This is a genomic window from Pseudoalteromonas sp. NJ631 (assembly GCF_000276645.1).
Taxonomy (GTDB): Bacteria; Pseudomonadota; Gammaproteobacteria; order Enterobacterales; family Alteromonadaceae; genus Pseudoalteromonas; species Pseudoalteromonas piscicida.
Map to the genome: position 1 here is coordinate 1 of NZ_AKXJ01000023.1, position 57,671 is coordinate 57,671.

51 protein-coding genes (1 of these 51 running past the window's edge) are annotated in these 57,671 nt (G+C 43.6%); 27 read left to right on the top strand and 24 right to left on the bottom strand.

Annotated features, from left to right (window positions below; translation table 11 throughout):
• Positions 1 to 200 precede the first annotated feature (200 nt).
• Together clpA and clpS are read right to left on the bottom strand one after the other, a co-directional pair.
• Positions 201 to 2,465, bottom strand: coding sequence for an ATP-dependent Clp protease ATP-binding subunit ClpA (clpA, locus tag A587_RS0123020; RefSeq protein WP_017219467.1), 2,265 nt, complete (start codon positions 2,463 to 2,465; stop codon positions 201 to 203).
• 28 nt (positions 2,466 to 2,493) lie between these two features.
• Complete coding sequence (clpS, locus tag A587_RS0123025) at positions 2,494 to 2,811, bottom strand: ATP-dependent Clp protease adapter ClpS (RefSeq protein WP_010379297.1); 318 nt, start codon at positions 2,809 to 2,811, stop codon at positions 2,494 to 2,496.
• 199 nt (positions 2,812 to 3,010) lie between these two features.
• Here clpS and cspD point away from each other — a divergent pair, with 199 nt between their 5' ends.
• The 8 genes from cspD (at position 3,011) to A587_RS0123065 (ending at position 12,049) form a co-directional block, all read left to right on the top strand.
• Positions 3,011 to 3,229: a cold shock domain-containing protein CspD gene (cspD, locus tag A587_RS0123030; protein WP_010379294.1), complete on the top strand. Its 219-nt coding sequence runs from the start codon at positions 3,011 to 3,013 to the stop codon at positions 3,227 to 3,229.
• A 491-nt stretch (positions 3,230 to 3,720) separates the two neighbouring features.
• The gene (locus A587_RS0123035) at positions 3,721 to 5,940 is read left to right on the top strand and encodes an NADP-dependent isocitrate dehydrogenase (RefSeq protein ID WP_017219468.1); all 2,220 of its coding nucleotides are present in this window, start codon (positions 3,721 to 3,723) and stop codon (positions 5,938 to 5,940) included.
• A 110-nt stretch (positions 5,941 to 6,050) separates the two neighbouring features.
• Entirely contained in the window at positions 6,051 to 6,719 is a 669-nt protein-coding gene (locus tag A587_RS0123040) for a pseudouridine synthase (protein WP_017219469.1), read from the top strand.
• Positions 6,720 to 6,833: 114 nt separating this feature from the next.
• Positions 6,834 to 7,934 (top strand): tRNA 2-thiouridine(34) synthase MnmA, encoded by a 1,101-nt coding sequence (gene mnmA, locus A587_RS0123045; protein WP_017219470.1) that lies wholly within the window; start codon positions 6,834 to 6,836, stop codon positions 7,932 to 7,934.
• Positions 7,934 to 8,536 carry a high frequency lysogenization protein HflD gene (gene hflD, locus A587_RS0123050; RefSeq protein WP_010379284.1) on the top strand — a complete coding sequence of 201 codons (603 nt, stop codon included), beginning with the start codon at positions 7,934 to 7,936 and terminating at the stop codon, positions 8,534 to 8,536. Before mnmA ends, hflD begins: the two co-directional genes overlap by 1 nt.
• Positions 8,537 to 8,811: 275 nt before the next feature.
• On the top strand, positions 8,812 to 10,182 hold the full coding sequence (purB, locus tag A587_RS0123055; RefSeq protein WP_017219471.1) for an adenylosuccinate lyase: 1,371 nt from the start codon (positions 8,812 to 8,814) through the stop codon (positions 10,180 to 10,182).
• Positions 10,183 to 10,269: 87 nt separating this feature from the next.
• On the top strand, positions 10,270 to 11,457 hold the full coding sequence (locus A587_RS0123060) for a ribosomal protein uL16 3-hydroxylase (RefSeq protein ID WP_017219472.1): 1,188 nt from the start codon (positions 10,270 to 10,272) through the stop codon (positions 11,455 to 11,457).
• Positions 11,458 to 11,590: 133 nt separating this feature from the next.
• Positions 11,591 to 12,049, top strand: coding sequence for a GNAT family N-acetyltransferase (locus A587_RS0123065; RefSeq protein WP_017219473.1), 459 nt, complete (start codon positions 11,591 to 11,593; stop codon positions 12,047 to 12,049).
• Here the strand turns inward: A587_RS0123065 and A587_RS0123070 are convergent.
• Positions 12,033 to 12,482: a DUF4826 family protein gene (locus tag A587_RS0123070; protein ID WP_017219474.1), complete on the bottom strand. Its 450-nt coding sequence runs from the start codon at positions 12,480 to 12,482 to the stop codon at positions 12,033 to 12,035. The genes A587_RS0123065 and A587_RS0123070 overlap by 17 nt on opposite strands.
• A gap of 289 nt (positions 12,483 to 12,771) precedes the next feature.
• On the opposite strand from A587_RS0123070, the gene A587_RS0123075 reads away from it, so the two are divergent.
• The 5 genes from A587_RS0123075 (at position 12,772) to A587_RS0123100 (ending at position 19,768) form a co-directional block, all read left to right on the top strand.
• Positions 12,772 to 13,530, top strand: coding sequence for a MipA/OmpV family protein (locus tag A587_RS0123075; RefSeq protein WP_017219475.1), 759 nt, complete (start codon positions 12,772 to 12,774; stop codon positions 13,528 to 13,530).
• Entirely contained in the window at positions 13,520 to 14,593 is a 1,074-nt protein-coding gene (locus A587_RS0123080) for an efflux RND transporter periplasmic adaptor subunit (RefSeq protein WP_017219476.1), read from the top strand. Before A587_RS0123075 ends, A587_RS0123080 begins: the two co-directional genes overlap by 11 nt.
• Before the next feature lie 98 nt (positions 14,594 to 14,691).
• On the top strand, positions 14,692 to 17,757 hold the full coding sequence (locus tag A587_RS0123090) for an efflux RND transporter permease subunit (protein WP_017219478.1): 3,066 nt from the start codon (positions 14,692 to 14,694) through the stop codon (positions 17,755 to 17,757).
• Positions 17,754 to 18,419: a response regulator gene (locus tag A587_RS0123095; RefSeq protein ID WP_017219479.1), complete on the top strand. Its 666-nt coding sequence runs from the start codon at positions 17,754 to 17,756 to the stop codon at positions 18,417 to 18,419. Before A587_RS0123090 ends, A587_RS0123095 begins: the two co-directional genes overlap by 4 nt.
• Positions 18,416 to 19,768 (top strand): sensor histidine kinase, encoded by a 1,353-nt coding sequence (locus A587_RS0123100; protein WP_017219480.1) that lies wholly within the window; start codon positions 18,416 to 18,418, stop codon positions 19,766 to 19,768. Before A587_RS0123095 ends, A587_RS0123100 begins: the two co-directional genes overlap by 4 nt.
• Positions 19,769 to 19,830: 62 nt before the next feature.
• Here the strand turns inward: A587_RS0123100 and A587_RS0123105 are convergent, their stop codons facing one another.
• From A587_RS0123105 to A587_RS0123170, 14 genes are all read right to left on the bottom strand, one after another.
• Positions 19,831 to 20,346 carry a DUF7691 family protein gene (locus tag A587_RS0123105; RefSeq protein WP_017219481.1) on the bottom strand — a complete coding sequence of 172 codons (516 nt, stop codon included), beginning with the start codon at positions 20,344 to 20,346 and terminating at the stop codon, positions 19,831 to 19,833.
• A 63-nt stretch (positions 20,347 to 20,409) separates the two neighbouring features.
• On the bottom strand, positions 20,410 to 21,432 hold the full coding sequence (locus tag A587_RS0123110; protein ID WP_017219482.1) for a biotin/lipoyl-containing protein: 1,023 nt from the start codon (positions 21,430 to 21,432) through the stop codon (positions 20,410 to 20,412).
• 125 nt (positions 21,433 to 21,557) lie between these two features.
• Positions 21,558 to 22,508, bottom strand: coding sequence for a sensor histidine kinase (locus A587_RS0123115; RefSeq protein ID WP_017219483.1), 951 nt, complete (start codon positions 22,506 to 22,508; stop codon positions 21,558 to 21,560).
• Between the two features lie 4 nt (positions 22,509 to 22,512).
• Entirely contained in the window at positions 22,513 to 23,052 is a 540-nt protein-coding gene (locus A587_RS0123120; RefSeq protein ID WP_017219484.1) for a heme NO-binding domain-containing protein, read from the bottom strand.
• A gap of 130 nt (positions 23,053 to 23,182) precedes the next feature.
• Positions 23,183 to 24,580: a hypothetical protein gene (locus A587_RS0123125; protein WP_017219485.1), complete on the bottom strand. Its 1,398-nt coding sequence runs from the start codon at positions 24,578 to 24,580 to the stop codon at positions 23,183 to 23,185.
• A 100-nt stretch (positions 24,581 to 24,680) separates the two neighbouring features.
• A complete protein-coding gene (locus A587_RS0123130; protein WP_017219486.1) occupies positions 24,681 to 24,977 on the bottom strand; it encodes a DUF1330 domain-containing protein in 297 nt (98 codons plus the stop codon).
• 29 nt (positions 24,978 to 25,006) lie between these two features.
• Positions 25,007 to 25,396, bottom strand: a complete 390-nt coding sequence (gloA2, locus tag A587_RS0123135) for an SMU1112c/YaeR family gloxylase I-like metalloprotein (RefSeq protein WP_010378641.1) — start codon at positions 25,394 to 25,396, stop codon at positions 25,007 to 25,009.
• A 118-nt stretch (positions 25,397 to 25,514) separates the two neighbouring features.
• Positions 25,515 to 26,276, bottom strand: a complete 762-nt coding sequence (locus A587_RS0123140) for an SDR family oxidoreductase (protein WP_010604931.1) — start codon at positions 26,274 to 26,276, stop codon at positions 25,515 to 25,517.
• 6 nt (positions 26,277 to 26,282) lie between these two features.
• A complete protein-coding gene (gene mmsB, locus A587_RS0123145; protein ID WP_010604932.1) occupies positions 26,283 to 27,170 on the bottom strand; it encodes a 3-hydroxyisobutyrate dehydrogenase in 888 nt (295 codons plus the stop codon).
• A gap of 12 nt (positions 27,171 to 27,182) precedes the next feature.
• Positions 27,183 to 28,322 (bottom strand): enoyl-CoA hydratase/isomerase family protein, encoded by a 1,140-nt coding sequence (locus A587_RS0123150; protein WP_017219488.1) that lies wholly within the window; start codon positions 28,320 to 28,322, stop codon positions 27,183 to 27,185.
• Positions 28,322 to 29,098, bottom strand: coding sequence for an enoyl-CoA hydratase (locus A587_RS0123155; protein WP_010378634.1), 777 nt, complete (start codon positions 29,096 to 29,098; stop codon positions 28,322 to 28,324). The genes A587_RS0123150 and A587_RS0123155 overlap by 1 nt, the downstream gene beginning before the upstream one ends.
• A 10-nt stretch (positions 29,099 to 29,108) precedes the next feature.
• On the bottom strand, positions 29,109 to 30,266 hold the full coding sequence (locus A587_RS0123160; protein WP_017219489.1) for an acyl-CoA dehydrogenase family protein: 1,158 nt from the start codon (positions 30,264 to 30,266) through the stop codon (positions 29,109 to 29,111).
• A gap of 107 nt (positions 30,267 to 30,373) precedes the next feature.
• Entirely contained in the window at positions 30,374 to 31,864 is a 1,491-nt protein-coding gene (locus A587_RS0123165; RefSeq protein WP_010604936.1) for a CoA-acylating methylmalonate-semialdehyde dehydrogenase, read from the bottom strand.
• 96 nt (positions 31,865 to 31,960) lie between these two features.
• A complete protein-coding gene (locus A587_RS0123170) occupies positions 31,961 to 33,139 on the bottom strand; it encodes a thiolase family protein (protein ID WP_017219490.1) in 1,179 nt (392 codons plus the stop codon).
• A gap of 315 nt (positions 33,140 to 33,454) precedes the next feature.
• On the opposite strand from A587_RS0123170, the gene A587_RS0123180 reads away from it, so the two are divergent.
• The 9 genes from A587_RS0123180 (at position 33,455) to A587_RS0123220 (ending at position 43,989) form a co-directional block, all read left to right on the top strand.
• The gene (locus A587_RS0123180) at positions 33,455 to 33,847 is read left to right on the top strand and encodes a MerR family transcriptional regulator (protein ID WP_010378624.1); all 393 of its coding nucleotides are present in this window, start codon (positions 33,455 to 33,457) and stop codon (positions 33,845 to 33,847) included.
• A gap of 24 nt (positions 33,848 to 33,871) precedes the next feature.
• A complete protein-coding gene (locus tag A587_RS0123185) occupies positions 33,872 to 35,047 on the top strand; it encodes an isovaleryl-CoA dehydrogenase (RefSeq protein ID WP_010378622.1) in 1,176 nt (391 codons plus the stop codon).
• 9 nt (positions 35,048 to 35,056) lie between these two features.
• On the top strand, positions 35,057 to 36,664 hold the full coding sequence (locus A587_RS0123190; protein WP_017219492.1) for a carboxyl transferase domain-containing protein: 1,608 nt from the start codon (positions 35,057 to 35,059) through the stop codon (positions 36,662 to 36,664).
• A 9-nt stretch (positions 36,665 to 36,673) separates the two neighbouring features.
• On the top strand, positions 36,674 to 37,456 hold the full coding sequence (locus tag A587_RS0123195) for an enoyl-CoA hydratase-related protein (protein ID WP_017219493.1): 783 nt from the start codon (positions 36,674 to 36,676) through the stop codon (positions 37,454 to 37,456).
• Positions 37,457 to 37,464: 8 nt separating this feature from the next.
• A complete protein-coding gene (locus tag A587_RS0123200) occupies positions 37,465 to 39,408 on the top strand; it encodes an acetyl-CoA carboxylase biotin carboxylase subunit (RefSeq protein ID WP_017219494.1) in 1,944 nt (647 codons plus the stop codon).
• Positions 39,408 to 40,316, top strand: a complete 909-nt coding sequence (locus A587_RS0123205; RefSeq protein ID WP_017219495.1) for a hydroxymethylglutaryl-CoA lyase — start codon at positions 39,408 to 39,410, stop codon at positions 40,314 to 40,316. Before A587_RS0123200 ends, A587_RS0123205 begins: the two co-directional genes overlap by 1 nt.
• A 27-nt stretch (positions 40,317 to 40,343) precedes the next feature.
• Complete coding sequence (locus A587_RS0123210; RefSeq protein WP_010378612.1) at positions 40,344 to 41,042, top strand: CoA transferase subunit A; 699 nt, start codon at positions 40,344 to 40,346, stop codon at positions 41,040 to 41,042.
• Positions 41,043 to 41,051: 9 nt separating this feature from the next.
• Positions 41,052 to 41,717 carry a CoA transferase subunit B gene (locus tag A587_RS0123215; protein WP_010378611.1) on the top strand — a complete coding sequence of 222 codons (666 nt, stop codon included), beginning with the start codon at positions 41,052 to 41,054 and terminating at the stop codon, positions 41,715 to 41,717.
• Between the two features lie 697 nt (positions 41,718 to 42,414).
• Positions 42,415 to 43,989 carry a BCCT family transporter gene (locus A587_RS0123220; protein ID WP_017219496.1) on the top strand — a complete coding sequence of 525 codons (1,575 nt, stop codon included), beginning with the start codon at positions 42,415 to 42,417 and terminating at the stop codon, positions 43,987 to 43,989.
• Positions 43,990 to 44,054: 65 nt separating this feature from the next.
• Here the strand turns inward: A587_RS0123220 and A587_RS0123225 are convergent, their stop codons facing one another.
• From A587_RS0123225 to A587_RS0123240, 4 genes are all read right to left on the bottom strand, one after another.
• Positions 44,055 to 44,756, bottom strand: a complete 702-nt coding sequence (locus A587_RS0123225) for a 3'-5' exonuclease (RefSeq protein ID WP_026001108.1) — start codon at positions 44,754 to 44,756, stop codon at positions 44,055 to 44,057.
• A gap of 9 nt (positions 44,757 to 44,765) precedes the next feature.
• Positions 44,766 to 46,661 carry a DUF294 nucleotidyltransferase-like domain-containing protein gene (locus A587_RS0123230; RefSeq protein ID WP_017219498.1) on the bottom strand — a complete coding sequence of 632 codons (1,896 nt, stop codon included), beginning with the start codon at positions 46,659 to 46,661 and terminating at the stop codon, positions 44,766 to 44,768.
• Positions 46,662 to 46,738: 77 nt separating this feature from the next.
• Complete coding sequence (locus A587_RS0123235; protein WP_017219499.1) at positions 46,739 to 47,317, bottom strand: pyridoxine/pyridoxamine 5'-phosphate oxidase; 579 nt, start codon at positions 47,315 to 47,317, stop codon at positions 46,739 to 46,741.
• A complete protein-coding gene (locus A587_RS0123240; protein ID WP_017219500.1) occupies positions 47,310 to 47,804 on the bottom strand; it encodes a cupin domain-containing protein in 495 nt (164 codons plus the stop codon). Before A587_RS0123240 ends, A587_RS0123235 begins: the two co-directional genes overlap by 8 nt.
• 179 nt (positions 47,805 to 47,983) lie before the next feature.
• On the opposite strand from A587_RS0123240, the gene astB reads away from it, so the two are divergent.
• A complete protein-coding gene (astB, locus tag A587_RS0123245; RefSeq protein ID WP_017219501.1) occupies positions 47,984 to 49,324 on the top strand; it encodes an N-succinylarginine dihydrolase in 1,341 nt (446 codons plus the stop codon).
• A 62-nt stretch (positions 49,325 to 49,386) separates the two neighbouring features.
• Here the strand turns inward: astB and A587_RS0123250 are convergent, their stop codons facing one another.
• The gene (locus tag A587_RS0123250; protein ID WP_017219502.1) at positions 49,387 to 50,373 is read right to left on the bottom strand and encodes a WD40 repeat domain-containing protein; all 987 of its coding nucleotides are present in this window, start codon (positions 50,371 to 50,373) and stop codon (positions 49,387 to 49,389) included.
• A 116-nt stretch (positions 50,374 to 50,489) separates the two neighbouring features.
• Between A587_RS0123250 and A587_RS0123255 the strand changes: the two genes are divergently transcribed.
• On the top strand, positions 50,490 to 50,939 hold the full coding sequence (locus A587_RS0123255; RefSeq protein ID WP_036965193.1) for a hypothetical protein: 450 nt from the start codon (positions 50,490 to 50,492) through the stop codon (positions 50,937 to 50,939).
• A gap of 75 nt (positions 50,940 to 51,014) precedes the next feature.
• On the opposite strand, the gene A587_RS0123260 is transcribed toward A587_RS0123255, so the two are convergent.
• Complete coding sequence (locus A587_RS0123260; protein ID WP_017219504.1) at positions 51,015 to 53,285, bottom strand: acyl-CoA dehydrogenase; 2,271 nt, start codon at positions 53,283 to 53,285, stop codon at positions 51,015 to 51,017.
• 362 nt (positions 53,286 to 53,647) lie between these two features.
• Here A587_RS0123260 and A587_RS0123265 point away from each other — a divergent pair, with 362 nt between their 5' ends.
• The 3 genes from A587_RS0123265 to A587_RS0123275 all read left to right on the top strand — a co-directional run bounded on the left by A587_RS0123265 (position 53,648) and on the right by A587_RS0123275 (position 57,340).
• Complete coding sequence (locus A587_RS0123265; protein WP_017219505.1) at positions 53,648 to 55,468, top strand: M2 family metallopeptidase; 1,821 nt, start codon at positions 53,648 to 53,650, stop codon at positions 55,466 to 55,468.
• Positions 55,469 to 55,643: 175 nt separating this feature from the next.
• On the top strand, positions 55,644 to 56,450 hold the full coding sequence (locus tag A587_RS0123270; protein WP_017219506.1) for an ABC transporter permease subunit: 807 nt from the start codon (positions 55,644 to 55,646) through the stop codon (positions 56,448 to 56,450).
• Positions 56,447 to 57,340 carry an ABC transporter ATP-binding protein gene (locus A587_RS0123275; protein ID WP_017219507.1) on the top strand — a complete coding sequence of 298 codons (894 nt, stop codon included), beginning with the start codon at positions 56,447 to 56,449 and terminating at the stop codon, positions 57,338 to 57,340. The genes A587_RS0123270 and A587_RS0123275 overlap by 4 nt, the downstream gene beginning before the upstream one ends.
• 58 nt (positions 57,341 to 57,398) lie before the next feature.
• Here the strand turns inward: A587_RS0123275 and A587_RS0123280 are convergent, their stop codons facing one another.
• A protein-coding gene (locus A587_RS0123280) for a M56 family metallopeptidase (protein WP_017219508.1) crosses the window boundary here: on the bottom strand, positions 57,399 to 57,671 show its final stretch. 1,341 nt of this gene lie beyond the right edge of the window; the window shows 273 of its 1,614 coding nt (coding positions 1,342–1,614); its start codon lies off the right edge, out of view; it ends in the stop codon at positions 57,399 to 57,401.

Sequence of the window (57,671 nt, forward strand, 5' to 3'; positions counted from 1 at the left end):
CAAGCAAAGAAACCGAGCATAAAGGTTACTCGGCTTTAGTTCTTATACAGATCTCTGGTTACTTAGGTATACCAAGTTCATTCAAGCAATTAGTATACACGAACGACTAACACTGAGTTTGAGAGACGGTAATACCGCATCAAACTGAGTGATAACAAAAAGCCCAGCGACGCTGGGCTTTTATAAATACCTCAAAGGTTTTATGCTGACACCGCTTCCGTTTGGTAATCAAAGGACAACTTGTTGTCTTTCACCGTAACTTTCACTGTTCCACCATCAGACAAATGACCAAACAAAATTTCATTGGCAAGTGGCTTTTTCAGGTTGTCCTGAATAACCCTTGCCATTGGACGAGCCCCCATTGCCTTGTCGTAACCAAGATCTGCCAGCCAATCTCGTGCTTGCGCCGTAAGTTCCAGATTAACCGATTTCTTATCAAGCTGCGCTTGCAATTCAACAATGAATTTATCCACAACTTGCAAGATAACTTCTTTCTCTAGGTGGTTGAACCAAATGATGTTATCCAAGCGGTTTCTAAACTCTGGTGTGAACACCTTATTGATTTCTACCATGGCATCATGAGAGTAGTCTTGCTGCTGGAATCCAATCGATTGACGAACAGTCTCTTGTACACCCGCATTTGTTGTCATCACCAACACAATGTTTCTAAAGTCTGCCTTACGACCATTGTTGTCTGTTAGCGTACCATGATCCATAACCTGCAATAGAATGTTGTAGATGTCTGGGTGCGCTTTCTCTATTTCATCGAGCAACACCACTGCATGAGGATGCTTGATTGCAGCCTCGGTCAACAGACCCCCCTGCTCAAAGCCAACGTATCCCGGAGGCGCACCTATTAGGCGGCTAACGGCATGGCGCTCAGAGTACTCAGACATGTCGAAGCGAATAAATTCTATGCCCATACACTTAGCAAGTTGCTTGGTTACTTCGGTTTTACCGACCCCCGTAGGACCTGCAAACAAGAATGAACCTACAGGCTTGTCTTCATTAGCAAGACCGGAGCGTGATAAGCGAATTGCTGATGTTAACGCGTCAATCGACTCATCTTGGCCAAACACCAGCATCTTCAAGTTACGATCAAGATTCTTGAGCGTTTCTTTATCACTAGATGACACGCTTTGCTGTGGAATACGCGCCATTTTAGACACAATCGCTTCAATGTCCGACACATTAATCGTCTTCTTACGTCTTGAAGTTGGTTGTAGCCTTTGACTGGCGCCCGCTTCGTCAATGACATCAATTGCTTTGTCAGGCAAGTGACGCTCATTGATATATTTAGCACTGAGTTCAGCAGCCGCTTTTAACGCTTTTTGCGTGTAACGAATACCATGGTGCTCTTCATAACGCTCTTTCAATCCATGTAAGATCTTAGTGGTATCTTCAACACTTGGTTCAACCACATCAATTTTCTGGAAGCGGCGCACTAACGCTCTGTCTTTCTCAAAAATATTTTTGAATTCAGAGTATGTTGTTGAGCCCATACAGCGAAGTTGTCCACTCGATAACAGTGGCTTAATTAGATTAGACGCATCCATTACACCACCTGAAGCAGCACCAGCGCCGATAATGGTATGGATTTCGTCAATAAATAATATCGCATGAGGTTTCGATTGAAGTTCTTTTAGTAGCGCTTTAAAGCGCTTCTCAAAGTCACCGCGATATTTTGTACCCGCAAGTAATGCCCCCATATCCAGTGAGTAAACCACTGCATCGGCAATTACATCAGGTACCTGGTTATTGACTATTCGATACGCTAAACCTTCAGCAATCGCAGTTTTACCAACCCCCGCTTCACCAACGAGTAATGGGTTATTTTTCTTACGACGGCACAGTACCTGAACCGTACGCTCAACTTCCTCATCACGACCAACCAGCGGATCAATGCGGCCAGATTCCGCTTGAATATTTAGATTAGAAGTGAAATTTTCCAGCTTGGTTTTCTCTTCCTGTTGCATTTCACCGCTATCGTCTTGCATTTCTTCATGATCTTCTTGCTCGTGATCATCTTCAATCTTCGAGATACCATGACTAATGAAATTAACGATATCCAAGCGGCTCACGTCAGCCTTTTTCAGTAAATAAACAGCCTGGCTTTCTTGCTCAGAAAAAATAGCAACAAGTACATTTACTCCAGTCACTTCTGAGCGACCAGAAGATTGAACATGGAATACAGCGCGTTGTAGCACACGTTGAAAACCAAGTGTTGGTTGTGTTTCTCTGTCTTCCTCTAAATCTGGAATAACAGGTGTAGTTTCATCAATAAACTCTGATAACTCGCGCTTCAAGGTATCCATATCGACACCACAGGCATCTAGCGCCTCACTAGCAGAAGGGTTATCGATCAATGCAAGTAATAAATGCTCAACCGTCATAAATTCGTGACGGCGAGAACGAGCCTCGCGAAACGCGGCATTAAGAGTAAGTTCTAAGTCTTTGTTTAGCATTGGCAACCCCCAACAAGAAATTTATAGGTCATTCCTGCTCACAACTACAGAGCAGCGGGTGCTCGTTGTCACGAGCATATCGGTTTACCTGCTCAGCCTTAGTATGGGCTATGTCAGCAGGGTATACTCCACATACCGCTTTTCCCTTGTGATGCACTTCAAGCATCACCTCAGTTGCTCTCTCGCTATCCATATTGAAGAATGTCGTCAATACCTCGACAACAAAATCCATGGGCGTGTAATCATCATTATTCAAAATCACTTTATATTTTCGCGGCGGTTGAAGCTGCTGCTTCTGTTCCTCGCGAACGGCGTCCAATACACCAGAATCTTTTGTCCCACTCATAATAAATATAGTCTTGTCTTATATACTCAAGCAAATAGATTTGAGAAATAAATAAAATGTTAAAAAAAAGAGCAAAAAACTTGACTGCTTGCTCATATAAACTACAGTCTTACATGACTGTCTAATCTATGGGCAGTTTAGCAAAATTAAAAGAGTAGATTAACTTTAATTTAGTCAACTTATAGAAGGATGTAGAAGTATGGCTTGCGGAAAAGTCAAATGGTTCAATAACGCCAAAGGGTTTGGTTTCATCGTAGAAGACGGCAGTGACGAAGATATCTTTGCTCATTACTCAACGATTGTAATGGATGGATACAAGACGCTTAAAGCTGGTCAGGATGTATCATTCGAGCTACAACAAGGACCTAAGGGTCTACACGCAACCAACATCGCTCCAATTACGGAAGATGTTGTATAAGTGTTAAGTAGTTTTTGGCTAAAGCGGGTTACATGAGTGCTCGCTTATTCCTCTCTTTGAATAACTCCACCAAATCTAAAAGAAATTTTCAGCCTTTCCTTTATCAAGTTTGTTATAACTTTTCACTTTTGCACTTTAAATTTAATAATTAGCCCCCATATGCAAACACTGTTAGACTAAAGCACGCTTGCAAAGTCAATTTCAGGTTGGTTAGATATTGCTACTTTGATGCATTTCAATGCTGAATGAATACCAGTTATTGTGATAAGCCAAAAGTATAAATACCTAACAAACTTGCTAATGCTGCGCTACCTAGACATCGATTCTAACGAGGATTGTCGAGGTTTTTTGCATCTTTCACTAATCGCTTAGTGAACTGGTCCAGTTTAAACCGGCTACAACAACACGTTGTTGAGTGTGAAAATTGCGTTGCTTAGTCCTATTAGCAATTGTTGAACGGCGTAACAGCCCACAACTATCTAGGAATGATGATGACATCGAAAATTATCTATACCAAAACAGATGAAGCCCCGGCTCTCGCAACTTACTCGCTATTGCCAATCATCCAAGCATTCACTAAACCTGCAAATATCGAAGTTGAAACTCGCGATATTTCACTTGCAGGACGTATCATTGCGACTTTCCCTGAGTACTTAAAAGAAGAACAACGTATTGGTGATGCACTCGCTGAGCTAGGTGCACTTGCTAAAACGCCTGAAGCTAACATCATCAAGTTACCTAATATCAGTGCTTCAATTCCACAACTTCGTGCAGCGATTAAAGAATTGCAAGCTAAAGGTTACGCGCTCCCAGAGTATCCTTCTGAAGCCAAAACAGACGAAGAAGCAGGTGTTAAAGCACGTTATGACAAAATCAAAGGCAGTGCAGTAAACCCAGTACTTCGTGAAGGTAACTCAGACCGCCGTGCTCCAACTTCAGTCAAAGGCTACGCTCGTAAAAACCCGCATTCAATGGGTGCTTGGTCGAAAGACTCACAGTCTTATGTTGCATCAATGTCTGACGGTGACTTCTTCGGTTCTGAACAATCGGTAACGGTTGCTGAAGCGACTGATGTTCGTATTGAACACGTAGCGATCAATGGTGACATCACCGTACTTAAACAAAGCACGCCACTACTTGCAGGTGAAATCATTGACGCCTCTCGTATGAGTGTACAGGCACTACGTGAATTCTTAGCAGCACAAGTACAAGAAGCAAAAGATAAAGGCGTTTTATTCTCGCTACACATGAAAGCAACCATGATGAAGGTGTCAGATCCAATCATCTTTGGTCACGCTGTAAAAGTATTCTACAAAGACGTATTCGAGAAACATGCAGCGACATTTGCTGAAATCGGTGTTGATGCAAGCAACGGTGTTGGCGACGTGTACTCAAAAATTGAGTCGTTGGACGACGCGAAGCGCAAAGAAATCGAAGCTGACCTTGCAGCAGTTTACGAGACAGCACCTGATATCGCGATGGTAGACTCAGACCGTGGTATTACAAACCTGCATGTACCTAGTGACGTGATCATCGATGCATCAATGCCTGCAGCAATTCGTTCAAGCGGCCAGATGTGGAATGCTGAAGGTAAACAACAAGATACTGCTTTTGTGATCCCAGATCGTTGTTACTCAGGTGTGTACGGCGCAACTATCGATTTCTGTAAAGAAAATGGTGCATTTGACCCACGTACTATGGGTACAATTCCTAACGTCGGTCTAATGGCACAAAAAGCGGAAGAGTACGGTTCACACGACAAAACGTTTGAAGCGCCATCAGCTGGCACAATCCGCGTTGTTGATGCTGCGGGCAACACTTTACTTGAGCATACCGTTGCTGAAGGCGACATCTGGCGTATGTGTCAGGTGAAAGATGCACCGATCAAAGACTGGGTAAAACTAGCGGTTAACCGTGCTCGCGCAACGAATACACCTGCCGTTTTCTGGTTAGACGAAGCCCGTGCTCACGACGCTGAACTTATCAAAAAGGTAAACGCATATTTGCCTGAGCATGACACTGATGGCCTTGAAATCCTAATCAAAGCACCAGTAGATGCAACGCAATACTCACTAGAGCGCATGAAAAAAGGCGAAGATACTATTTCAGTAACGGGTAACGTATTACGTGACTATCTAACTGACCTATTCCCAATTTTAGAGCTCGGTACCAGTGCAAAAATGCTATCTATCGTTCCACTAATGAATGGCGGTGGCTTATTCGAAACAGGTGCGGGTGGTTCTGCGCCAAAACACGTACAACAGTTCGAAAAAGAAAACCACTTGCGTTGGGACTCGCTAGGCGAATTCCTTGCACTTGCTGCTTCTTTTGAGCATTTGAGCCAAACAACGGGTAATGCTAAGGCACAAGTACTTGCAGATACATTAGATGCAGCAACGGCTAAATTCTTAGATGAAAACAAGTCACCTTCACGTAAAGTGAAAGAGCTTGATAACCGTGGTAGCCATTTCTACCTTGCAATGTACTGGGCTCAAGAGCTTGCTGCACAAGACAAAGATGCAGAGCTTAAAGCTAAGTTTGAAAATGTTGCTGCGGAACTAACAGCAAAAGAAGCTGATATTGTTGCTGCACTGAATGAAGCACAAGGTCAAGCAATGGATGTTGGTGGTTATTACCAACCAGAAGACGACAAAGCGTTCGCAGCTATGCGTCCTTCTGCGGTATTTAACGATGTACTAGCGTCACTGTAATCTTCGGATAACAGTCAAAAAGCGGCCCAAGGGTCGCTTTTTGCTTTTAGGCGACACTCGCGAGCAATTACGCTAAAATGCCATTTTTCGTGAACCTTAGGAACGTGGCGATGAACAAAAGTAGTAGAGCCAGCACAAATAACAAAAGAAAATCACATGCTAATAAGCCCGCATTCTCTAGACACACCACAACGCGGAAAAAACCAATAACTAATCGGCAGTCAAAACCCGCCTTACCGCCAGAGCAAGTAAAAGTCGTTCTATTTAATAAACCTTTTGATGTTTTGTGTCAGTTTACTGATGATCAAAATCGTCAAACATTGGCTGACTTTATTGATATCAAAGATGTGTATGCAGCAGGTCGCTTGGATAGAGATAGTGAGGGACTATTGCTACTGACCAACTGCGGTAAATTACAAAACACCCTGACTTCTCCTAAAAAATCGACCTATAAAACCTACTGGGTTCAGGTCGAAGGAGAGCCAAGTAGCGAAAGCCTAAATGCGCTTAGAAACGGTGTAGAACTAAAAGATGGTCCAACTTTACCTGCCAAAGTAGAAGTAATAACTGAGCCCAATGTTTGGCCACGTAACCCGCCGATTAGAGAACGCAAAAATATCCCGACAACCTGGCTTTCTATTTCCATCAAAGAAGGACGTAATAGACAAGTTCGTCGTATGACGGCGCATATTGGTCATCCCACGCTTAGACTTATTCGCGCACAAATAGGCAAATATAGTCTGGGCGATCTTAAAAACGGTGAATATCGAGTGCTTTAGCATTTCCTACTAGGACTTTTCTCCTGCGCTTGAACGCCTCACGGACGTGCAATTTAAAGAGATTTGAGTATAATAAGCGCTTTCTATCTGAGCATTAAGATTAATAGCGAAATTATGAGCGATAATAGTCACATTAAAGTCATTGTCGGAATGTCCGGCGGTGTAGATTCTTCTGTATCTGCCTACCTTTTAAAACAACAAGGCTATCAAGTTGAAGGCCTGTTTATGAAGAACTGGGAAGAAGATGACAATGATGAGTATTGTGCAGCAGCTGAAGATCTAAAAGATGCTCAGGCAGTGTGTGATAAGTTAGGTATTGAGCTACACACCGTAAACTTTGCTGCCGAATACTGGGACAATGTGTTTGAACACTTCCTTGAAGAATACAAGGCTGGTCGTACACCAAACCCAGACATCATGTGCAACAAAGAAATCAAATTTAAAGCCTTTTTACAGTTTGCAGCAGAAGCATTGGGTGCGGACTATATCGCAACGGGCCACTATGTTCGTCGCGCGGAGCGTGACGGTAAATTCGTTATGCTTCGTGGAGATGACGAGAACAAAGATCAAAGCTACTTCCTTTACACATTAAGCCATGAACATATTGCGCAAACACTCTTCCCTGTTGGTGAAATTGAAAAGCCAGAAGTGCGTAAAATTGCAGAAGATCAAGGCCTAATCACGCACGATAAAAAAGATTCAACCGGGATCTGCTTTATCGGTGAGCGAAAATTTAAAGACTTCCTTGCCAAATTTTTACCCGCGCAGCCTGGTGTGATTGAAGATTGTGAAGGTAATCATGTTGGTGAACATGAAGGCCTGATGTACCACACGCTAGGTCAACGTAAGGGTCTATTAATTGGTGGTTCTAAAGAAGGCAACGGCGAACCTTGGTATGTAGTAGATAAAGATATCGAACGTAATGTACTGGTTGTTGGTCAAGGTAAAAACCACCCTCGCCTGTTCAGCAACGGTTTAAACGCAAATCAGCTACATTGGGTTGACCGCGTAGGTCCGCAAGGTACAACTCGCTGCACGGTAAAAACACGTTATCGCCAAACCGACATTCCTTGTACGTTACTAGTTGGCCAAGATGGCATGGCACGTGTGCTATTCGATGAGCCACAAAAAGCCGTAACTCCCGGACAATCTGCGGTATTCTACACAAATGACGTGTGCCTTGGCGGCGGTATTATTGAGTCGGTGATTAAATAATGCAAAACCAATACGTAATGCCTCTGGCGGCAATGTGTCAGATCAGTAAACTGGTACAAAAATGTGCGCGTTACGGCACCTTCAATGAAAACGAAGTTGAGGGCTTTTTAAAAAGCATTATTAATACTTCTCCTGAACGCCCTGAGGACGTTTACCCAGACAAATTTGCCATCAAAACAGGCTGTCGAACGCTAATCGAGCAGCTTTCGGCTGGCGGCGAAAAAGACGTTGAAATGGTTAAGTATGTTGGCGCTATGATGCAATTAGAGCGAGTGCTAAGTAACGATAGCAAATCTCTTGATTTATTAGCACAAAAAATTCAGCAAGTTGAGCGCCAGTTATTACACTTTGATATCTGTGAAAGCCAAGTTGTTGCAGCACTTGCCGACATTTACGGTCAAGTAATAAGCCCCCTTGGCCCTAAGATCCAAGTATTCGGTAAGCCTGAGTTATTAAAACAAACAGCAACACAACAAAAAATTCGGGCGCTATTACTTGCGGGGATCCGTAGTGCAGTACTGTGGCGCCAGCTCGGTGGTAAACGTCGTCATTTCTTTTTTGCAAAAAAGAAAATCATTACTGCTGCAAAGAGTTATATATAATATCAATTTGTCTTAATACTTGCTCAATTTGAAGGAGCAGATCTGACGCTAACAGCGTTAAAAATTTCTTATTTAGAACAACTAAATAGCAAAATTTTCGCCTTGCCTATATGGATGTAGGTGCCTTGGCGTGAGCAGGATGCGGAAGCGGTGTTATCGACTAGATTTTATCGCCTCAAAGTAGACCACTTAATTAATCAAGTTGGTATAAAATTCGTAGTGGTTCTAATACCACTATCTAAGTATCGTTCAAAAACAAATAGTTAGGAGTTATTATGGAGCTTTCAGCGTTAACCGCTATCTCTCCTGTGGATGGTCGCTATGGTAGCAAGACCAAAGAACTGAGAAGCATCTTCAGTGAATTTGGCTTGATCAAATACCGCGTCATCGTAGAAGTTCGTTGGCTACAAGCGCTAGCGAGCAGCGACGCCATTAAAGAAGTACCTGCTTTCAGCGATGAAGCCAACGCACTTCTTGATAGCATCGTTGAAAACTTCAGCGAAGCAGACGCAGCACGCGTAAAAGAGATTGAGCGCACCACTAACCACGACGTTAAAGCTGTAGAATACCTTCTTAAAGAAAAAGTCGCTGACAATGCCGAGCTAAATGCAGTCAATGAATTTATTCATTTCGCATGTACCTCTGAGGACATCAACAACCTTTCTCATGGCCTAATGTTAACTGAAGCGCGTGACACTGTCTTACTGCCATACTGTGATGAGCTACTGAACGCAATCAAAGACAAAGCGGTTGAGTATAAGTCAATTCCAATGATGACTCGTACACACGGCCAGCCTGCTTCACCATCAACCATGGGTAAAGAGTTTGCAAACGTGTATGTTCGTCTGCAACGTCAACGTCAGCAAATCGCTAACGTACAAATGCTTGGTAAAATCAATGGTGCCGTTGGTAACTATAATGCTCACCTCAGCGCTTACCCAGATTACGATTGGCATGCACACAGTGAACGCTTTGTATCAAGTCTTGGTTTAACTTGGAATCCGTTCACAACGCAAATCGAACCGCATGACTATATCGCTGAGCTATTCGATGCGATTGCACGCTTCAATACTATCTTAATTGACTTTGACCGTGACGTTTGGGGTTATATCGCGCTAAACCACTTCAAGCAAAAAACCATTGCTGGTGAGATTGGTTCTTCAACAATGCCTCATAAAGTTAACCCTATCGACTTTGAAAACTCTGAAGGTAACCTTGGCATTGCTAACGCTATCTTTGCGCATCTTGCACAAAAGCTACCAGTCTCACGCTGGCAACGTGACCTAACTGACTCAACGGTTCTACGTAACTTAGGTGTTGGTATGGGTTATGCGCTTATCGCGTATCAAGCAACGCTAAAAGGCGTTAGCAAGTTAGAAGTTAATGCTGAGCGTTTACTTGCTGAGCTTGATGATAACTGGGAACTACTTGCAGAGCCAATCCAAACGGTAATGCGCAAGTACGGTATAGAAAAGCCATATGAAAAGCTAAAAGATCTTACTCGTGGTAAACGCGTAAACAAAGAAATCATGGCTGACTTCATCGATAACCTAGACTTGCCAAATGAAGTAAAAGCACAAATGAAAGAAATGACGCCAGCAAACTATATCGGTCGTGCTGAAGCGTTCATTGACGAACTAAACTAAGTATAAAGCGACACTAGTTTTTTACTACTTGGTTTAGAATAAGCGAAAGAGTCCACTCTTTCGCTTTTTTATTACTGGAATTTCCCAATGTATCAACTGCAAATTAATGACCTTACCTTCGAACAATTTCTTGCCCAGTATTGGCAGAAGAAGCCACTACTCATCAAGCAAGGATTCCAAGATTTTGAAGACCCAATTGAGCCTGAAGAACTTGCCGGCCTTGCAACTGAAGACTGCATAGAGTCTCGAATTGTTACTAATCACAATGATAACTGGGAAGCCCATCACGGCCCTTTTGAACAATTTGATTTACTCACTGATAGCAACAGTACTCTATTGGTCCAAGCTGTTGATCACTGGCACCCACAAGCCGCAGAGCTAATAGAAGCATTTCGATTTATACCAAATTGGCGCATAGACGACTTGATGATTAGCTTTTCGACGCCTGGTGGTGGCGTTGGTCCGCACTTAGACCAATATGATGTTTTTATAATTCAAGGACAAGGTAAACGTCACTGGCGAGTTGGCGAACGGGACAACAGCCTAAAGCAATTTGCGCGCAACAAGAGTCTATTACAAGTAGGGCAATTCGACGCAGTCATTGATGCAGTCCTTGAACCGGGTGATATCTTATATATTCCACCAGCTTGTCCTCACGAAGGTTACGCAGTTGAGGATGCTTTAAACTACTCAGTTGGCTTTAGAGCACCTGATCAAAAAGACTTGCTTTCAAGCTTTGCTGATCACGTAATTGATATGGAAGCTGGCAAACGCCGTTTTAGCGATCCAGAATTGCAACTCAGAGCGTCTATTGGCGAAGTTACCTGCAGCGACCAACAACAGATAAAGTCTCTGCTCAATGCTTTACTTGAAGATAAGGCACTATACAGTCAATGGCTTGGAAAAACACTCAGCGAACCAAAACATGAGATGGACCTCGCGCCATTAGACCCCATAATTGATCCTCAGGAGCTTCTCGAGATCGCCAAAGATAACCCGTTGGTTTATCGCGCTGGAGGAGTACGTGCTATTTACCAAATCTGTGACGATCATATTTTGTTCAGTGTTAATGGTGAAAACTATGAATTAGACCATCATTGTTTAGATGCCGTAAAACAGCTAAGCGATCATGTTGTGTTTGAGTTTAATGCAATAATTCCTGCATTAAATAGTTTGGAATTTAAACAAACGTTAACTAAACTGATTAATGATGGGACCTACTTCGTTGAAGACAGTGATCCAGCCGATGCTGACTTCGATGAGGGCTGGGAGTAGAGCCTGTTAGAACAAGATAGCCGCGTTCACAAAAACAACAATATGCCGCGAAACCCTTGATCTTCGAGGTTTTCGCAAGCTCTAGCTTGTCGCTAAACAGGGAATGCAGGTGCAATCTGTAGATGGGGGCAGTATGAGTTATAGGATCAGTAGAGTAACTTGGCAAACCAAAAAATTGGAGCTCAAAGCGATACGCGAGCGCGTGTTTGTGTATGAACTTCACATTCCTAAAGAAGTTGAGTTTGATCAGCAGGATATCACTGCTGAGCACTTAATCATTATTGACGAACTCGATGGGCCAGTTGGCACAGGGCGACTGTGCGAAGATGGGTTATTAAGCCGCATTGCCATATTCAAATCTCATCGAAATCGAGATGCCTACGCGTCGTTGATTGGGGGGCTTGTTGACTTGGCAAAAGATAAAGGCTTTGAAGATGTTTTTATCCAATGCATTTTGGATGAAGTGCCCGAATTTTTACAATCGGGGTTTTCCACGCATGGGCACGTATTTATGGAAGCTGGCATTCCAAGACAGCGCTTGAAATGCCCTATCCAATCACTCAAGATGGAACCATTTACGATGCTTCATTAGCCCAAAGTTCATCTTTAGCGAAAAGGTCATATAGACCGTGAGCTCGGTTTACTAGTAGATTAGCAAACTGGGCTTGTGTTTTTTCTACTGGCTTTGCAGACATAATTTCTTCCGCTTTCATCTGCCAATGGAATGAAAAATAGCGCAGTGCTTCACGTGCTGTAGCGGCTGCTGATGCCTCAATATGATCCGTCGGTAGATTACCTGTGATCACCCAATACTTTTTGCCGTTTTGACCTTTGATTTTCCAAAGCGCAACCAATGGTTCAATGTAGCGACATTCTTTTTCAATAATACTCTGCGGTAACACCCCTTTATCCGCGAGATGTTTTTGTGCAGCTTGTACGCAGCTACGCTGCCATTGTATTGATCTTTGCTGCTGTTGTTCTGGTGTTAACGCCTCTTGCTGCGGTTGGTTTTGTTCTTCACTCATTGTTCGCCCTTTTATTCTTTTTAGATTACCGAATAGCATTTTACTTTATCGTTATTTACGCAGTGCGTTTCATAGCAAATTATCCAGCAAATCGGTTTTGATTCTTATACACCAAGCACTCAAACGCTTGCGAAGTTACCTGATACTAAGCTTTTGCAGTCATAACGGCAATACGAACGAAGGAATTTTGAGTTTATATGATTAATTACTGAGCTGTAAGTTTCGAGAAAGTTTCTTTTTCTATTCTAGCCACATCAACATGATTACTTAAACTCAAGGAATACTGACTATGGCTAGATTACTATTAACGATCACTACTTCTCTTTCATTCTTTTGTTGTTCGTCAGCGTTTGCTGAACAGCACCCCCAATCAGAAGCGCTAAAATGGGGGATCGGCGGCGCTATTATTGCTCAGGACCAAGGTTATATAGATATTGGAAATGAAACAGAGTTTGTACCGGCCATCGCCATACAATATGGCGACTTCAACCTACTAGGGCCAAGAGCAACCTATAAACTATATCAAGCCGAACAATTTGAAATCAGTGTGGGTGCTCAATTACGGTTAGATGGATTTGAGGCAGCTGATAGCAAGTTCTTTACTGGCATGGAAGACAGAGATATGAGTTTCGATGCTGGGTTTGAAGCGGAATATGATACTAGCTTTGGTGAATTTGGATTCGAGTTTATGCATGATGTGAGCAGTACACACAAAGGCTATGAAGCCAGCGTAAGCTATGGCGTACCATTTAGATTTGCTGACGGCAGAGTATACCCGTATATCGCTGCGAACTTTCAAAGTGAAGACCTTGTTGATTATTACTATGGTGTCAGAGTAAACGAAGCATTAAGTTCTCGACCCTATTACCTTGGTGAATCCAGCACTGCACTCGAAGTCGGTATTCAAAGCGATTGGTTTTTTGGTAAACACCATATGCTTAAAGCTGATGTTAGTTACACCAGTTACGGTGATGAAATAAAAGATTCTCCCCTTATTGATGCCTCTGGCAACGTACAAGTTTTGCTTGGGTATGTGTATGTTTTTTAGACTATTAATAGTGACGATCACCTTAACGCTTCAGGGCTGCGGTGATCCTTCAAACCTAGAGACTACTGCAGAAAAACGCTCAACGATGCTTATTTCAGTACCTGTAGAGTTAGCTACAACTATTCCGATGAAGCACTTTTATAGTCGGATCACAGGTAGTGATGTCGTCTATGTTGCTTCCCTGTCACAAGGGAGAATTGAGTCTTTATATGCCTATTCAGGTCAATTAGTTAAAAAAGGAGACGTGCTAGGCTCCCTCTATTCTCCAAGACTGAGCGCCCAGCTACGTGAAAAACAAGCGTTACTAGCCAGTTCTAAACGTACTGAGCAAAAGACACAGCTTGATTTCGACCGAGCTAAAAAGCTCTTTACGGAGAAGCTTATAGCAAATTCGGCGCTTGAGTCCGCTAGGCTTGCGTTTAATATTGCAACCCAGCAAGTCCAAGCAGCACAAGCTCAGGTTGAAGAGGCAAAAAATGCACTGAATGAGAACAAAATATTCGCTCGAAAGGAAGGTATCGTCACCAATATTTACGCTCGTTCAGGTGATGTTGTCTCAGCGGGACAGCCAATTTTCCAACTCCAGACATTATCTACGCTAAAAACTGAATTTCAGCTCCCTGAACAAGAATTTATTGCTTTACAGCTTAACCAAACCGTTCGCGTAGCCATTCCTTCGCTAAGCAAAAGCCTAAGCGGTAAAATTATAGAGAAAGGTTTACCCTCTAATGCCGTTGGTAAGCTTTTTAAGCTTATCGTCGATTTAGAAGTGAGTGACTCTGAACTAGTTGGCCTGCATAGTCGGCTTGAGCTCCCTATCACCAATACACCACTCTATAAAGTGCCAAGCAACACAATTCACTATGATGCCTTGGGGCAAGCCTATGTGCTGGTTACTGAACCCAAGGTCCATAGACGCGATGTGACTATTTTTGACAATGATGATAACCAAGTCATAGTCACAGCACCAAAATTGATGGGTAAAAACGTGCTCATCACATCGGAGGCTAAGTTGAATTTTAACTTGGCGCTATTGGAAGGTGAGTCTCATGAACAAAAGTAAAAGCTTAGTAGTCCTATTCTCGCACTTTGTAATTAAACAAACTCTGCTGCTCTTATATACAAGCGTTACTGGCAGTCCTACTAATAAGGAGGAGGTTTATGGATAAGCTTCTCCCATCTAATTATCTCACTCCACGTCTAGTACTCGGGCTAACTTTGCTGCTTGTGTTCACAGGTATTGTGGGCTGGTTTAAAGCCAAAAGTCAGGAGGACCCCAGTTTTCCCTATCGAAATGGCTTTATTCAAATTGTAAATCCAAGTGCTAGTGTCACTCAACTTAATGATGTCGTTGTTAAGCCACTTGAACGACGTTTAGCAAAAATTGATGAGATTAATACCATCCACGCGCGGATAAAAGCAGGAAGTGCCGTTATCGATATCGAGCTTAAAGAGCAAGTGTATGATACCGCTTTAGTTTGGCAACGTATCAAAGATGAAGTAGCTCCACTGGATGCAAGCTTAGCAGATAGCCAATTCTATGTAGTAGATCGAGCACAAGATACTCAAGGAATAGTCTTAACTGTACATACGGGAAAAGGATTAACAGCAGATAGAAAGCTCGCCCTCAAAGTGCGCGATGAGCTTGAGTATCTCGACGTTGTGAGAAGCGCCTCGCTAGTAGGTGATCCTGGGCTTGAATTGGCTATTTTCTATTCTCAAGAGCGGATGCTAGCTTTTGGCCTTTCGCCAGCAGAGATTGCAAAACAACTACAGGATGCCAATCAGCAAGATAACCTTGGCGTCTTGTCGCAAAACCAAAGTGCGCTATCACTATTGTCTGTCAATCACCTGCGTAACGACGCTCAGTTAAAAAACGTACAAATAACAACACCTGAAGGGTCAAAAATTCCACTCAGCGCAATAGCAGATATTGGCTACCGGACAGCCCCAACTTCAAGCGAGCAATTTTGGCAAAATGGTCAACGAGTCATCGGTATTGCATTATCTCTACCGCCCAACCAGCATAATATCGCTGACGCTGGAAATACTATAAAACAAGCTATCGCCGACATTAATGCACGATTTACAGATGCTCCCATTAAGATTGACATTTTCCAGCCCGGCTGGTCTCAAAAACGCCGTGAAGGATTAGTAAATTCTCTAATTCAAAGCTGTATCGCTATTTGCGTTGTTTTATTACTATTTCTTTCGGTGCAAAGTGCGATTGTTATCAGTTTGACCGTACCCGCTATCGTGTTTTCGTCACTTGCGTTATTTATTACTTTCGATGGCGTTATTCACCAAATGACCATTGCTGGCTTGGTACTCTCATTAGGCTTGATGGTTGATAATTGCATTATCGTAGCTGAGCGCCTGAGTTATTTATGCAGCAAAGGGTTTACGATGAGAGCTGCCTTGGCACACTCTGTGAACGAATTGAAAAAACCGCTTGCAGCGGCAACAATGACTACTATCGCAGCATTCGTTCCCATGCTGTTGGCAAAAGGCAGTGTCGCTGATTTCATTGCTACTATTCCTGTGCTTGTTATCATCTGCATCTTATTGAGTTATATTGCAGCACTACTACTGCTTCCTGTGCTGTTTGTTTATTTCCCTATTTCCATCCCTTGCCTAGAAAGGTGGCAGGAAACCATTAATCAGAAGCTTTCAACATTTGGCTATCAGCTAGCTCATAAAACATTACAACATCCCGTATACACGATTGTGGCCGCTACTGCCATGCTATGCACTTTACTTTCGCTACCCAATGCCAACGGCAAGTTCTTCCCAAATGCTAACCGCAATCAGATTTATATTGACGTCCAATTGCCGTTAGCTAGCCACATAGAAGCTACAACCAAGACAGCAAATCAAATCGCCGAGTATGCCCTTCAGTATCCTGAAGTCAGCGAAGCGATGGTATTTAGCGGCTTTTCAGGTCCAAGGTTCTACTATAACCTTGCACAAAAACCAAATGAATCCCATATTGCTCGAGTTGTATTAACGCTGCAGGATAATGTTAACCCACCTGAATTTTCACGTTTCATCGATAGCAATTTAAACAAGCAGTTCCCTGAGATCTTAATTAACGCCCGTGAGCTCGGACAAGGTCCTCCTATTGAGAGCCCGATTGAGTTGAGATTGAGTGGCAACGACCGCAATGCTCTATTCGCAAGCGCTGAAGCTATGCTTATGCACCTCAGACAGCACCCTAAAGTCACCTCCCCATATCGTAATTATAGTTTGGGCGCTCCGACCATTAACTTAGAAGCCCAACAACTTACCTTATCAGCCTTGGGTTTATCACGCAGCGATGTTGCCGAATATATCGCATGGCGTAGCTCTGGACTAAAAGTAACAGCTCTTGATTATCATTTCGAACCGATAGATTTGATGATTGTTGACACTACTTCTAATCAAAGTAGTACTGATATTTTAAATACTCAAATCATGCTACCCAACCAATTAAGCATCCCCCTATTTGCGGTCTTGAATGCCGAGGTTATTGGCACACCACCTTTTATTGAAAGGCGCGATGGCAAGTTTGTAATGTCTATAAAAGCGGATGTGGCTATGGGAAGCGACGAAGAAGAAATCCTCGAAGCGTTACAACCGACCTTGCTAACAATTGCGCAGCAACATCATGTAACGTTAAGGTTTGGCGGGGAATTGGAAGAATCAGAACAAGCTAATGGCGCTTTACTACAAACACTTCCTTTTGGAGTTGCATTGTTATTTGGGGCATTAATGTTGCAGTTTAATTCATATCGTTTAGCAATATTGGTGATGTTCACTATTCCCCTCGGCGTTGTAGGAGCGCCGGCTATGTTATCTATCGTCGGAGTACCCTTTGGCTTTATGTCAATATTAGGTGTACTCGCGCTTATGGGTATTGTGGTGAATAGCGCAATTTTGCTGATTGAGCATACACTTGAGCATTTAAATCAAGGCACAGAGCTATCGCAGGCAATTTGTTTATCGGTACAAACGCGTCTTCGTCCTGTTATAGTAACTACATTAACAACCATAGTTGGCATGTTGCCGCTAACTTCCAGTGCAAGCCCTTTGTGGCCACCATTAGCCTTTGCAGTAATTGGAGGTTTGCTGACTTCAACTTTGCTTACGATGCTGGTATTGCCGCTTATACTGAAGTTTTTACTATCAAGTAAACGTTTTCAAAAACCACAACTAGAAATAGAAAATAAGGAAATATTAATCCAATGAGAGTGCTAATCACTGAAGACAATCAGCAGCTTGCGACATTTATACAGCAAGCAATCACTCAAGATGGTCACGCCGCTGATATTGCTACAACTGCTGCGCAAAATGAACAATTAATGCAAAGCTGGCAGTATGATGCCCTCATATTAGATTTAGGCTTGCCAGATAAAGATGGTTTAGAGGTTATTCGCTCAATTCGAAAACAACAAAATGCATTACCAATTTTGATCCTCACCGCGCGTGGCAGTGTCGATGATCGCATCAAAGGACTTGATTTGGGTGCGGATGACTACCTGAATAAACCCTTCGCGATTGACGAGCTTAAGGCAAGACTTCGAGCATTGCTGCGTCGCCCGAGTACCTACACCGGAAATCTATTAACACATAACAATCTCGCTGTTGATACAAAAGCACGTCGTGTCACCGTTGGCTGTGAAAATTTAGCGATGGGGAAAACGGAAGTTGCCATTTTAGAATATATGATCCGAAATGCAGGTTTAACCGTGGGCAAAGATGCGCTTTACGATGCTATCTATGCGATGGGTTTCGAAGTAACGGATAATGCAATCCAGGTTGCAGTACACAGGATCCGCAAAAAACTAGAATCGTCCAATGCACAAACAACTATCAATACACTGCGCGGTATAGGATATATTTTGACATGAAGCAACTTTCTCTCGCGAAAAAGATATTTCTGCATTTTTTTATTATTGGGTCTGCAGTATTCAGCTTGATTGGTGTTAGTTTATATTTATTTTCCACAAATTATGCCAATCTTGCTGTTGAGCAAAGCATGGTAGGTATGAGTGAAGACATTCAAGAGCAACTCTACTTTGATAATACGAATAAGTTAATATATCAATCTGACAGCGTGGCCGAGAAATGGGGCTATGATGCTTTGTACAATAACCTCGTGTTTCGCGTCACACACGCACAAACTGGTACTGTTTTGCTGCAGTCTACGACCAATGAGAGTAGTTCCTCAGCGTTACAAGCATTGATTGATACTAAAGATATCCCCCTTGGATATTCTCACCTTAATGGCATTGATCGTTATCGCATCGAAACCAGCATTGACACTGTCCCAGTGTTCATCGATTTGGGCAGGAATGATCTTATTGGCGAGCTTGCAAATGAAGCTGTCATGCCCGTACTGAGCCAAGTCTCTATTTTTATCATCAGCGCGGCATTTTTAGTATTTATGGTTGTTGGATATCTGTCTATTCGCTCTATTGTCCGGCCCGTGAAAAGCGTTGCGGAACAACTTCAAAGAATAAGGCCTGAACAGCTCAATTTTAGGCTAAGTGAGCAAGGTCTCCCCGTTGAAATAGTTCCCATTGTGCATTCGTTGAATCAAGCGATGGTAAGAGTCGAAACAGGTTTTGATGAACAAAAGCGATTTGTTACAAACGCTGCCCATGAGTTAAAAACCCCGCTTGCAATTCTCAATACCCGTGTTGAACTCGCCCAGTTAGATAAACACACCCACTCTGGTATTTTGGCGGATGTAAGTTATATGACACGTGTTGTACAGCAATTGTTAGACCTGTCTCGTGCACAGAGCCTTAACGCTTACGAAAAGCATTCGCTCAGTATTGTACCCTTAGCAAAAGAAGCCTGTATGATGCTGGCGCCATTATCTGTCACCATGGATAAACAGCTAGAACTGGAAATTGATGATACTGGAGAAGTAATTACAGGCGATCAGTCCTCCATTCATATCATGATAAAGAATCTCATCGAAAATGCCCTACGCCACAGTACTGAGCAAGCTCAGATTAAAGTAAAGGCCTCTGGAAAATGTATCGAAGTTATGGATAGCGGCCCTGGGATCGATATCCAAAATTATGAAAAAATCTTCGAGCGTTTTTGGCGCAAAGAGCAGTCATCAATGACTGGCAGTGGTCTTGGTCTCGCTATTGTAAAAGAGGTAGTCGATTTACATCACGCCACATTAGATGTTACATGTCAAAATTATATGGGTGGTGCGACCTTTTGTGTCACATTTAAATGACCAGCTCCAAACAGCGCCGTATTTATTGTCAAAGATTTTAATCGGTAGATTGAAACCTCAAATCAATAACCAAAGAAAACCAAAGCTTTGTGGTTTTGAACTGCTGTGTCGAAAATGAAGTTTACCGTTTGTATATAGGAAGTTTCTTTACTGTATGGTTCGTCACTGCCAAGAAAAACCTGTCGTCCCTGCTCTAATTCTTCAAGAGGGACGCTGTAGAATTCAGGCCAGTCATCGTTTTTAGGAATAGGAATAAATGCTTTATGATTAGATGGCGTCACATCTTCCATTATGTCTAGAAAGTCATCATGGCGAACCATCTCACCAAATTCTTGGCACAGCATTTCATATAGATAACCGTAAATAAAGTTGTCTTCGTCGTCCTCAGCCGAACTCGTTCCATTTATAATATTCGCCATGCAAGCGGCATATCCCTTAACATCCAGCTGTTCTTCTTGCTCTGCAATTTCATCTCGATATTTGGACAAAAACCTATCCAAAAATTGCTGATCTTTACTTCCCCACACCGCTTTTACTTTCCCTGCATCAACTTGGTATGCAATGACATTATAACTCATTAAAAATCTCCTTTTTGAGTAAAATAGTTGGTTAACTTCTTTGCAGCTGCTACAAGCGCGAAGCTATACCAGAAAAAAATAACCCGCCAGCGCGATAACTATTACACCAGCAGCGAGCGCAAACACTTTGCCAGAGTTAGCCCCTCCTTCTTGACTATCTTTGCTACAATTTTCTCTTACATGGGCAATCACCGCAGACTCCGCTCGTAAAACTGTTGAAGCTGGACTAACATGGTCATTTGTTAAATCAACATAGCTATCGCCAGTTTGAGTACTAAGAGGGGGAGATTCATTTTTAATCTGTGTGTCAATAACCGTGCTATCGGTTGCTTCGACTGCCGCTATGTCTTTATGCGCTTCTAAACTATCACATGTAGCCTGATGAGAAGGCCTATTAAGCTCGACCAGCGTAGAAGGTTCATTATCCAAAGCTGGGTCTAACAATACTTGAGCTATTAAGGCATCAGTATTATCTTCTTTCGATTCAGGAAGTGCAGTCTCAGGCGCAATATACTCAGGATGATACAAAGTGACGATCGTTTCACCTGCAACGACTGCTTGCTCAAGCTTTTTGATAAAATCGCACACTACGCCATCATTGGGAGCACATACTTCGAGGATGACCTTGTCGGTATAAACATCGCAAAGCCTATCGCCACAAGCAACCATATCTCCTTCTTTAACATAGATTTCAATAACCGTTGCACTCTCGACAAAATCGGGTAATACATCGATCTGCACGTCAAGATTGCCTTTTCCTTTCAACTCATGGTCAGTAGTGATGTCTTCATTACTGAGCAGCTGATGAACTCGCTTCGATTCAAGTGCAACTAAGTGGTTTAATTCTGGATCAGGAATGATTGACATAATAAGCGCATCAGCCTTCAAAACATCTCCTTCGTTTACCACGATTTTACCGATGCGGCTGGCTTCTGGCGCTCGTAGCTCCAATACGACCTTACTCGTTTCGATATCACATAAGACTTGATCTTTTGCAACTTGATGTCCTTCGGCTACATAGAGTGTTGCAATTTTTGCAGTATCTATTAACTCAGGCAACACGGGTACTTTCATTTCAATCGTCATAATTTCCCTATTACGTTTAAGTATCCAATTAAAAGATGAGGCTCAAAACTTCAGATGAAAATCACTGGGATATATCTGATGCTAGTCGATTAACGTATTATAAAATAGGGACAGGCGCAAGTTTCTCACTGCTCCAGAGGAAAGGAAATAGTAAACTGACTACCCACTCCTTCTTGACTTTGAACATCAATTTTCCCTTTGTGCTCTTTTACAATCGCATGAGTAACAGCAAGTCCCATGCCCGTACCTTCGCCGACAGGCTTAGTCGTAAAGAAAGGATCGAACAATCTAGGAAGCACATCAGCATCTATTCCAATTCCGTTGTCGCTAACGCTTAAGATAATATCTTGATCGTTACCCGGTGCGAGTAACACTTCTATTGATTTATGCGACTTATGGCTCATGTCTACCGCATATTTAGCATTCACCAACAGATTGATGATCGCCTGTTTTAGCGCCCCCTCCTTGCAATAGATATTTGGCACATCTTCGACCGCGACGGTTAGCTCGTATCCCTTGAGCTGACCATGAAGTAAACGAAGTGTGTCTTCAACAATAGACTTTAGAGACGCCCAACCGAAACTATCGTTATTGGAGCGAGAGAAATTCATTAAATCATTTACTATGGTTTTAATTCGCTCGCAGCCGTGCAGCGTATCGTGAACGAGATCCGGCAAATCATTCGTAATTTCGTCAATACGTTGCCTTAAATATATATCAATAAGGCGAGCTTCTAATTGCTCTCCTCTCAATTCATTTTGCTCAAGTAATTTTACTGTCTCAAGCAACTGCAAGATTGGCGAGATATAGTAATTAAGTGACTCAAGGTTCCCCGCCACATACGCCAGCGGGTTATTTAATTCATGTGCAACGCCTGCAGATAGTGTCCCTAACGTCGCCATACGTTCGTTGTTTATTAATACAGCTTGTTGATTCTTAAGCTGCGCTAATTGACGTTCAAGTGTTTGGTTAGCCAAATATAACGCACGCGTTTTCTCTTCAAGTAATGACTCGACTTCATCACGTGCACGACGCTCTCTTAGATACGCCTTTTTATAGTCGTTATATTCAGACATCGAATTAATCCAAATGCAGAATGAGTACGCAATGTTTAGCGCCGCTGTGCATGCACTGTGGATGTTCAATTCTTAGTTTGCGACTGTAAAATTGGGCAGCACCATAAAGTAACCCTTCCGCACAAAAACACAATTTACGATTCGAGCAATACTCTAATACGATAGTTTTGTCATCTTTCACTATCGCCGCGATTGAGGGGAGATTCGGCTCATCGTAAAGCTTTTTTACCTCCATGTGTATCACGCTATCGATAGATAAAACCAATTCTTCAAACGACGCAAATTTTGACGAGATACCTTTGTGCTTTTCCGCCAAAAATCCAAATAACGACTGTCCGAAAATGGCCAATACATCTGTCAATGGCTTATTCAATTTGTCAGCAACGCCTTGTGCTAACGCAAATAACTCTGCATCTGGGTAGGATGTAGGGGAAACATAAACCCTTCCCTCAGGTGCATGTGCTTCGAGTAACTCATCCCAAGCTTGCATGCCAATCGCTTCTACGACTAATTCTTCTAAACCTCTAAATATCACGCCGCGCATTAAACTCTCCCTTAACAAAGTTGCTGCGTTATATAGTCAAGACTCACCTCGAAACAAGCCTTTGAATTAACTAGCTTGTTTCGTTCTTAATTAAGTGTAGAACAATATTTGGGATGTAATAGATCTTTCTCTATTCAGCTAAAGGAGTTTGTTCGTCAAGCTCAATTGTATCGAGTTCAATTCTTTCGAGCATAGACATATTGAGAAAGTTATCTAGCTCCTCATTATGCGCAAATACCTTTTCTTTTATGCCTTGATAGTAGTCATTTACAATTCCAGCTAAATTGCCCTCCATCCAAGATTCGACAGAGTCTGAGCGCTTAAACGCATCGGGGTTTTCTTCCACATCTTCTAAAATAGATAGCCACATATTGAGTTCAGCGCGCACTGGCATACCTTCTGACTGCTCCATTACATCATTCATCCAACCGAGCCCCTGATTTTCATAGGCTTTTATCAGCTGATTGTATAACCTACTTTTTTCGTTATCGTCAGCTGGTGCACCTTTATATTTAACGTATTCTCGATTGTCAGTTCTAAAGTATTCGGTGTTCTCATTTTCGTAACTGAGTTTGCTCAATCTTGCGAACAGGTTATTCGGCTCCCGCGTATCTACTTCGTTTAACATTTCTATAAAAGTAGTTCGGTCATTCGCCTTAACTAAGGTTGCCATATCTAGCATGCCACGACTTGTATCAAAATCAGAATTTGCTAAATGCGCGTTGAGATCTAAAAGATCACCGTCTGAGAATTTGTTATCAATGATAAATTTTGCATAGTCATTTAATAACTGGTTGTTCATGTCACCATACGCATTTACATCTTCAAAAAAGCCTAAATCTCTTACATTTAAATCGAAATCAGCATGGCCGTCTTTATCAAGCAGATAAGCTGGTAAATTTGGTTCAGCGAAGACTTTATTGTCAGCTTGCTCCATCAGCTTAGACATGGTCTTCACCGTATCTTGTAATACCTCATCTGACATATTGCTAAGCTTATTTATTAGCTTGGTAGAATAATCATCCTTTTTTTGATCAAGTAAGTTGATAGTCAACGACTCGACAATAAAATCGGTGAGCTGTCCAAGCTCCTCATCAGTTAATCTGTTAGCAACATCAAGAAGTGCTTCAGTTGGTTTAAAGTGGGCAAACTTTACTTTTTGCTCTTCGTCTAAGCGATCGAAAATAGCTAGAAATTCGTCAATTTTCTCTCTTCCTTCAAAATCACCATAGGTATCTTTATAAATATGGCCATTTTCTTCCGTTCCCATATGCTCTCTATGAATCCCATAGCGCTTAAGCCCAATCATGCTGAGGTCTAGGTTGAGAAAAAATTCTTTACTGTATGTGACTGGTGATTGTGTGTAGGAAAAATCAATTGTAAATTCATTGTCTGAACTAGGTAATTGATTGGGCTCATCGTCGGCCCTATTTGTCGCAACTTCTCTGACCTTTTCATGTAGTTTGTCTGACGATGTTGAGTTTACAACATTGCCGTTATTCATTTGATATGGTGGTCTTATATTCATAACCTATATCCTTGTTACAAATTCAATTTACCGTGGAGTTATTAAATGTTATCGACCCATATAGAATAAACTTTACCCAATTTTGCTCCTTGTTTTAGCCTCACCTAGTGTAGCTCGCTAAAATATCGAACCCACTGACGCTATCTTCAAAGTATCGCGCTTTTACCTCTACATATTCAGCATCACTGAAGAAGGACTCCATTGAAGCTTGATCAGGAAAATATATGGTAAAAAGTCGATTAGCTTGGCACTGTCCCTCTGTAAGCAAGGTTTTTGCAATATGAAAATCGTTACTAAATCCGCCACCATATTGTCTTAAGATTGGCTTCATCGCTTCACGATATTTGGCATATCGCTCGCTGTTATGAATTTCCATCGCCACTAACATCTCATACATAATTTAGCCCTTTTAGAGTAGTTATCATCTTAACATTGCTCATAAAGCTCCAGCGGCAAACCATCAGGATCGCTGAAAAAGGTAAAGCGTTTGCCTGTATATTCATCTATTCGAACAGGCTCTACAGCAACTTGATTCTGCACAAGGTGTGCAATATAAGCATCAATATCTGATACGCTAAATGCTAAATGTCTCAGTCCTTGCGCCTCTGGATGTGATGGTCGTTTTGGAGGATTTGGAAACGAAAACAACTCAATCTGGCTCCCATCAGGCAGCGCAAGATCTAATTTATAGGACGCTCTATCTTTTCGATAGTTCTCACGGAGTACATGCAACCCAAGTACTTCGGTATAGAACACTTTTGATCTTTGGTAGTCTGAACAAATAACAGCGACGTGATGTATCCCAGATAACTTCAAGCACTTTTCCTCAAGCATTTAGTGTCTTTTAAATAAAAAAGCGGCAATTTACATTGCCGCTTCACACACTCAAGTAGGAACTTGGACTACACGTTGTAAAACCAAGCCTATTTTTTCATTACAAGCGAATGCCGCCGTCAATCTCAACGACACGTCCCGTAAAGAAATCATTTTCAATGATATATTTTGCTGTGTGAGCAATTTCTTGCGCTTCACCCAGACGCCCTACCGGCTTCATTTTCACTAGGCGCTCTTTGGCTTCAGGCTTCATTGCATCGGTCATTTTTGTACGGATCACACCTGGTGCAATTGCGCCCACGCGAATACCAAAACGACCTAATTCTTTAGCCCAACTGGTAGTCATCGCAACGACACCTGACTTTGCCGCTGAATAATTAGTTTGTCCCATATTACCAGCGCGTGCAACGCTAGACATATTAATGATCACGCCACCATTACCCGCTTCTACCATTTTGACCGCAGCTTCGCGGCCGCACAGGAAAACACCTGTGAGGTTGACATCAATAACGGATTGAAATTGCGAAAGCGACATTTTGTCGATGACTTGCCCATCTTTTGCTTTGAGTAGCAAACCGTCACGCAAAATACCTGCATTATTTATTAATACCGAAATATCGCCGAAGTCATTTACGATGGCATTAAACACATTTTCGACGTCTGATTCTTGACTAACATTAGCGACATACGTGTTAACTTGTGTGCCGAATTGAGCAAGTTCGTGCTTCGCTTCTGCTAAAACGTCTTCTTGCATATCTATCAGGGCAAGTTTTGCCCCATGCTTTGCCATTTCAGTCGCCATGGCAAGACCCAAGCCTTGCGCACCACCAGTGATCACAACTGTTTTATTGTTAATATCCATAGTGTCCTATTTCTCTGAATAAAGCTTAAAAATCGCACTAAAGTCTTCACTGCCTTTACCTTGATTTTGCATCAAGTTATACAAATTCTTCGCCAGCGCCCCCATGGGTGTCGCAGAATTCGTTTGCTGCGCAGATTGCATCGCAAGGCCAAGATCTTTAGCCATTAAATCAACCATAAAGCCCGGCTTATAACCGTTCGAAGAAGGCACATTTTCTAGTACATCAGGACATGGGTTGTATAGCTCTAGCGTCCAGTTACGACCAGAGCTATTTAGCATAATTTCGCTCAATACTTTAGGATCTAAGCCATGATCTACACCCATTTGCAGCGCTTCACTTGTGCCCGCCATAAGTATTGATAACAGCATATTGTTACATATCTTAGCGACTTGTCCCGCACCAATATCTCCAGCATGGAAGATATTCTTACCCATATTGGTCAGTACCACATGCGCACGTTCAAAGTCTGCTTTATTACCGCCGACAATAAAAGTTAAGGTACCGGCCGCAGCACCTGCCACACCGCCAGACACTGGCGCATCGACAAATGAAATGCCCGATTCTGCCAACTTGTTGCCAACAAACTGAGCTGATTCAGCATCAATGGTCGAGCAATCAATTACTTGTGTATTTTTACTAAGGTAATTAATTAATCCGTCATCGCCTGTATACACTGCTCGAACATGTTTGCCTGCCGGCAGCATACTGATCACATAATCGGCTTCGCGACATACATCGCTCACAACCGTCGCTTTCGTCGCGCCACTTGCTTCAAGCGTCGCGACGGCCTCAGGGTTTAAATCGAATACACATACTTGGTGGCCAGCCTTTAATAGGTTAATGGCCATTGGACCACCCATATTACCTAAGCCGATAAATCCTACTTGTGCCATTTAAGTCACTCCTTATAAGTCACGCAATGGGTGATCGTTTTCATCCCAGCGAGGTGCAAAAAAGCGTTCTACCGCGTCGTCTGTAACCTCGGCGACAGATTTAAATCGCCAATTTGGCTTGCCATCTTTATCGATAAGCAACGCACGTACACCTTCTTGAAACTCACCAAACTCGCCAGCCGTTACCGACATCCCTAATTCCTGCTTAAAACAGTCTCTTAGTGTTTTGCCTGCACTTCTAGTGAGCTGCGCTTTAACCAATGCAGCACTTAATGGTGAACCATGCTTTAATGCAGCCTGTGCTTTGCTTAGCCATTTGTTGTCAGTGCTATCCAAAGCCAAAATAAACTCAACCTGGTCTGATAACTCACGTTTCTCATCAAGCGCTTCGAACACTTTGATAAGCGGTTTAATTTCGCTTTTTGGCGGCGCATGAGACGCTTCATCTAGTGACAACAGCAACTGAGTAAGCTTTTCATGATTTAATACATTGGTTTTACCCCAGTTCACTTCAACTAGGTTTTGTAGCAGTAAGCTCAGTTTTTCTGAGTCCATAAAATGATCGGCGAGCCCAACCAGTTTGGCATCCGCAGCGTTAATGTTTGCTGCGGTGAGACCCAAGAATAGTCCAACACCTTTTGGCATTTTATTGAGGAAATAGCTCCCACCAACATCAGGGTATAAGCCAATGGTGATTTCCGGCATCGCGATGCGCGACGTTTCTGTCATCACTTTATGGCTTGCGCCAGCCGTTAAGCCCAGTCCGCCACCCATGATGATGCCATTACCCCATAGTAGGATTGGCTTATCATAGTTATGGATTTGATAATCTAACCGGTACTCTTCACTGAAAAAGGTTTCGATTAATGCGTTACTCGTATCAGACGACATTTCGCGATATAAACTCACGACATCGCCGCCGGCACAAAACGCCTTCTCTCCAGCACCTTTTAGCATAACCATTGCTATTTGCGGGTCGTTTGCCCAAGCGTCTAGTTGCGGCGCGAGCAAACGGATCATATCAAGATTTAAGGCATTTAACGCTTTTGGTGCATTTAATGTCGCCAGCGCTATTTTCATCCCGTTATGGCATGTTGCCTGTTCGAATATAACCGGCGCCTCTTCGTGATTTATTAGCTCACATTCAATCATTAGCCATTTACCCAATTCGCTTTACGCTTCTCTAAAAACGCGTTTACGCCTTCTTTTTGATCCTGGGTATCGAATAGTGTTACGAAGAGTTCGCGTTCAAGTGGCAGTGCGCTATTGATTGTGCCAGAGCGGCCTTTTTGAATGAGGGCCTTACAAGCCGTCACCGCAACAGGGCTTTGGTCTTCGACTTTCTTAGCAAGTTCAAGCGCTGCTTCCAGTGCTTTACCCTGCTCGACCACTTCTTCCACTAAGCCAATTTGCTGCGCTTTATCGGCTTTTAAGCGTTCACCGCATAAAATCATACGTTTTGCCCAGCCTTCACCTACAAGCCACGACAAGTTTTGTGTGCCGCCAGCACAAGGTAACAGCCCGACTTTCGCCTCAGGGAGTGCCATTTGTGCTTGAGCTTCGGCGATACGGATATCGCATGCTAGTGCTACTTCTAAACCGCCGCCCATTGCAAAACCATTGATAGCAGCAATTGATACGCCTCTAAAGTCGCTAAGTGTTTCAAACGCTTCGCCAAATACTCGAGACATATCCGCAGCGACTCCTTTGTCACCGTCGGCAAATACGTTTAGATCTGCTCCTGCTGAAAAGAACTTTTCACCTTCGCCAGTGATCACTAAAGAATAGATTTCTTTATCTGCGTTCAATTCGATTACTAGATTTTTAAGTGCAGTAAGTGTGTCTTTTGTCCACGTATTCGCCGGTGGATTTGACATAGTAACAACGGCAGTATGGCCTTGTTTTTCGAGTTTTAATTGTGCAGTCATGATACTCTCCTTATAGGACGCTTAGGGCGCCTTCAGCTAAGATCCGACGTGCAATAATTACACGCATGATTTCGTTTGTACCTTCAAGGATTTGATGAACACGTACGTCACGTAAATGACGTTCAAGTGGATATTCTTTGATATACCCGTAACCACCATGAATTTGCAGTGCATCATCACATACCTTAGTGCCTACATCAGTGGCAAAACGCTTCGCCATTGCGCAATAAGTGGTCTTTTCTGGGTCGTTGCTATCCAATTTAAATGCCGCAAGTCGAACCATTTGGCGCGCAGCCACAAGTTCTGTATTCATATCTGCAATTTTAAATTGCAGTGCTTGGAACGCCGCTAACGGTTTACCAAACTGAGAACGCTCTTGCATATACTGCTTGGCGGTATTTAGCGCTTGCTGGGCTGTACCAATCGAGCAAGTTGCAATATTAATACGACCACCGTCAAGGCCTTGCATCGCAAATTTGAAGCCTTCGCCTTCTTGGCCTAGTAGGTTGGCAGCTGGGATACGGACATTTTCAAGCGTGATAAGGCGCGTAGGTTGAGCGTTCCAACCCATTTTTTCTTCTGCTTTGCCATAAATAACGCCATCAGCATCGGCAGGGACAACAAAGGCTGAAATACCTTTTGGACCTGCTTCACCGGTTCTTGCCATTACCACCAATACGTCAGTTTCACCCGCGCCTGAGATAAACATCTTAGAGCCAGACAAAACATACTCGTCACCTTCTCTTATTGCTTTTGTTTTCAGCGATGCAGCATCAGAGCCAGAACCAGGTTCTGTTAGACAGTAAGAAGCCAGTAGCTCACCTGTTACTAACTGATCCATATATTTTGCTTTGGTTTCTTCCGTTGCAAAGCTCGCTATCATCCACGTTGCCATGTTATGAATAGTCAACATGGCTGTTGTTGCTGTACAACCCATAGAAAGTTGTTCAAAAATAATACTTGAGTCAAGGCGAGATAAACCAAGACCACCTGCCTCTTCTGGCGTATATAGACCGCAAAAACCAAGCTCACCTGCTTTTTGAATTACGTCTTTTGGAAAAATGTGCTCTTGATCCCATTTTGCTGCATGTGGAGCAAGCTCGCTCATTGCAAATTGGTGCGCCATATCGGCAAATGCTTGTTGATCTTCGTTTAGGTTAAAGTCCACGCTAGACCTCTCTTGCTGTTCTGACACCCTGAATGTGTGTCGGTAATTCTTATCGTTTTGGTAAAAAATAGCGTGCTCCCCCTGCAGAGCACGCTATGCAATATGAGTTATCTAAGGTTGATACTCATATTTGGACCACTGACAGCCTCATCGTCAAACCAACGTGAGGTAATCGTTTTGGTTTCTGTATAGAAACGCACGCCTTGCTTACCGTAGGTGTGTTGGTCGCCGTAGAATGAATTCTTCCAACCGGTGAATGAGAAGAATGGCAATGGCACAGGAATAGGAATATTAATACCGACCTGACCCACTTCGATTTCACGCTGGAACTTACGTGCTGCGCCACCGCTTGCAGTGAATAATGAGGTGCCGTTACCGTATGGGTTGTTATTAATAAGCGTAATTGCTTCATCTAAACTATCGACAAATACACAGCAAAGGACTGGGCCAAAGATTTCTTCTTTGTAGATATCCATTTCAGTTGTGACGTTTGAAAACAGGGTTGGACCTACCCAGTTACCACTTTCATAACCCTCAACTGTAAAATCAGAGCCGTCTAGCAAACACGTTGCGCCTTGCTGCTTACCACTGTCAATCAGCGACAGAATACGCGCTTTAGCCTGCGGCGTCGTTTGCGGACCATAAGCGGCTTCAGGATCATCCCATACGCCAGGACGAACCTTCGCCATTGCGTCTTTAAGTTCCTCTACCCACTGTTGTGATTGCCCAACAAACACGGCCACTGAGATCCCCATACAGCGCTGACCCCCCGCGCCGACCGAAGAGCCAACCAGGTTATTGATCACTTGTTCTTTTTTCGCATCTGGCATAATAACCATGTGGTTTTTCGCACCAACACACGCTTGAACGCGTTTGAGATTTTGCGTACCTTTGCTGTAAATGTACTGACCAACACCACAAGAACCCACGAAAGAAATCGCGCGAATTTCCGGCGCTTCAAGGATTTGGTCGACCTGATCTTTACTACCGTGTACTACCTGAAGTACGCCTTTTGGCGCACCGGCTTCTTCAAACAATTCAACCAAGCGCATTGGTGTTAGCGGATCTTGCTCTGATGGCTTAAGTACAAAGGTGTTACCACATACAATTGCCATTGGGAACATCCACAGCGGGATCATCGCTGGGAAGTTAAATGGCGTAATACCCGCACAAACGCCTAGCGGTTGAGTGTATGAATAGGTATCGATATTTCGGGCAACGTTTTCTACCGTCTCGCCCATCATCATTGAAGGGGCATTACATGCTTGCTCAACCACTTCAATACCACGCCATACATCACCTTTCGCATCTTCAAAAGTTTTACCAAGTTCATGGCAAATGATGGTTGCGATTTCTTCTTGGTGCTCTTTAAGAAGCGCTGCATAACGCATCATAATACGCGCACGCTCAGTTACCGGAACATTACGCCATGTTTTAAATGCTTCTTGAGCTGAATGAATTGCAGCTTGTACTTCTTCGTTAGTAGCACAAGGCACTTTTGCTAATACTTCTTGATTAGCCGGATTAACAACGTCTAACCATTTGTCAGACTGAGACTGTGAAAATTCACCGTTGATGTATAAAGGTACTTGGTGCATGAAGCACTCCTCCCCATAAAACGAGTTTATGCGCTGCGTGAATGATTAGAATTATGGAAAACGCAGCGCCCCTTGAACGAAATAAATTGCAGTAACTTACACTTCTACCGCAAGCGCTACAGCTTCACCACCACCGATACATAGTGAGGCTACGCCTTTTGATAAGCCGCGGTTTTTTAGTGCATGGATAAGTGTAACTAAGATACGTGCACCGCTTGCACCGATTGGGTGACCAAGCGCACAAGCACCACCGTTTACGTTGACTTTGTTGCTATCTAACTGCATTTCGTTGATAGCCAACATAGTCACCATGGCAAATGCTTCGTTGATTTCCCAAAGATCAACGTCTGCTGTCGACCAACCTGATTTTTCAAGCAGCTTATTCATCGCACCGACCGGCGCAACGGTAAATTCAGCAGGCGCTTGTGAGTGAGTTGCATGGGCAACAATCTTACAAAGTGGCGTCAAACCGTGCTTTTTCGCTTCTGATTCACTCATTAAAATCAGCGCGGCTGCACCGTCTGAAATAGACGAAGAGTTGGCAGCAGTGATAGTGCCATCTTTTTTAAATGCTGGGCGAAGTGATGGAATTTTGTCTGGACGCGCGTTACCAGGTTGCTCGTCGGTATTTACCTCAACATCTCCCTTACGTGTACTCATTACATGAGGAGCAATCTCATTGCCAAAACTGCCATTTTCGATTGCGGCGTTTGCTTTACTTAGAGAGCCAAGTGCAAATTCATCCATGTGCTCACGGGTTATGCCATATTCATCAGCGGTAGCTTGTGCGAAACAACCCATCGCTTTATTATCATAAGCATCTTCTAAGCCATCAGCCATCATATGGTCTTTGATTTCGCCATGACCCATACGCATTCCGCCACGGGCTTTGGGAATAAAGTAAGGTGAGTTAGTCATGCTTTCCATGCCGCCAGCGATAGCAGAATTAATGCTACCTGAGCGGATGAGATCATGCGCGAACATCGCCGCTTTAAGACCCGAGCCACACACTTTATTGATTGTTGTCGCACCAGTTGAACGTGCTAACCCTGCGTGTAGCATCGCTTGACGCGCTGGCGCTTGACCGAGACCTGCGGGTAGTACGCAACCCATAATAACTTCGTCTATACTCGCGTCACTAAGACCTGTTTCATTCATTACTGCTTTAATTGCAGTCGCACCTAAGTCTGTCGCGGTTGCGTCAGATAGGCTTCCCATAAAGCCACCCATTGGTGTACGCTTAGCAGCGACGATGACAACAGCTTCGTTACTCATTGCAAAACTCCTGTTTACAAGCCAATCTTAGGCTTGTTAAAAATTAACTCTGTATTCGAGCATACATAATATTTACGTTTACGCCAACGTAAATCTAAAATCAAGCCAAACGAGATCAGTGAAAGTGTAAAGCTATCTTGCACAAATTTGTTTCCAAGGCTTATTTTCTCTGGCTGCAATGAAGATTTGATGACAATTCGAACGGACAGATTATTCCTTTTATAAGACTAAAGAAGGATCTGCTATTCTTACTTTACCTTTACGTAAACTTCACTTATATTGGTCTAATCAGTGACGTTGTAAGTGTAAATAAAAATGCAAGAAATTAATGAACCTACCTATTCAATCAGCGAGTTAGCTAAAGAATTTGATATTACTACTCGCAGTATTCGTTTTTACGAAGACCAAGGACTCCTTTCTCCTAGGCGCCAAGGACAAACGCGTATTTACTCAAAACGTGACAAAGTTCGATTAAAACTGATCCTTCGCGGCAAACGCCTTGGTTTTACACTTGCTGAAACTGGCCGATTATTTGAGCTTTACGACGCCGACAAATCGAGCGAAAAGCAACTTAAAACTATGTTGCAACTCATTGAAGAGAAAAAAGCCGACTTAAGCCAACAAATGGACGACATTAAAGTTGTCTTAATGGAACTGGTGACGGCTGAGCGCCGTTGTCGCGACACCCTACACGAGCTCGAAAAATAAACTCTCACAACAGGATGAATACCGATGAGCACAGTATCTTTATATAAAGAATTAAACTTTGGACTAGGCGAAACAGCAGACATGATCCGTGATCATGTAAATAGCTTTGCAACCAGTGAAATTGCCCCACTGGCTGAAAAAACAGATCAAGAAAATGCATTTCCAAACGAAATGTGGCCAAAGTTTGGCGAAATGGGCCTACTTGGGATCACCGTCGCTGAAGAATTTGGCGGCTCAAACATGGGTTATCTTGAACACGTTATCGCAATGGAAGAGATAAGCCGTGCGAGTGCATCAATTGGCTTAAGCTACGGCGCACATTCAAACCTATGTGTGAACCAAATTAACCGTAACGGCAACCAAGCCCAAAAAGAAAAATATCTACCAAAACTTATCAGCGGTGAACACATTGGTGCGCTAGCGATGAGTGAGCCCAATGCTGGCTCTGACGTGGTTTCAATGAAACTACGTGCTGAAAAGCAAGGTGACAAGTTCATCCTAAACGGTAATAAAATGTGGATCACCAATGGTCCAGATGCCGACGTTTTTGTGATTTACGCAAAAACGGATACCAATGCAGGCCCTCGTGGGATCACGGCCTTTATCGTCGAAAAAAGCTTCCCTGGTTTTTCAACGGCACAAAAGTTAGACAAACTTGGAATGCGTGGTTCAAACACTTGTGAGCTGGTATTCGAAAACTGCGAAGTACCTGCAGAAAACATCCTTGGCGAATACAACGAAGGCGTTAAGGTACTCATGAGTGGCCTAGACTACGAGCGTGTGGTCTTGGCAGGCGGCCCGCTTGGTATTATGCAGGCTTGTATGGATGTGGTAGTACCTTATATTCACGAGCGTAAACAATTTAACCAATCCATCGGTGAATTCCAGCTGGTGCAAGGCAAAGTTGCTGACATGTACACACAAATGAACGCAGCACGTTCATACGTTTATACCGTGGCAAAAGCCTGTGACCGTGGTGAAACCACTCGTAAAGATGCAGCTGGTGCAATTCTATATGCCGCAGAACTTGCAACCAAGCTTGCACTTGATGCCATTCAGCTACTAGGCGGAAACGGTTATATCAATGAATATCCTACAGGTCGATTACTTCGCGATGCCAAGCTGTATGAAATTGGCGCTGGTACGTCTGAGATCCGCCGTATGCTTATCGGACGTGAGCTATTCAACGAAAGTCGCTAGGAGTGCTTCATGACGGTACTAAATTCTGCGGTTAATCCGCATGATCCCCAGTTTAAGGCAAACAGCGATGCGATGGCATCGCTGGTTGCTGATCTTAAAGATAAAGTCGCAACACTGAGCCTAGGTGGTGGTGAAGCGCTTATTGCCCGTCACCAAAGTCGCGGTAAATTATTTGTACGTGACCGAATTGAAACCTTGCTGGATGAGGGCTCGCCGTTTTTAGAAATTGGCCAATTCGCCGCGTTTGGCGTTTACGAGCAAGATATTCCTTGTGCTGGTGTGGTCGCCGGGATCGGACGCGTCAAAGGCGTTGAATGCATGATTGTGGCAAATGATGCGACTGTAAAAGGGGGTACCTATTTCCCTATTACCGTAAAAAAACACCTAAGAGCGCAAGAAATTGCGGAGCGCTGCCATCTTCCTTGTATTTATTTAGTGGATTCTGGCGGTGCGAACCTGCCCGAGCAAGATGAAGTATTTCCAGACAAACTACATTTTGGTCGAATTTTCTACAACCAAGCCCGTATGTCTGCAAAGGGGATCCCACAAATCGCAGTGGTTATGGGGTTATGCACCGCCGGTGGCGCATATGTACCAGCGATGGCCGATGAAAGTATTATCGTCAAAGAACAAGGCACCATTTTCTTGGCAGGGCCACCTCTTGTTAAAGCGGCCACGGGTGAAGAAGTGAGTGCAGAAGACTTAGGCGGCGCAGATGTTCACTGTAAAGTCTCTGGTGTAGCCGATCACTATGCAGAAAATGACGAGCATGCGCTTTCTATCGCAAGACAGTGCGTGTCACGCCTTAATCATCAGCGCCCCACTCGCCCGTTCCTGCAGGATGCCAAACCACCACGTTATGACATCAGTGAGGTGTATGGCATTGTCGGTACGGATCTGAAAAAACCGTTCGATGTACGCGAAGTCATTGCCCGTATCGTGGACGATTCTCAGTTTGATGAATTTAAACGCTACTTCGGCGAAACACTCGTGACTGGTTTTGCTGAAATTTATGGTCACCCTGTGGGGATCGTAGCAAACAACGGTATTCTCTTTTCTGAATCCGCACAAAAAGGCGCACACTTTATTCAGCTCTGTGCACAGCGCAATATTCCGCTGCTATTTTTGCAGAATATTACTGGATTTATGGTTGGCCAAAAATACGAAGCGGAAGGTATCGCTAAGCACGGTGCAAAAATGGTAACAGCCGTTTCCTGTGCTGATGTGCCTAAGTTTACAGTATTGATTGGCGGCTCATATGGTGCTGGTAACTATGGCATGTGTGGTAGAGCGTACGAGCCAACCATGATGTGGATGTGGCCAAACGCACGGATCTCCGTAATGGGTGGTGAACAAGCTGCAGGCGTATTAACACAGGTTAAACAAGATGGTTTAGCGCGTAAAGGCCTTAGCATGAGCGATGCCGAAGTGAGCGAATTTAAAAAGCCAATTATCGAGCAGTACGAAAAGCAAGGACACCCATACTATGCTAGCGCAAGGCTTTGGGACGATGGCGTTATCGACCCTGCAGATACGCGCACAGTACTTGGTCTTGCCTTGGAAGCTGCGAGTAACGCACCGCAAAAAGAATCTAAATTTGGCGTCTTCAGAATGTAAGGAGCACTTATGCCTGTCACTTTAAATATAACAAAAAGCAAAGTGGCGATTTTAGAGCTAAGTCGCCCAGAAAAACATAATGCCTTCAATGCGGAGGTGATTGCCGAACTCATTAAGAATATCGAATATGCCAGCGGCCTCGATGTCAGAGCGCTGGTATTAAAAACCGAAGGTAAACACTTTTCAGCGGGGGCTGATCTGGCGTGGATGAAATCCATGGCAGACAACGACTATAACGAAAACGTCGCTGATTCTTTAGAACTTGCTAAATTAATGCAAGTGCTGGCCACTTGCCCTCACCCAACCCTGTGTTTGGTGCAAGGTGCTGCGTTTGGCGGTGCACTTGGGTTAATCGCCTGTTGTGATATCGCCATTGCAGAGCACAACTCCAAATTTTGTTTAAGTGAAGTCAAGCTTGGTCTTATTCCGGCTGTGATTAGTCCTTATGTCATTAAAGCCATTGGGGAACGTCACGCGCGACGCTATTTTTTAACAGCCGAAGTATTCGATGGTGAAAAGGCGCTAGAAATGGGTTTAATTCACGAATTGAGCGATGATTTAGCAAAAAGCGAAGCGGATTTTCTCGATACCTTGCTTAACAATGGCCCTGCTGCTGTGAAAAGTGCCAAAGCACTGATCAGCGAAGTTGCTGGTAAAGAGATAAATGAAGCGTTGATCGCCCATACCGCAAAGCGTATCGCTGAAATTAGAGTAAGTGACGAAGGCCAAGAAGGGCTTAGCGCCTTTTTCGATAAACGAGCACCACGCTGGCAAACCGCCGCAAGCGAATAGGAGTCAACATGCTAACTAAAATTCTAGTCGCGAACCGTGGTGAAATTGCCTGCCGCGTGATGCGCACCGCAAAGAAATTGGGCCTAACCACAGTGGCAGTTTATTCTGATGCAGATGCCAATGCGATGCATGTGAAAACAGCTGACGAAGCCTATCATATCGGTCCGGCACCATCTAAAGAGTCTTATTTGGTTGCAGATCGAATTCTTGAAGTCGCCAAAGCGGCGGGCGTCGATTGTATCCACCCGGGTTATGGTTTTTTATCTGAAAATGAAGTATTTGCCAAAGCGTGTGAAGCAGCAAACATTGCGTTTATTGGTCCGTTGGCAAGCTCTATTGAAGCGATGGGTTCTAAGACCCGTGCCAAGGAAATCATGCATGACGCTAATGTGCCTTTGGTCCCAGGGTATTATGGCGACAAACAAGAAGATGATTTCTTACAGGCAGAAGCTGAAAAAATCGGCTTTCCGGTACTTATCAAAGCCGCTTACGGCGGTGGTGGTAAAGGGATGCGCGTGGTACGAGAAAGCAGCGAGTTTTTATCGGCACTACATGGCGCTAAACGTGAAGCTGCAGCGAGTTTTGGCAATGACTTAGTGCTGCTTGAGCGTTTTGTTGATAAGCCTCGTCACGTTGAAGTACAAGTTTTTGCCGATAGTCACGGTAACTGTGTTTACCTCGGTGATAGAGACTGTTCACTACAGCGTCGTCACCAAAAAGTGATTGAAGAAGCGCCCGCCCCAGGTTTGAGTGATGCGATGCGCAAAGCTATGGGTGAAGCGGCAGTACGCTGTGCGCAAGCGATTAACTATCGCGGCGCAGGTACAGTAGAGTTCTTATTATGTGGCGATGAGTTCTTCTTTATGGAAATGAATACTCGCCTGCAAGTAGAGCACCCAGTGACAGAAATGGTAACTGACCTCGATTTAGTCGAGTGGCAACTGATGGTTGCTGCGGGTGAACAGTTACCGCTGACTCAGGAGCAGGTTTCGTTATCTGGTCATAGTTTTGAAGCGCGCATTTACGCAGAAGACCCTGAAGAAAACTTTATGCCATTTTCTGGTGTACTTTCACACCTTAGCTTTCCTGAAGCCAAAGATGGCGTAAGAATTGACACAGGCGTACAACAAGGTGATGAGATCAGTCCATTTTACGATCCTATGATCGCCAAGCTTATTGTTCATGGCAAAAATCGTGAACAAGCCTTATTAAAGTTAAAATCCAGTTTAGAACAAGTGCACTTGTGTGGCTTGAAATCCAACATTGCATTTTTGCATCACTTAGCAGGCCACCCTACTTTCACAGCTGGTGCGCCTGATACCCACTTTATCGACACACAAACTGACGTATTAACTCAATCGAATACGCCGCTGGATAAAATGGTGTTATTAGCAAGTGCGGCCTACCTTAGCCACCAACAACCATGTAAAAACACGGTGTGGGGAAACTTAGGCTTTAGGCTTAACCAAACCGCGAAGGTGGATTTACCATTTGCAGATCACGTCGCCTCGGCTTATCAATCTCAAGGTGGTTGGAAGGTTTCGTTTAACGAGCAAATCCACCAAGTTGAATGTGAATTAAATGGACACCAGTTAACTGTGGTGATTGATGGTGCACGATTACACGCCAGTGCCATTGTTACCGAAGCCGCGATCACTATTATGTATGGTCCGTATCAACATACCGTTGAACTTAAGTCAAAGCATTACATTAGCGATCATGAGCACGAAGCCGCACCGCTGGCTGCGCCATTGAACGGCACCGTGGTTAAGCATTTGTTAGCCGTCGGTACTCAAGTCAATAAAGGCGATGCCGTGGTGATAATCGAAGCTATGAAGATGGAATATACGCTCAATGCACCATTTGATGGCACGCTAACTTCATACTGCTTTGCAGAAGGCGAGCTCGTCAGTCATGGCGATATGCTGGCGATTGTTGAGGAGCAAGACTAATGTCTCAGTATCCGGCTAAGGTCAAAATTGTAGAAGTCGGCGCACGTGATGGCTTACAAAATGAGCTCAGTGTTGCCACAGCAGCTAAAATCTCGCTTGTTAACACATTAAAAGACGCAGGTCTCAAGCACATTGAAGCAGGCGCGTTTGTATCACCCAAATGGGTGCCACAAATGGCCGACTCTGCTGCGGTTATTCAAGGCTTTGAGCGTAGTGAAGGCGTTGAAATAAGCGCTCTAACGCCGAACCTTAAAGGCGCAGAGCTTGCACTTGAAAATCAAGTCGACGAATTTGCCATTTTCACTGCCGCCAGTGAGGCATTTACGCAAAAAAACATCAACTGCACGATTGAACAAAGTATTGAACGCTTTCGTCCCGTTGTTGAACTTGCACAAAAAAACAACATAAAAGTAAGAGGTTATGTTAGCTGCGTGGTTGGTTGCCCATATCAAGGTGAAGTACAACCAGAGCAAGTTTTAGCGGTATGTAAACAATTGTTGTCACTTGGTTGTTATGAAATCAGCCTAGGCGACACCATAGGTGTTGGTACACCTAAAAAAGTCCAGCAGCTGCTCACCTTGTTACTGCAACATATCCCTGCTGACAAGCTTGCGGTGCATTTCCATGATACCTACGGACAAGCATTAACGAATATTCACACGGCCCTGCAAATGGGGATCGCAACTGTCGATAGCGCCGTTGCAGGTCTCGGTGGTTGCCCTTACGCCAAAGGCGCGTCAGGAAATGTTGCCACTGAGGATGTAGTTTACTTACTGCAAGGGCTTGGCATTGAGTGTGGAATTGATTTAGAAAGGCTAGCAAAAGCAGGATGGACAATTTGTGATGCGCTAGGCAAGACACCAAGCAGTAAAGTGTCGTTAGCACTCAAACAAACTTGTCAATCTTAAAACAATAACATTATTAGGAGTGGGCTTATGGCCGGTTTCGATAAAGTCGTATCAAGCTACAGCGAAGCGATGGCGGGTCTTAAAGACGGCGATACCATCATCGCAGGTGGCTTTGGTTTGTGTGGTATTCCAGAAGGCTTAATTGCAGAAATTAAGCGCCTGCAAACAAAAGAACTTACCGTGGTTTCAAACAACTGTGGGGTCGACGACTTTGGTTTAGGTATTTTGCTCAAAGATCGTCAAATTAAGAAGATCATCGCCTCTTACGTTGGTGAAAATGCGCTGTTTGAACAACAACTTCTCGATGGCATTATTGACGTTGAATTAACACCACAAGGTACGCTTGCAGAGAAGATGCGCGCTGGTGGCGCTGGGATCCCAGCTTTTTACACGGCAACAGGGTACGGTACTCCCGTTGCTGAAGGTAAAGAAGTAAAAGAATTTGATGGCCGACCATATATTTTGGAAGAATCAATTACTGGTGAATTTGCCATTGTTAAGGCTTGGAAAGCAGATCGCTATGGCAACTTGGTGTTCCGCCACACAGCAATGAACTTTAACCCAATGGCAGCGACAGCCGGAAAAATCACCGTCGCGGAAGTTGAAGAAATTGTGGAACCGGGTGAGCTTGAGCCGAGTCAAATCCACACCCCAGGTATTTATGTCAATCGCGTGATCAAAGGTGACTTTGAAAAACGTATTGAACGTGTCACAACGCGCAAATAGGAGGCAATCATGGGTTTAAATCGTGAACAAATTGCGATGCGCGTGGCGCAAGAGCTTGAAGACGGTTACTACGTTAACTTAGGCATAGGTATTCCAACCTTAGTGGCTAACTACGTGCCAAAAGGCATCGAAGTGATGCTGCAATCGGAAAATGGCTTGTTAGGTATGGGTCCCTACCCAACCGAAGACCAAGTTGATGCCGATATGATCAACGCGGGTAAAGAAACCGTGACAGCAGCGACAGGTGCAGCAATTTTTAATAGTGCGGAAAGCTTTGCCATGATCCGTGGTGGTCATGTAGACTTGACGGTACTAGGTGCATTTGAAGTTGATCAACAAGGCAATATCGCGTCTTGGATGATCCCGAAAAAATTAATCAAAGGCATGGGTGGTGCAATGGACTTAGTTGCTGGTGCACGCAACATCATAGTGACCATGACCCATGCTAGCAAACACGGCGATTCTAAATTGCTTGAATCATGCACATTGCCGCTAACCGGCGTAAATTGTGTAAAGAAAATCGTAACAGATTTAGCTGTGTTAGAAGTAAAAGACGGCGCATTCCATTTGCTAGAACGCGCACCGGGTGTTAGTGTTGATGAAATAATCAGCAAAACTGCAGGCAAGCTTATCGTCGATGGTGAGATCCCTGAAATGCAGTTTGAGGCGTCGTAAGACACACCCTAACTTACAAATGTACCGACCTCATTCCCAGTGCCAAAGGCGCTGAGTTACCCAAAACCCCTCGCAAGAGGGGTTTTTTTTCACATGCCATCGAAGGAAAACTCTTTACTCTACACCACTCTCCATGTCTAGTTGATGAATGTGATGATTTTTAAATAAAAAATTCAGTAGCCATTTACTTTTCAATCTCACCCCCTAAACTAGTAGAGATAGTTTTGGTTGGCATTGAATATTCACCTGCCAGTACAGCTTAAAACTAAAGAGTTGCTGCTTTGAAGCATCGACTGAATATCAAGTTGACACAATATATTGATACCATAGCTTAGTAGCATAACGGTTCGGTTGGTTTATCTTAATTACAAGTATTGAGGCAGTATACTGTCGCTGTAACTAACATAAACCCATCATATATTTAGATAGTCATTCGGCTGATATGGTTGAAACGCATAAAACGAATGAATACGCTAAATAATCTAAACTAGACTAAGTAGTTTTTGTGGCTTATGGCTAGCATTTTTTATGGCTGATAAAGTCATTCTAAGCCGCTAATGATTAGCATTAATAGCCAGATTACATTTTGCTTTGTTGCATAGTTAGTTTATGTCGAATTGTTATCAACCATTGTCTAGCGATTAATTCAGTATATCAGCTTGGTGTCGTATCACGATGAGAACAACAAGAGGATATCATGGGCAATCACCACGATAAGTACAGCATCGATAATACAGACTACACCGTTGGACAAGACAATGTTCAAAAGTGGGGGTTTGACGTACATAACCCTGTATTTGGTGTAAGTGCAGGATTAATACTGGCGTTTTTAGTCGCCGTATTATTAGTTGATGCAAACACAGCTAAAACCACTTTAGACGGCATAAAGTGGGATATCATAGGTAACTTTGATGCCCTATTTATGTGGTCTGGTAATTTCTTTGTCCTATTTTGTTTGGTGCTCGTTTTATCGCCTTACGGTAAAATTCGTTTAGGAGGTGAAAACGCCAAACCAAGCTACACTCGGGCGTCTTGGCTGGCGATGCTATTTGCAGCAGGTATGGGTATTGGTCTGATGTTTTGGGGTGTAGCGGAGCCTGTCGCCTACTACACAGGCTGGTACAAAACACCGTTAAATGTTGCAGCAAACACTCCTGAGGCAGCAGAACTTGCGATGGGCGCGACCATGTACCATTGGGGTTTGCATCCTTGGGCCATTTACGCCGTCGTCGCGCTTTCTTTAGCATTCTTTGCCTACAATAAAGGCTTACCACTGTCGATCCGCTCAATCTTTTATCCTATTTTAGGGGACAGAGCTTGGGGTTGGCCAGGCCATATCATCGATATTCTCGCCGTTCTTGCTACCTTGTTTGGCCTTGCGACATCACTCGGTCTGGGCGCACAGCAAGCCGGTGCTGGGATCCAACATGTATTTGGTATAGAAGCAGGTCTCGGTCTAGAAATTGCCGTGATTGTGGGTGTTACTGCCCTTGCGATTATTTCGGTTGTTCGCGGTATTGATGGCGGTGTAAAGCTACTTAGTAACGTTAATATGTTAATTGCATTTGTGTTACTAGTATTCGTTGGTATTGCAGGTTTTGCGATTGCCATGGGTAATATTCCGACGACTTTAATGGCCTACGTTGAAAATATCATTCCACTGAGTAATCCGCATGGTCGTGAAGATGAAGCATGGTTCCAAGGTTGGACCGTATTTTATTGGGCATGGTGGATTTCTTGGTCACCGTTTGTCGGTATGTTTATCGCACGCGTTTCTGAGGGTCGCACCATCCGCGAGTTTATTACCGCAGTATTATTAATCCCGACATTGGTAACCGTGATCTGGATGTCAATCTACGGTGGCCTTGCTATCGATCAGGTAAAAAATGGCATTGGCGCTTTAGGTACTGATGGCTTGACTGAAGTACCACTTGCGATGTTCCAAATGTTTGAAAACCTACCTATGAGCGATTTACTCTCGTTCACGGCGATTGTACTTGTACTGGTTTTCTTCATTACCTCGTCGGACTCAGGTTCTTTGGTTATCGATAGTATTACCGCTGGAGGTAAAATAGATGCCCCAGTACCGCAACGTATATTCTGGGCAAGTATTGAGGGTGCAATTGCGGCAGCGCTACTTTGGATCGGCGGTAAAGAAGCAATCGAAGCACTACAAGCGGGTGCTATTTCAACAGGTTTACCGTTTACTTTTGTACTACTACTGATGTGTGTAAGTTTAATCCTCGGGCTTCGAACTGAGCCTAAAAGTTAATCAACTTAACTTACGCAATTAAAAAATCGGAGCAATATTTGCTTCGATTTTTTTGTTATTTGGGTTTAGCTCCACCAGCGTTTCACCATGTCTGAAGGGTCTAAACAATATTGAGCTTGAGCTTGAAATAACTCCGCCGTTGCTAATGCGTCGGACAAGGCATGATGTGGCTGATAATAGGGAAGCCCATAGCGCTTTCTGCAGTCAGCTAAGCGTACCGAAGGAATAGGTTTACGTTTGAGCTTATCAAGCCAGCTTCTGACGCTGTTTATCGCTGACTTTTCAATTTCCATCGTATCAATCACTGGAAACTCAATACCCTCACCCAATCTTGCCTTTAGCGCAGAATTGAAAAATGACTTCTCGACAAACTGATAGTGCACCACAATGACTTTACCATGCAACGAAGCAAACACTTCCTCAAGAATATCTTGCAGATCTGGCGCGCTTTCGACTTGTGAGTGTGTGATCCGGTGCAGTACCACAGACTCCTCAGCCAGCGGACTGGTTGGCTTCACTAACCAATGCTTGGCTTGAGCCAAGCGGATCCGTCGTAAGTCAAATGGCACGACGCCAACGCTCACAATGTCATCGATGTTTGGGTCGAGCCCTGTAGTTTCAAAATCAAGGGCAACAAACTCACACTGACTCAATTGCTGGTAAGGATCTACCACTCCTTGCTGATAAAATGCTTGAATTCTTGGGTCTTGCGACGTTTTTGCCAAATGCTGAAAGCGATTTGGCCATGACATAATCTCGCCTTGCATGTTACACCGCTACTTCATCATGGATTTGTTTTGATAGCGAAACTTTAAAAAGCTCTGTGCTTTGTCTAACACGCCAAAAGCTTCTTTAAGATTACGCTGTTCAAAATCAGAGAGTGTTTCTGGTGGCAAGCTGTTATCAGGCTTTTCGCCCTGCTCAATTTGCCATGCTTGGTGACGAATACGCATGATGGCGATGTATTCAAGCGCAGCTTGCAGATCTAGCACCTTGCCCTTTGGCAGTATATTTGCCTCATCAATATCTTCCAATCGCTCGAAGGAGTTTTGTTTTTTAGAGCCAACGCCAAGGGCATGCACTCGAACCAAATCTGAAAGCGGTGCTGTGCCACGGCGTTTAATATTCATCGAACGCCTGTGCTCGCCGTCTTGCTCAAGGACAAAACCATTAAAAAATCCTAAAGGCGGTGTCCTTCTTAGCGCATTATGTGCCATCGCAGCCAAAAATTTTGGGGTACTTTTGGCCTTTTTACTGATAAAAGCGGTAAGTTTCTCAGCCCATTTTGTTTCACCCCATACGCCTTCCAGATCAAAGAAAATCGAACTATTAAGCAAAGCCTCAGGACTGGGATTTTCTATCCAGTCTTCAAATTGTGCTAACCATTGACTATAAGTTAAGCGCCAAGCAGGATTGCTTGCCATGATCCCACCATCGCAATATTTGTAGCCGCAATTGGCTAGACCATCACACACAAACTTCGCCAGCTTTTCGAAGTAAGCTCCATGCTCAGCGGATCGATAACTGTCATCCAAGATCAATGCATTATCCTGATCGGTCACAATTAATTGTTCATCCCGAGCCATTGAACCAAGGGCAATAAAACAGTAAGGGATTGGTGGCGGGCCTAATTTTGCTTCCGCGAGTTCGAGTAACTTATGTTTAAACGTTTTGCCTATAATCGACATCGCAGAACCAATCATGTGTGAGTTGGCATCTTCATTCACCATCCGAGTAAAAATTGCAGGAAGCTGTTTGGCGTAACTACTCAAGTCTTCAACACTTTGCTGGTCCATTAGCCCTCTAACAAACAACAGGCTGCTTTGAGACTCATAGCGCAAAATATCGGATAGCGCGACCACTCCTATCGGTTTACGCTTATGAACAACGGGCAAATGATGCACATTGTCTCTTAGCATCAGCATCATGGCTTCGAAGACATAGGCATTGGAGTCAACGATAATAAGATCGGTCGACATAATCTCAGAGACTGGAGTTTGATAATTCAGCCCCTCTGCGACTACTTTTGTGCGAAGATCTCTGTCACTGATAAGGCCAACCACCTGACCATCATCTTCATCTGGATCTTCGACAACAGGTTTCTCGGGGTCATAGATAAGTAGTGATGACACATGCTCTTTTGCCATCACTTGAGCTGCCTGCTGTACCGTGGCGTTGCGTTCAACGTACACCACATCGCGTAGCAATAGTTTAAGCACTTTGGCCGTGGTCAAATCATTGCTGTCGGCTTGCTCAGAAACCGTGATTTTTAGTCTAGCATTATCGTCAGCTTCAAAATAATCAGCAAACGCTTCATAAACGTCACAATACTCATCAAAAATGCCAACGGGAATACAATACACCAGTGTATCTTCAAGGCTTTGAGCGCCAAAACGAACTTTACGATTCATCAATAAACCACGCTGGCCAAAGATCCCACCTGTGGAAATACGATTGTATAACTCACCTGAGCGCCGATAAAGCTCGACAGCACCAGATCGGATCACATACAGGTAAGTGATCTGCTCTCCATATTCCAAAATACCGCTGCCCTCTCGGTAGTAACCTACTTCGACTTGGCTTGCGAGTTTATGTAGTGCCTCTTGAGGCAAATCCGAAAACGGCGGGTAAGCTACTAAAAAATTGGCAATTTCCTGATGTTCAACTTCCATGGTTTTCCTTGATATAAAAAGGAATTTAACCCTATTGTGGGCAACGAGGGATAAATTTGCAATGAAAGTCGGTTTAACTAAGGCTGCAGCAATTGTTTTTTCCACTGTTCACCACTACGCTCATAAGACTCTCTAAGATGTAGCCGAGTCTCAGCAAAAGTGAGAAACTCTATGGAAATAGGGTTGATGCAATAGCCACCCCAATTTTCGGGTCTTGGAATTGGATTCGTGCTATATCTTAATTCCGCAATTCTTAATTTTTCAGTCAGATCACTTTGATCTCGCATAATTGCACTTTGGTTAAATGACGTTGTGGTTAGTTGAGCATCTCTAGAGCGCCCTTGCCAATATATATCCGCATCTCTATCTGAAATCTTCTTTGCTCTGCCAACAATACGGACCTGATACCCAACATGATCCCACCAAACTGTCATCGCGATGTTAGGAAGATTTTCTAAATGCTTGCCTTTCGCAGAATCGAAATATGAACAAAATACAAAGCCACCCTCATTAACCGCTTTCAAATCAACAAATCTACCTGTAGGAAACCCATTTTCATCAATTGTTGAGACACATACCGCATTGGGCTGATTTAATGGATTGTTTTTCAGAGCTTGCTGCCACCAAGATTCAAACTTTTCGAGTGGATTAATCATTATTATTATCCTGATTATTTTTCATCGGTTCCATAATGTCATTAATATCTACCACATTCCACGGCAAACCTTTTTGCCTGTAGATCCGCTTACCTTGCTTTGTATAATCACCAACATCATGCGGTAAGCGCTGACCAACTACAATACAACGTAATGTAACATCGCTATTGTTTACTAACTTATGAGGCTTACCACAGGCTCTGTATCCTATGAAATCGCCTTCACCAACACCAATTACCTCATCGCCAATGTACGCTTCAGCAGTGCCTTGCAATATATACACACATTCATCCTCGTGATAATGCATATGTGTTTCAGTCGAATCGAACCCCGGCTGGATTTCTATGATGTGAAAACCGAATCCTGTTATACCAGTTAAGTCTCCAAGTGATTTATTGAGCCTCTGCGCATTTGGGTTCAGAAAATGAACTCTTTTTTCCCCTTTTAATGCTTCGATTTCAGCTTTACTTACAATATATTTTTCCATTTCTTCAAACTCCTTATGTTGGGCTTAACCTAAAGGTATGTGTTTAAAGGATATTAGCTTAAATTACAGCAATTGAACTGCTTTCAATTACATCCATAATTTGACCTAGGTCACTTTAAAAACCAGCAAAACCGCCTCATACTAGTTATCTATAACTATTCGCAACAGGAACCGCACTCATGACTTATGAAGTCAATTTCGACGGCTTAGTAGGGCCAACACATAATTATGCCGGATTATCTTATGGTAATGTCGCGTCACTTTCTAACGCTACCAGTGTTTCTAATCCAAAAGAAGCGGCATTGCAAGGTCTTGAAAAGATGAAAGCAATGCATGATATCGGCCTAAAACAAGGGATATTTGCACCTCATGCACGCCCGAGTTTAGCTCCACTGCGCCGTGTTGGCTTTTCAGGCACCGATGCTCAAGTACTTGAAAAAGCGTATAAACACGATCCAATATTGCTTCGAGCTTGTTACTCTGCCTCTGCAATGTGGACGGCAAATGCGGCGACTGTGTCGCCTTCTGTTGATTCTAGCGATGGCAAAGTTCATTTCACAAGTGCCAATTTAAACTGCAAATTCCACCGTTCAATAGAGCCCGAAACCACCACGAATTTACTTCGTGCTATGTTCGCCAATGCGCAATATTTTGCACATCACCAGCATTTGCCTGAGCAGCCTTTTTTTGGCGATGAAGGTGCTGCGAACCACACTCGCCTCGCCGATAGCCATGGCAGTAAAGGTCTACAATTATTTGTGTACGGTTCAAGTGGCTTTAACAGCGATATAAAGGGTCCTACTAAATATCCTGCTCGGCAAACATTAGAAGCAAGTCAAGCGATTGCAAGGCTACATCAATTAGATGATAAGCAAGCAATTTTTATCCAGCAAAATCCAAATGTGATTGATCAAGGCGTGTTCCATAATGACGTCATTGCGGTAGGCAATGAGAATGTACTGTTTTGCCATGATCAAGCCTTTATTGATCAAACCTCCAGTCTAACTAAAATTAGACAAGCGTATATCGGCGAAAAGCCTTTGCATATTGTAGAAGTTCCGACGCATGCAGTGAGTGTTGAAGACGCAGTAAAAAGTTACCTATTTAATTCTCAATTGATCACTTTGCCATCAGGCGAGATGATGCTGGTTGCACCGGAGGAATGTGCGAAGAATGATAACGTTGCCGCGTATATCGAATATATGCTCGGTGCAAAAAATCCGATTTCGCAAGTACGCTTTTTTGACTTACGCCAAAGCATGCAAAATGGTGGTGGGCCTGCATGTTTGCGATTACGTGTAGCACTCAATGAAGCTGAGCTAAAAGCGGTAAATCCAGAAGTGATGATGAGTGAAGACAAATTTATTCAACTAAGCGCGTGGGTCAATAAACATTATCGCGATAAAGTCACAGAACAGGATTTAGCTGATCCGAGCCTTTTGCAAGAGTCCTATGCCGCATTAGATGAACTCACCCAATTACTCAATCTTGGTAGCGTATACGAATTCCAACGCGCCTAATTGCAAGTTTTGCTTGTCAAACTGCAATTAATCTGAGGTTTAAGGGGAGTGCTTTCACTCCCTTACTTTTTAGCAAGTACATTAACCGCCCACGTCTCAAGCATACCGTCGCTATTTAACGTTACTAAGGTGTCTGGGTTTGGGACATACATATCGACTACCGTTGCTCCCTCACTTTCAGTATGAATAGACCAAGTGCCTAATTCTTCCCCGCTCTCATAGCGCCAGATGGAGAGATGAGATTTTGACGATGATGTCGCGAGTAAGCCTGAGTCAGAAATAAACTTGGCCTTTCTAAACATCTTAAAACGGGCCATATACTTTAGTTCACTGAGCTGCTTTCCAGACTCAAAATCCAGGACATGTTGCGCATTCAACCCATCTGAGACAAATAAATGCTTGCCATCATGGCTCACTGTTAAACTGGTAACACGATGACTAAATTGATGCTCATACAAAGGTTCTGGTGACGCAAATTGCCAAAGGGCAACCAACCCATCTTGTGCGCCGGTAACAAAATAGTCGCCACTATTATCAAACGCCAAATGCTCTATCGGCCGAGTATGTGGCATAAAACGATTATTTAACTTAGTGAATAGATCCGCCATATTGAGTGAGCCATCATCCATCGCAACAAGCAAACGCTGATTGTTATGGGAAAGCGCTAAAGCAGAGATTGAAGCAAGTGGACTCACCCCTGCAAAAGGTACGTTCGTTATCAACTTTTGCTTTGGAACAGACCAAATTGAGATGAGGTTTTCACCTGCCACGATGAGCATTTCCTTATTATCTGACAGTAAAACTTCTTTAACTGGTGTTTTTATTTTGTCTTTGGGTACTGAGAATATGACAGACTGATTGGCATTGTCATAAATATGGATTTCAGCATTACTGTCTAATGTTACGCTCCACTTTCCATCTTTAGAAAAGTGCCCAAGTATTATGCCATTTTGCGTCAACTGGCTTGTTACCCCTTTACTAATTTCAGGCTGCGATCCACACCCTACTAAAAATAAAGCGAAACAAGCTAGTGATATTAAACGAGACATCTTAAACCCTTAGCACATAATACATTTATTTCATTTACTGGCTTTACATATCGGCCGTTAGCAGACAAACTTAACTTATTGTGAATAATTTTAGACTGCATATGATGTATTTTAGCATGACAAAGTCACTTATTAAGCAAACTTTCGTTGTCTTAGCCGCAATGATTTTACTCTCAGCGTGCGGCTCAGAGGATAATGTCAGTGGTGACAAGGACACTCCAGGATATGCCGCAACCATGTATTTTGACGCACTCTATAATCAAAAAGATTTAGACGCTGCAATGAAAATCGCCACTCCCCGTCACGCGCGTATCATGCGCTCTTACGGTACTGCGTCGCAATTCGCCAGAAATTTAGTGAATATGCAATACGATGACGTCACCATAGAAGTTGATATGACCAATCAAAGTCTGCGCGAACAGTATGGCGACAGCGCAAAAATTAATTTAATTTTTACAGGTCAGCTCCACGGTGAGCAAGTAGACGACATGCGTAGTGTTAGTATGGTACGCAAAAAAGGCAAATGGTACGTAGACAAAGTACTAGCAGACCCCTTTGCACGTTAACTCAAGAATAAGCTTGGAAAGCCCCGTTGTCGGGGCTTTTTTAACAAATTAGCCAATATCCTCTGTCACAACAAACTAGTTGGGCGCTTTTGCATCAACAGCAATCGCTTTTGCAACTAGCGTTTCAATACAAAAGATAGTTTCAGAACTCTTATCATCAATCACGTTGTCGTCCATTGCGATACTGAGTTTTTCATTCAATGTCTTACCCACCAGTTTCACGCTATTTTGTTTACACCACTTGCGATATTTTGCCATTAGTGGAGCATGCGCCTTTTCCAGTAAATAAGCATGCTCAACCGTATCTATCGCAGAGTGTTTTACCACGGCACACAGATGCGAGATACGTTCACGGGTCGAGTTGTGATCAGAAACATTGCTACATACCTGCACCGCCAATTTATCGCTTGGCGCTTTGAGCCACTTACCAACGGGAAACGCCAAACGTTTTAACAAAAATGCCAGAGGTGCTGCGGTAAAGTTATCGCAAAATGCATAAATAGCCTTACTTGCTTCGTTAAGACAGTGATCTAAGGCAAACTTTACCAGCGGTAAGTCCCCTTGTTGACGGCCATCATCTTCGTATTTTTTTAATACACACGAGGCGATATAAAGAAAGCTCAGGACATCTCCCAATTTTGCAGAGAGCATTTCTCTACGCTTTAGTGAACCGCCTAGCTTTAACATAGCAATATCACTATACACTGAGAGCGCTTGGCTCAACCATGTTAGCCGTCGGTAATACGTCGCCACATCACCACTCACTGGCGCACGTTCGAAACGTGCTAGTGTGAAGCCATTAAAAAACGCCTTGAGCCCATTCACAGAGGTATGCTGCAAGTGTTTGCAAAGCACTTCATCAAACTCTTTCAAAGCGATTAATTGATCTTCTTGCTGTACGATACTCATTTCTTTCAGTATGAAAGGATGGCAACGCGTCGCACCTTGACCAAAAATCATCAAGCTTCGAGTTAAGATATTGGCGCCCTCAACGGTAATAGAAATCGGCATGCCCATGTAATTGTGAGCAAGATAATTCATTTCCCCCATTTGAATGGCTTTGCCGCCATGAATATCCATCGCATCATTCAATGCTACTCTTGCATGCTCTGTGAGGTGATACTTGGCAATCGCTGTGACTACCGAAGGGCTTTGCTTTAAATCAATTGCCAACGCAGTGGTTTGTCTCACCGCTTCAATTAGATAGCTGTAGCCGTAAATTCTGGCTAACGCGCTTTGCACTCCTTCAAAGGCAGAGATGGGTACACCAAATTGACGACGGACACCGGCATAAGCCGAAGTCGTTCTGGCACTTAATTGAGCGGTTCCCGCGCTCAGTGCTGGCAAAGATATCCCCCGCCCAGCACTTAAACACGACACCAGCATGCGCCACCCTTTGCCGATACCCGCTTGTTCGCCTATCACCCAAGCCATTGGAATAAAAACATCTTCACCACTGGTTGTACCATTCATAAAGGCTTGCCCCAGCGGGTTATGTCGATCTCCTGTTTTTACGCCTTCATGTGTAGTCGGAATAAGTGCACAAGTGATCCCAAGCTCTACTTTATTTGAAAGCAATTGATCCGGGTCGTAAACCTTAAACGCAAGTCCTAATACATCAGCGACGGGCGCCAGCGTGATGTATCGTTTTTGCCAAGTTACCGCAAGTCCAATTTGCTTTTCTCCCTCAAATTCTCGCTCACACACAATCGCAAAGTCTTGAATGCTACCAGCATCGGATCCTGCCTCTGGCGAGGTCAATGCAAAACAAGGTAGCGCCTCACCCGAGGCAAGCTTTGGCAGCCAAGAATTCTGCTGATCATTGGTGCCGTAATGAAGCAGCAGCTCTGCAGGGCCTAAACTATTTGGCACCATCACGGTTACTGCAGTAGACAAACTACGGCTGGCTATTTTTGCAACGATGGTGGAGTTCGCCTGAGCACTAAATTCCCGACCTCCAAAAGCCTTTGGAATAATAAAAGCAAAAAAACCCTTTTCTTTTAAAAATTGCCAAACTTCTTCAGGCAGGTCTTGAGCCTCAGATATTTTTTCTTCATCAAGCATTTTTAGCAGCGTATGTAATTCGTTATCTATAAATGCCTGTTCTTCATCGCTTAGCTTTGGCTTATCATTACTCAACCACTTTCGCCAATTCGGTTTACCAGAAAACAACGCGTCATCCCACCAGATACTCCCCGCTTCCATCGCTTCTCGCTCGGTTTGGGAGAGTTCCGGTAATGATGTTTTGAAATAATTAAAGAGCGGTTTAGTGATCAACTTAACCCTGATATCACGGACACAAAATACCACCACAATTGCCAATATCACCAATAAAACTAAAGTCATATGCACTCCTTTTTGCAGGCTTCAAATACGGCCTTTTGATACAATTGACTGCCTTAATTATGGTTAATAATCACACTAACTCAACTTTTATCTGCGCTCGCATCTCATTGTTTGTCCATCGCAAAATTGTCGTTTTAAAGTCGTCCTGCTATTATTCTTGCCACCACAGCAAAAAAAGATGCTTTGCTGCGCGTAAAAGCCGCGCTCACTACGATTAGTTGTTCATATGACTAATACTAATTGGATTAATTTACTTGCTGATTTGTAGCAATTAACCCAATTAGTGTAGCTGGCTATAGATACTAAAACGCCGTCTAGTGTTAAGTCGGCTCGTGTATTAATTAAAACAACAAGTGAACCCTATGAAACCAAGATTTAAGTTAAGTGTTGGCGCACTCATCGTTGCCAGTACTTTTGCACTCTCTGCCTGCAAATCCACTGAAACTACAAATAAAGCATTATCAGAAGCCGATGCAGTTGCATTTTTAGATAAGGCGTCAGAGCAGCTGGTTGACCTTAACTTCCGCTCTAGCCGCTCAGCTTGGATTTATGCGAACTTTATTACTCACGACACAGCTTCACTTGCTGCAGACGTGAATGAGGAATACACCGCTGCGCTCGTGGAGCTTGCTAACCAAGCAGCACAATTTGATGGCTTGGCGTTAAGCGAAGATACCCGACGTAAGCTTGATAAATTGAAGCTAAACCTGACATTACCTGCACCAAAAGATGCTGACAAAACAGCGGAACTTGCAAAGCTCACTGCAGAGCTTGATGGTATGTACGGAAAGGGCAAATACTGTAAAAATGATGGCACTTGCCTAAGCCTTGGTGAAATGACGGCTAAGATGGCAAATAGTCGCGACTATGAAGAGCTTTTAGACATCTGGCAAGGTTGGCGTGAAGTGTCAAAGCCGATGCGTCCACTCTATGAAAAGCAAGTTGTACTTACCAACGAAGGTGCTAATGAGCTTGGCTACGCAGACACAGGCGCAATGTGGCGCAGTAAATACGACATGCCAGCGGACGACTTTGCAAAAGAACTTGACCGTACCTGGAACCAAGTAAAGCCGCTATACGATTCGCTTCACTGTCATGTTAGAGCCAAGCTTGGCGAGAAATACGGCGAAGATAAAGTACCTCAAGACCAGCCTATTCCAGCACACCTGCTTGGCAATATGTGGGCACAAAGCTGGGGCAATATCTATGACTTAGTCGCGCCAGAAAACGCAGATCCGGGTTATGATGTAACGGCGCTACTGGCTAAACACGATTACGACGAAATCAAAATGGTAAAAGGTGCAGAAAAGTTCTTCACCTCAATGGGTTTTGCTCCATTACCTGAGACTTTCTACGAACGTTCTTTATTTATTAAACCACAAGATCGCGACGTACAATGTCATGCATCAGCTTGGAACTTAGATGCCAAAGACGACCTACGCATCAAAATGTGTATCCAACGTACAGGTGAAGAGTTCTCAGTTATCCACCATGAACTAGGCCATAACTTCTATCAACGCGCTTACAATCAGCAGCCTGTATATTACCAAGAAAGCGCCAATGATGGCTTCCATGAAGCTATCGGCGACACCATCGCGTTATCTGTAACACCTGGCTACTTAAAGCAAATTGGCTTGTTGGATAACGTACCGGATGAGTCAAAAGATATCGGGCTATTGATGAAGATGGCACTCGATAAAGTTGCATTCATTCCATTTGGTCTACTCGTCGACCAATGGCGCTGGAAAGTATTCTCTGGTGAGATTTCTCCAGCAGAGTACAACCAAGCGTGGTGGGAATTAAGAGAGAAGTATCAAGGTGTTAAAGCACCAGTTTCACGTACCGAAAGTGACTTTGACCCAGGTGCAAAATACCACGTACCAGGTAATGTACCTTACACTCGTTACTTCTTAGCGCATATTTTACAGTTCCAGTTCCACAAATCACTTTGTGAAATTGCTGGCAGCAAAGAAGCCATTCACCGCTGTTCTGTTTACAACTCGAAAGCGGCTGGTGAGCGTTTAAATGCGATGCTTGAAATGGGTAGCAGCAAACCTTGGCAACAAGCACTTAAAACGCTAACAGGTAAAGATGAAATGGATGCAACAGCAGTACTTGACTACTTTGCACCATTGCAAAAATACCTAGATGAGCAAAATAAAGGCCGTAATTGCGGCTGGTAATTGCTAGCAAATTTAGACTAATAAACGGGCACACTCAATCGTGCCCGTTTTTTATTGGTTTAATTTTGTTACAGTTCAGTAACTTCCTTTTTTAGCGCCAATCATATACGCTCAGATCAAAGTCAGCCTACCGCTCTAGTAGTGAAAGTCTGTGTTGTCACTTGCAAGGATCCTTATGAATATAAAAAGAATTGGCCTAATTGCCATCTTTGAATTGCAACGCTTGTTTGCAACGAAACGCGGATGGATAGCCATCGCCGCATTTGTTTTAGTTTGGTATGCCATTTTGCGCTACGCCATTGCTGAAGCGGTATCCATTGTCAGCGACCCCAACTTCAAAAATATGATCCAGAGTTTTTCTGGCGTCGTTGGTATGCATCGTATTGCCCAATGGCCTGAAATGGAGCTTGCACTGTACTTAGTTTGGTCAATCTTTTTATTTCCTCTTTTTGTGATCTTTTCAAGCGCAGATCAAACTGTAGAAGATAGAACCCGCGGCACACTCAGATTTCTAACCCTGCGCACATCTCGCGCGGAAATTGTTGTTGGTCGCTTTGTTGGACAGGTATTCAATACGTTGCTGCTCATAGCGATTTCTGCTGTAGGCGCTTGGATATTAATGGTGGTGCGCGACCCAAGCTTATGGCTCACAGGGCTTACTCGGGCGACATTAATTGTCCTAGAGCTAACGCTTATTACTGCGCCATTTATTGCCCTGATGTCTGTGGCTAATCACTTTGCTAACTCTAGTAAAATGAGCATGATTTACGCGATTTTGACCTACTTAACGCTCGCCACTTTAGTCGCTTTTGCACTTGAGTACAGCGCTTACGCAGAGTACCTTTTTTATCTTTTTCCTGGGTTCCAAGGCTCAGAAACCATTGCACAGAATATCAACCTCACTCGCTTTGCCACACCGGTGCTGCATAGCTTCGTATTGATTGCAATTAGCTGTGAACTATTAAGAAGGCGCGCGCTATGACTAGCATTATTGAAGTTAATAATTTAGTGAAAAAATATGGACGAAAGCGCGCACTAGATAACGTATCTTTCACCCTAAACGCAGGTTCACCTATTGCGCTTGTCGGCCCCAATGGTGCGGGTAAAACCACCCTTTTTAGTACACTTTGCGGGTATCTAAATGCAGATGCTGGCAGTGTTAAAATTTTGGGCCATAAGCCTGGCAGCGCTGCACTTTTTGGCCGCCTTGCCGCACTTCCACAGGATGCTCAGCTTGATCCAAGGTTTTCTGTCAGTAATCAGCTACGTTTATACGGACAGCTTCAAGGTTTAGATGCGAAAGCGGCCGAGAGTGAAACGCATAGAGTGCTTGAGCTTGTCGACCTCAAAGACTGTTATCACGCTAAACCTCATGAGTTATCTCATGGCATGCGAAAACGTATCTGTATTGCCCAAACGCTACTTTCACAGCCTGAAATTGTACTGCTTGACGAAGCCACGGCTGGATTAGATCCCGTGAATGCTCGTGAGATCAGAAACCTAGTAAAAAGGCTTCAATCTGAAACGACCTTTATTTTGAGTTCACACGATTTAGTAGAACTCGATGATTTGTGCGATCAGGTATTACATTTACAGCATGGTAAATTAACCGCTGTTGACCGCATCCAAGAAGCGGAACTTGCCACGCTAACTGTAAAACTTAAAGAGTCTGGCACCAGTAGTCACATAGCGCTTTTTAGGACCTTACAAGGCGTTGAAGAGGTGACAGTAAATGCCAGTGGCGCCCTGCTTATTGAGTATCGTAGAGGCCAACAGGTTGATATTGATGTACTCAAGCTTTGCCGTGATCAGGGTTGGCGTTACAAATCGTTAGTTAACGGTAAAACACTAGAAGATGAACTGTTCGGCTAGCACACGGTTAGTTTAGTAAATTAAAAAAGCCTACATCTTACAGGCTTTCTTAAATGATTTATAACTTCGCCAGTAACAAAGAACCTGGTCGAGGTAAACGAGGTAATATTGCCGGCGTTTTCGCATAATGTGCTGGCAAACGCTGTTTCAGTTCGTTCACCTTTGTTTGGTTATTCAGTTTTTCGTATGCATAGTATCTTAGGATATCTTGATATGTTTGGTTTTCAGCACTGGTTACAACATCACTGTTTAATACAGCTAATGCTTTATCGTAGTCTGCCATTTCAATGTAGGCGCGTGCCAAATCAGTAGCGCTACCGATTTGAAAGCG

Excerpts from the sequence above, each read along its gene's own strand:
- A587_RS0123150 (WP_017219488.1), bottom strand. The coding sequence starts at position 28,322 with ATGATTGAATGTGAGCTAATAAATCACGAAGAGGCGCCGGTTATATTC.
- A587_RS0123090 (WP_017219478.1), top strand. The coding sequence starts at position 14,692 with ATGGATAAGCTTCTCCCATCTAATTATCTCACTCCACGTCTAGTACTC.
- mmsB (WP_010604932.1), bottom strand. The coding sequence starts at position 27,170 with ATGGCACAAGTAGGATTTATCGGCTTAGGTAATATGGGTGGTCCAATG.
- A587_RS0123270 (WP_017219506.1), top strand. The coding sequence starts at position 55,644 with ATGAATATAAAAAGAATTGGCCTAATTGCCATCTTTGAATTGCAACGC.
- A587_RS0123215 (WP_010378611.1), top strand. The coding sequence starts at position 41,052 with ATGGGTTTAAATCGTGAACAAATTGCGATGCGCGTGGCGCAAGAGCTT.
- astB (WP_017219501.1), top strand. The coding sequence starts at position 47,984 with ATGACTTATGAAGTCAATTTCGACGGCTTAGTAGGGCCAACACATAAT.
- A587_RS0123210 (WP_010378612.1), top strand. The coding sequence starts at position 40,344 with ATGGCCGGTTTCGATAAAGTCGTATCAAGCTACAGCGAAGCGATGGCG.
- clpS (WP_010379297.1), bottom strand. The coding sequence starts at position 2,811 with ATGAGTGGGACAAAAGATTCTGGTGTATTGGACGCCGTTCGCGAGGAA.
- A587_RS0123185 (WP_010378622.1), top strand. The coding sequence starts at position 33,872 with ATGAGCACAGTATCTTTATATAAAGAATTAAACTTTGGACTAGGCGAA.
- A587_RS0123165 (WP_010604936.1), bottom strand. The coding sequence starts at position 31,864 with ATGCACCAAGTACCTTTATACATCAACGGTGAATTTTCACAGTCTCAG.
- A587_RS0123130 (WP_017219486.1), bottom strand. The coding sequence starts at position 24,977 with ATGTATGAGATGTTAGTGGCGATGGAAATTCATAACAGCGAGCGATAT.
- A587_RS0123260 (WP_017219504.1), bottom strand. The coding sequence starts at position 53,285 with ATGACTTTAGTTTTATTGGTGATATTGGCAATTGTGGTGGTATTTTGT.
- mnmA (WP_017219470.1), top strand. The coding sequence starts at position 6,834 with ATGAGCGATAATAGTCACATTAAAGTCATTGTCGGAATGTCCGGCGGT.
- A587_RS0123075 (WP_017219475.1), top strand. The coding sequence starts at position 12,772 with ATGGCTAGATTACTATTAACGATCACTACTTCTCTTTCATTCTTTTGT.
- hflD (WP_010379284.1), top strand. The coding sequence starts at position 7,934 with ATGCAAAACCAATACGTAATGCCTCTGGCGGCAATGTGTCAGATCAGT.
- A587_RS0123105 (WP_017219481.1), bottom strand. The coding sequence starts at position 20,346 with ATGAGTTATAATGTCATTGCATACCAAGTTGATGCAGGGAAAGTAAAA.
- cspD (WP_010379294.1), top strand. The coding sequence starts at position 3,011 with ATGGCTTGCGGAAAAGTCAAATGGTTCAATAACGCCAAAGGGTTTGGT.
- A587_RS0123250 (WP_017219502.1), bottom strand. The coding sequence starts at position 50,373 with ATGTCTCGTTTAATATCACTAGCTTGTTTCGCTTTATTTTTAGTAGGG.
- A587_RS0123170 (WP_017219490.1), bottom strand. The coding sequence starts at position 33,139 with ATGAGTAACGAAGCTGTTGTCATCGTCGCTGCTAAGCGTACACCAATG.
- A587_RS0123230 (WP_017219498.1), bottom strand. The coding sequence starts at position 46,661 with ATGGAAGTTGAACATCAGGAAATTGCCAATTTTTTAGTAGCTTACCCG.
- A587_RS0123115 (WP_017219483.1), bottom strand. The coding sequence starts at position 22,508 with ATGTCTGAATATAACGACTATAAAAAGGCGTATCTAAGAGAGCGTCGT.
- A587_RS0123095 (WP_017219479.1), top strand. The coding sequence starts at position 17,754 with ATGAGAGTGCTAATCACTGAAGACAATCAGCAGCTTGCGACATTTATA.
- purB (WP_017219471.1), top strand. The coding sequence starts at position 8,812 with ATGGAGCTTTCAGCGTTAACCGCTATCTCTCCTGTGGATGGTCGCTAT.
- A587_RS0123070 (WP_017219474.1), bottom strand. The coding sequence starts at position 12,482 with ATGAGTGAAGAACAAAACCAACCGCAGCAAGAGGCGTTAACACCAGAA.
- A587_RS0123240 (WP_017219500.1), bottom strand. The coding sequence starts at position 47,804 with ATGGAAAAATATATTGTAAGTAAAGCTGAAATCGAAGCATTAAAAGGG.
- A587_RS0123040 (WP_017219469.1), top strand. The coding sequence starts at position 6,051 with ATGAACAAAAGTAGTAGAGCCAGCACAAATAACAAAAGAAAATCACAT.
- A587_RS0123205 (WP_017219495.1), top strand. The coding sequence starts at position 39,408 with ATGTCTCAGTATCCGGCTAAGGTCAAAATTGTAGAAGTCGGCGCACGT.
- A587_RS0123180 (WP_010378624.1), top strand. The coding sequence starts at position 33,455 with ATGCAAGAAATTAATGAACCTACCTATTCAATCAGCGAGTTAGCTAAA.
- A587_RS0123100 (WP_017219480.1), top strand. The coding sequence starts at position 18,416 with ATGAAGCAACTTTCTCTCGCGAAAAAGATATTTCTGCATTTTTTTATT.
- A587_RS0123265 (WP_017219505.1), top strand. The coding sequence starts at position 53,648 with ATGAAACCAAGATTTAAGTTAAGTGTTGGCGCACTCATCGTTGCCAGT.
- A587_RS0123235 (WP_017219499.1), bottom strand. The coding sequence starts at position 47,317 with ATGATTAATCCACTCGAAAAGTTTGAATCTTGGTGGCAGCAAGCTCTG.
- A587_RS0123195 (WP_017219493.1), top strand. The coding sequence starts at position 36,674 with ATGCCTGTCACTTTAAATATAACAAAAAGCAAAGTGGCGATTTTAGAG.
- A587_RS0123035 (WP_017219468.1), top strand. The coding sequence starts at position 3,721 with ATGACATCGAAAATTATCTATACCAAAACAGATGAAGCCCCGGCTCTC.
- A587_RS0123120 (WP_017219484.1), bottom strand. The coding sequence starts at position 23,052 with ATGCGCGGCGTGATATTTAGAGGTTTAGAAGAATTAGTCGTAGAAGCG.
- A587_RS0123220 (WP_017219496.1), top strand. The coding sequence starts at position 42,415 with ATGGGCAATCACCACGATAAGTACAGCATCGATAATACAGACTACACC.
- A587_RS0123110 (WP_017219482.1), bottom strand. The coding sequence starts at position 21,432 with ATGACGATTGAAATGAAAGTACCCGTGTTGCCTGAGTTAATAGATACT.
- A587_RS0123065 (WP_017219473.1), top strand. The coding sequence starts at position 11,591 with ATGAGTTATAGGATCAGTAGAGTAACTTGGCAAACCAAAAAATTGGAG.
- A587_RS0123190 (WP_017219492.1), top strand. The coding sequence starts at position 35,057 with ATGACGGTACTAAATTCTGCGGTTAATCCGCATGATCCCCAGTTTAAG.
- clpA (WP_017219467.1), bottom strand. The coding sequence starts at position 2,465 with ATGCTAAACAAAGACTTAGAACTTACTCTTAATGCCGCGTTTCGCGAG.
- A587_RS0123275 (WP_017219507.1), top strand. The coding sequence starts at position 56,447 with ATGACTAGCATTATTGAAGTTAATAATTTAGTGAAAAAATATGGACGA.
- A587_RS0123125 (WP_017219485.1), bottom strand. The coding sequence starts at position 24,580 with ATGAATATAAGACCACCATATCAAATGAATAACGGCAATGTTGTAAAC.
- A587_RS0123225 (WP_026001108.1), bottom strand. The coding sequence starts at position 44,756 with ATGCAAGGCGAGATTATGTCATGGCCAAATCGCTTTCAGCATTTGGCA.
- A587_RS0123155 (WP_010378634.1), bottom strand. The coding sequence starts at position 29,098 with ATGACTGCACAATTAAAACTCGAAAAACAAGGCCATACTGCCGTTGTT.
- A587_RS0123200 (WP_017219494.1), top strand. The coding sequence starts at position 37,465 with ATGCTAACTAAAATTCTAGTCGCGAACCGTGGTGAAATTGCCTGCCGC.
- A587_RS0123255 (WP_036965193.1), top strand. The coding sequence starts at position 50,490 with ATGACAAAGTCACTTATTAAGCAAACTTTCGTTGTCTTAGCCGCAATG.
- A587_RS0123080 (WP_017219476.1), top strand. The coding sequence starts at position 13,520 with ATGTTTTTTAGACTATTAATAGTGACGATCACCTTAACGCTTCAGGGC.
- A587_RS0123060 (WP_017219472.1), top strand. The coding sequence starts at position 10,270 with ATGTATCAACTGCAAATTAATGACCTTACCTTCGAACAATTTCTTGCC.
- A587_RS0123140 (WP_010604931.1), bottom strand. The coding sequence starts at position 26,276 with ATGGATATTAACAATAAAACAGTTGTGATCACTGGTGGTGCGCAAGGC.